Consider the following 57,671-nt stretch of genomic DNA (forward strand, 5'->3'; position numbering starts at 1 on the left):
GCGTGTACCCGGCCGATCCTGATCCGGGCATTGCGAAGATCCGTAGCTCCATGGGCGGTCACCTTTCGCCTGCCGGGTCGGTTGCGCACTCGATTACCGCACTTCAGGATGACTCGATCCTAGATGCTTGGTGGACGGTGCTGCTAGGTATCGACAGAGTGCTTCGGTGAGCAGGTTTACCGCACATGTGACCGTTCGGAGTGAACAACTATCGGGACCGGCGACACTGCCGATAGTTCCTGGTGTGGAATTCGGCGCACCGCCCCCTGAGGGACCCCTCGACATAGAAATCATCCCAGGTATGCCTCCGCGACCAGGCGTCGACCCGGCAGTTCTTCTGTGGGCGCAGAGGGGATCGAACCCCCGACCGCTGGTGTGTAAAACCAGAGCTCTACCGCTGAGCTATACGCCCGGGCCGTTACCGGCGGACTATGAATCTAGCGCGTTGAGCGCTTTCTCCCAAGCCGCCTGGTCACGGGGCTCTCCGGGACCGTTCATCTCGGCGAAACGGATGTTTCCCGCACGGTCGATGACGAAGGTGCCACGGTTGGGATAGCCCGATTTCTCGTTGAAGACTTGGTAGGCCTGGGCCACCGCGCCGTGTGGCCAGAAATCGGACAGCAACGGGAAGGTGTAGCCTTGCTCGGCAGCCCAGATCTTGTGGGTGGGTGGCGGGCCGACCGAGATCGCGAGGACTTCCGCGTTGTCGTTCTGGAACTTCGGCAGCTCGTCACGGACCTTGCACAACTCGCCCTGGCAGATCCCGGTGAAGGCGAGCGGGTAGAACACGAGCAGCACGTTTTTCTTACCTCGGTAGTCCGAGAGCGCGACGTCCTGGTTGTTCTGGTCTTTCAGTGTGAAATCCGGCGCGGCGGTGCCGACCTCGAGCGGCATTGCGAATCCTCCATCGTGTCGAGTTTCCACCAGGCGGAGCGAGCCCGCCTGGTGGAAACCATAGTGGGAGTGGCTCAGCGCTGCTTCGAGGGCGCCTTGGGCTGTACCAGACGGCTACCGGTCCAGGTGCCGAGACTGATCGCCGAGGTCTGAGTCAGACCAGCGGTAGGCGCGGATTCGGCGATTTCACTCGGCTCGACGTGACCCGGTTTTCCGGTTTTGGGGGTGAGTACCCAGACGAAGCCGTCATCGGCCAGCGGGCCGATCGCGTCCATCAGCGCATCGACCAGATCACCGTCGCCGTCCCGCCACCACAAGAGGACGACGTCGACTACTTCGTCGGAGTCCTCGTCGACGAGTTCACCGCCGATCGCATCCTCGACATCGGCTCGCAAGTTGTCGTCGGCGTCTTCGTCCCAGCCTAATTCCTGGACAACCAAGCCGTGTGAAATGCCAAGCTTCTGAGCGTAGTTCTGCGCGTCCGCCGCGGCGACCACGGTGGCGTCCTCCTCAATTCCCGACAATAGGTAGTTGCAAGCGAACATGGTTATGAGCCTCAGCGCAAGCCGATCCGGCGAAATGACTACGGAATGTCGCTTTGCGCCGGTGCCGAGCACACTCGCAGCGACCACATGTTCAGCGGCCCTGACAGGAGTTGTTGACCACCTCGCGCGTGGCGTTCACCCGCCTGCCTGCCGTATTGAGCGACCCGACGGGTGTGTTGTATGTCATTCTGCGCGTCTCGTCGGCCAGCGCGCGCGCCGAGTCCGCGTAGTCGGTCAATGCGGCGGCCAAGTCCTCCGGTAGCGCGTCCCGGTCGGCGGCGACCCCGTTCTCCACCGTGTTCGCGGCGTCTTCGAGGGTCTGGACCGCGATGTCCCGTTTGCTGATGAGGTCGGCTGCCTTCGCGTCGAACGCGGTGATGAACTCGTTGTACTTGGTGACGCCGATACCCGAGGTGTTGTGGAACCGGCTGCAGTTGCTTGTGATGGCTTGTGCCCTGGCCGCCGCGCGCCGTGAGGATGTCGCCGCCGCCGAGGAGGCCGCCGCTTCGGTGCGGTATGCCGCCAGATCGCTCGCGTTGGGCTGCGCAACACCATCCATCCGGTCGGCGCATCCCGTGACGACCAGCCCGATCGCCATGGCACCGGTCGCGCACACCATTCCGAACCCCGCTGGGTTCAGCAGTTTCATCGTCCTCCCCGCTCCTCGCAGCTGCCCGGCTCGACTCGCTTTGCCTGTGGAACCGTACTGGACCTCCAACTGCCATGATGACCTAGGACGCACCATGGGTAAGGATGGGTGGTGTACCACACCCTTTCGTCAACGGGTGGCCCGCCAACCACGCGGCTCGCCCGGGGATACGACGCCAACAGCATGTCCACCCCTGTACGAGGAGCAGCTTTGACCGACCTGATCCACTCTTCCGCGCCAGTGCAATCCGCTGGTACCGGCTCTTCTCCTGCCCCGAGCGGCGATCCGGACGGGTCGCAGGCACCGCAGGCAGGCGGGCGGGTGCGGGTCATCCGTGAGGGGGTGGCGTCCTATCTACCGGATATCGACCCGGAGGAAACCAGCGAATGGCTGGAGTCGTTCGATGAAATGCTCGACCGGGAAGGTCCAGGCCGGGCGCGTTACCTCATGCTCCGTCTTTTGGAGCGGGCCGGGGAACGTCGTGTCGCCATCCCGTCTTTGACCTCCACCGATTACGTCAACACTATTCCCACCGAGAACGAGCCGTGGTTTCCCGGCGACGAAGAGGTGGAGCGGCGTTACCGTGCCTGGATCCGCTGGAACGCCGCGATCATGGTGCATCGTGCCCAGCGTCCCGGTATCGGCGTCGGCGGCCACATCTCGACCTACGCGTCCTCTGCGGCGCTCTACGAGGTCGGTTTCAACCATTTCTTCCGCGGCAAAGACCATCCGGGTGGTGGCGACTCGATCTTCATCCAGGGGCATGCCTCGCCGGGCATCTACGCCCGCGCGTTTCTGGAGGGGCGGTTGTCGGCTGATCAGCTCGACGGGTTCCGCCAGGAGTACAGCCATGGCGGACTTGGCCATGGGCTGCCGTCCTATCCGCATCCGCGGCTGCTGAACAACTTCTGGGAGTTTCCCACGGTGTCCATGGGGCTCGGCCCGATGAATGCCATCTACCAGGCGCGATTCAATCACTATCTGCACGACCGCGGGATCAAGGACACCTCGGGCCAGCATGTGTGGGCGTTCCTCGGCGATGGCGAAATGGATGAGCCGGAGTCGCGTGGTCTGGCGCATGTCGCGGCGATGGAGGCACTGGACAACCTGACCTTCGTGGTCAACTGCAACCTGCAGCGCTTGGACGGTCCGGTGCGTGGCAACGGCAAGATCATCCAGGAGTTGGAGTCGTTCTTCCGTGGCGCTGGCTGGAACGTCATCAAGGTGATCTGGGGCAGGGAGTGGGACGCACTACTCGGCGCCGACCGGGACGGGGCGCTGGTCAACCTGATGAACAGCACCCCGGACGGCGACTTTCAGACCTACAAGGCCAATGACGGCGCCTATGTCCGTGATCATTTCTTCGCTCGCGACCCGCGTACCAAGGCGCTGGTGCAGGATCTGACCGACCAGGAGATCTGGAACCTCAAGCGCGGTGGTCACGATTACCGCAAGGTATACGCCGCCTACGCCGCCGCGATGGCGCACAAGGGGCAGCCGACGGTGATCTTGGCCAAGACCATCAAGGGCTACACCCTCGGCAAGCACTTCGAGGGCCGCAACGCCACGCATCAGATGAAGAAGCTGACCCTGCAGGACCTCAAGGATTTCCGTGATCTGCAGCGGATTCCGATCAGCGACGCCGAGCTGGAGAAGGACCCTTATCTGCCGCCGTACTACCACCCGGGTATGCAGGCGCGGGAGATCCAGTACATGCTCGACCGGCGCGAGGCGCTCGGCGGATTCCTGCCGGAGCGGCGCGCCGCGGCGAAGCCGCTGCGGCTGCCGGGCGACGAGGCCTACCGTACGGTGCGCAAGGGCTCGGGTAAGCAGAATGTCGCCACCACGATGGCACTGGTGCGGCTGATGAAGGAGCTGCTGCGGGACAAGGAGATCGGCAAGCGGATCGTCCCGATCATTCCCGACGAGGCCAGGACCTTCGGGATGGACTCGTGGTTCCCCTCATTGAAGATCTACAACCGCAACGGCCAGTTGTATACCTCTGTCGACGCGGAATTGATGCTCGCCTACAAAGAGAGCGCGTCAGGGCAGATTCTGCACGAGGGCATCAACGAGGCCGGGTCGACCGCCTCGTTCACCGCGGCGGGGACCTCGTACGCCACCCACGGTGAGCCGATGATCCCGCTGTACATCTTCTACTCGATGTTCGGTTTCCAGCGCACCGGCGACGGACTGTGGGCGGCGGCCGATCAGCTCGCCCGCGGGTTCGTGCTCGGAGCTACCGCTGGGCGCACTACATTGACCGGGGAGGGGCTGCAGCACAACGACGGGCACTCGCTGTTGCTCGCCTCGAGTAATCCGGCTGTGGTGACCTACGATCCGGCCTTCGCGTTCGAGATCGCCCATATCGTGCGCGACGGTCTGCGCCGGATGTACGGCGGCGGCACGCCCCCGCAGAGCGCGGCGTCCCTGCCCGGCACCCATCCATACGGTGGTGGCGGAGAGTTCGGCGGCGAGGACATCTTCTACTACATCACCCTGTACAACGAGCCGTATCCACAGCCTGCCGAGCCGGCGGAGCTGGACGTCGAGGGACTGCTCAAAGGCATCTACCTGTACCGGCGCGGAGATGAGGGCGAGGTGCGCGCCCAGATCTTGGTCTCGGGTGTCACGGTGCCGGACGGTCTGCGCGCACAGGAGCTGCTCGCGCAGGAGTGGGGTGTCCAGGCGGATGTGTGGTCGGTGACGTCCTGGGGTGAGCTGCGTAAGGAGGCGCTGGACAAGGAGATCGCCGCACTGCGCGACCCCGGCGCAGAGCCAGGCGTCCCGTACATCACCGAGGCACTGACCAGGGTCGAAGGACCGTACATCGCCGCCACCGACTGGATGCGCGCAGTGCCCGACCAGGTCCGCAAATGGGTTCCCGGTGATTTCAGCACGCTCGGTACGGATGGTTTCGGTTTCTCCGACACTCGCTCTGCCGCGCGCCGGGTGTTCAATGTCGACGCGCAGTCCATCGCGGTAGCCGCATTGGCCGGGCTGGCTCGGACGGGTCGCCTCGACCCGGCCGTCGCGGTCGAGGCGGCGGCGAAATATCGCATCGATGATGTCTGCGCCGCGCCGAAGTCCGAGGCAAGTGCCGAAGAAGAACTCGCATAGCGGAACATTGCATGGTGGACCGTAAACCGCCGCGGCCGCGACGGATCTCCGAAGGCTCCTCCGAGCATGAGGTGTATCTGCCGACGGGTGCGCTCTCTCCGAACCGGCAGACCCGCGATCCCCTTCCGGATACGCTGCTAAAACGAGTGAAGCAGTTCTCCGGCCGCCTCTCCACCGAGGCGGTGGGGTCGATGCAGGAACGGCTGCCGTTCTTCGGTGATCTGGACGCCGCCCAACGGGCCGGGGTCCAGATGCTGGTGCAGACCGCGGTGGTGAACTTCCTGGAGTGGTTGCAGGATCCGGACAGCGACATCCGGTTCAGCTTGGATGCCTTCCAGGTGATTCCACAGGATCTGGCGCGACGGCTGAGCTTGCGCCAGACCGTGGATATGGTCCGCGTCGCCATGGAGTTCTTCGAGCAGTGGTTGCCCGCGCTCGCGCGCAACGACCGGCAGCTGGTCGCGCTCACCGAGGCGGTGTTGCGCTACGGGCGTGAGCTCGGTTTCGCCGCAGCCTCGGTATACGCCAGCGCCGCCGAGTCGCGCGGCGCGTGGGACACCCGGTTGGAGGCGCTCGTCGTCGATGCCGTGGTGCGGGGCGATACCGGTCCGGACATGCTCTCGCGGGCGGCGACCCTGAACTGGGACGCAACCACACCCGCGACGGTGCTGGTCGGTACTCCGCCGAGGGAACAGGGCGTTTCGTCGGTGGAGTCGGCGCACACCATCGCGGCGCGGCACGGACGTGCCGCGCTGGCGGTGGTGCAGGGCACCAGGCTGGTGATGGTGGTGTCCGGGCATCTGGGGGAGGTCTCGCAGGTGTCGCCCTTCTTGTCCGATCTGCTCATGGAGGTGTTCTCGGACGGTCCGGTGGTGATCGGTCCGACTACTCGGACGCTCGGCGCGGCGCACGCCAGTGCGGTGGAGGCATTGGCCGGGATGGAGGCAGTGGTCGGCTGGCGCCGGGCACCGCGACCGGTACATGCGTCGGAATTGTTGCCCGAGCGCGCTCTGCTGGGTGATCGAGCCGCGATCGAGGCCATGAACGAGTACGTCGTCCTCCCGTTGGCCGCGGCGGGATCATCGCTGGCGGACACCCTCGATGCCTATCTGGATTGCGGTGGAGCGGTCGAGATGTGCGCACGTCAGCTGTATGTCCATCCAAATACTGTCCGATATCGCCTCAAGCGCATCGCCGAGATCACGGGCCGTGATCCGATGGATCCACGCGACGCGTATGTGCTCCGGATCGCCGCCACCGTGGGCCGTCTGACACGCATGCATAAAGAATCGGCTGTTTCTGTCCCAGAAGCCGCTGAGGCCGCACTCAGTTCAGAGGGCCTGTAACGTTTTTGCCGAGTCGGTCGATTCGGACAGGCCACGTGGTCTTTTGTGGAACCCCCACAAAAGTGTTTCCCAAGCTTCATTCGCGTCGACATCTCGTGCGGCCTATCTCACAGTGTTTCCTTAGAGACGTGATCGCGTTGTTCGCCCCTGGACAGGGCTCTCAGACACCCGGCATGCTCGTGCCTTGGCTCGACCTTCCCGGCGCGGATGAGCGCCTCGCGCTCTGGTCCAAGGCTTGCGGCTTGGACTTGGCTCGTCTCGGCACCACCGCGACGGCCGAAGAGATCACCGACACCGCCGTGACCCAGCCACTGGTGGTGGCCGCGGCATTACTCGCGTTCTCGGAAATTCCGCAGGACCGGCTTCCGGCCGATACCTTCGTCGCCGGACACTCGGTCGGTGAACTTGCCGCCGCGGCGATCGCCGGAGTAATCTCCGCCGACGACGCGGTCGCCTTGGCCGCGATCCGCGGAGCGGAGATGGCCAAGGCGTGCGCCTCGGCGCCTACCGGGATGTCCGCAGTCCTCGGTGGCGACGAAGCCGTCGTGCTCGAACGGCTCGCGGAACTGGACCTCGTGCCGGCCAACCGCAACGCGGTAGGCCAGATCGTGGCCGCGGGCCGGTTGGACGCGCTCGCCGAGCTCGCCGCGAACCCCCCGGAAAAGGCCAGGGTTCGCGCGTTGCCCGTCGCGGGTGCGTTCCACACAGCCTTCATGGCTCCGGCGCAGGACGCGGTGACCGAAGCTATGACGAAGATCACGCCAGGTGAGCCGATCAGGACCTTGCTGTCGAATGCCGACGGTAAGCCTGTCGTTTCCGGGCGGGATGCGATGGACAAGCTTGCCGCACAGGTCACTCGGCCCGTCCGATGGGATCTGTGTACCGAGACCATTCGGCAGGCCGGTGTTACGGCAGTTGCCGAGCTACCGCCGGCGGGCACCCTCGTCGGCATCGCGAAACGGGAACTGAAGGGTACACCCACCCTGCCCATGAAGACCCCGCAAGACCTACCCGCGTTGGCTGAGCTGACCGTATCCGGCTAGTTTTCCTGCGCGACCATGCATTCATATGTGAGGTCGTGACCGAGCAAACGGTAACTGCCGCCTTGCTCTGTCCGAAAGAAACCAGTAGAGCCCTACAGTTATCAAGAAGGGAGCCACGAAGTGGCCGCTCTGACCCAGGAACAAATCGTCGAGGAACTCGGCAAGATCATCGAAGAGGTGACCGGTATCGAGCCCTCCGAGGTGACGATCGAGAAGTCCTTCGTCGATGACCTGGACATCGACTCGCTGTCCATGGTCGAGATCGCAGTACAGACCGAGGACAAGTACGGCGCGAAGATCCCGGACGAGGATCTGGCCAGCCTGAAGACGGTCGGCGACGTGGTCGCCTACATCCAGAAGCTCGAGGCCGAGAACGCCGATGCGGCGGCCGAGCTCAAGGCCAAGTTCGACAACGCCGAGTAGGGCCGACACCGTGACCACTCCTTCCACCTTGAACGGGAACTTCCCGAACATCGTCGTCACCAGCCTGGCGGCGACCACGTCGATCGCGGGTGACGTCGATGCGACGTGGAAGGGACTCCTCAATGGCGAGAGCGGTATCGACGTTCTCGAGGATGACTTCATCGAGGAATACGACCTTCCGGTCCGAATCGGCGGTCATCTCAAGGTCCAGCCGGAAACCCTGCTGTCTCGCGTCGAGTGCAGGCGGATGGCTTATGTCGAGCAGCTCGCGACCGTATTGGGTCGCGAGGTGTGGCGGAACGCCGGCAGCCCTGAGGTCGATCCGGAACGACTCGGCGTGGCCATCGGCACCGGAATCGGTGGCGGTGACGCCCTCATCGATTCCGTGGACAAGCTGAAGAACGGTGGATATCGCAAGATTTCCCCGTTGGCTGTGCAGATGGTCATGCCGAACGGCCCTTCGGCCGTTGTCGGTCTCGAACTGAAGGCCAGGGCAGGAGTGGTCACTCCGGTCTCGGCATGCTCATCCGGCTCCGAGGCCATCGCCAATGCCTGGCGCATGATCGTCATGGGTGACGCCGATATGGTCGTCACCGGTGGCGTCGAAGGCTTCATCGATGCGGTGCCGATCGCGGCGTTCACCATGATGCGCGCCATGAGCACCCGCAACGACGATCCGAGGGGCGCATCGCGGCCTTTCGACTCCGATCGGGACGGCTTCGTCTTCGGCGAGGCGGGCGCACTGATGGTCCTGGAGACCGAGGAGCACGCCAAGGCGCGTGGCGCCACGATCCACGCGCGCTTACTCGGCGCCGGGATCACCTCCGACGGCTTCCATCTGGTCGCGCCCGATCCTACCGGCGATGGTGCGGCGCGCGCGATGACCAGGGCGATGCAGACCGCTGGTCTGGCCAAGCAGGACATCACGCACATCAACGCGCACGCGACCGCGACGCCGATCGGCGATATCGCCGAGGCGAACGCGATCAACAAGGCGGTCGGCAACCATGCCTCGGTGTACGCGCCCAAATCGGCACTCGGTCACTCGATCGGCGCGGTCGGCGCGCTGGAGTCCGTGCTGACGGTGCTCAGCATCAGGGATGGCATTGTTCCGCCCACGTTGAACTTGGAAAACCAAGATCCGCAGATCGATCTCGACGTGGTGAAGGGTGAGGCCAGGCGCCAGGAGATCGAGTACGCGATCAACAACTCCTTCGGATTCGGTGGGCACAATGTGGCGCTCGCCTTCGGTCGGGCGTAGCCTCGCGATCGACTGCACAACGATCCCAGCGGGGTCGGCCGACTCGCTCGGTACCGACCCCTCGGGGCTCGCCGTACGCAGCCGCGGCAGCGGCATACTCATTCAGCTGAGGAGAACGCGATGACAGTCATCGCTCCCGCGTTGCACCAAGAAACGGCGCCCGATCCGCGTGATCCACTCGGACGGCTCCAGCGTTTTTTCGACCCCGGAACCATTCTTCCGCTGCATCCGCGGGACAAATCCGGCGTTCTCGCTGCCATCGGTGAGGTGGACGGTGTGCGCACCGTGGCCTACTGCTCCGACGCCACTGTGATGGGTGGCGCGATGGGAGTGGCGGGCTGCAAGCACATCGTCGATGCCATCGATACCGCTATCGACTCCGATGTCCCTGTGGTCGGATTGTGGCACTCCGGCGGCGCTCGCCTGGCCGAAGGGGTCGAGGCGTTGCACGCTGTCGGCCAGGTCTTCGAGGCCATGGTCCGTGCTTCCGGCCTGGTCCCGCAGATATCCGTGGTACTCGGCTTCGCCGCGGGCGGTGCCGCCTATGGTCCGGCGCTGACCGATCTGGTGATCATGGCTCCCGAGGGCCGGGTCTTCGTCACCGGTCCGGACGTGGTGCGCAGTGTGACCGGCGAACAGGTCGATATGGCCACATTGGGCGGTCCGGAGACGCATGGGAAGAAATCCGGTGTTACGCATATCGTCGCCCGTGACGAGGCCGATGCGCTGCATCGTGCGCGACATCTGGTGTCCATGTTCGCCGAGCAGGGCGAATTCGATCTGCGCGCGGCCGAGCACGGCAATGTCGATCTGAAGGCGATGCTGCCCGCGTCGGCCAAGCGTGCTTACGATGTGCGGCCGATAGTCCACGAACTGCTCGACAATGTCGACGGGGAGTCGACGTTCGAGGAGCTGCAGGGACTGTATGCCCGCAGTATCGTCACCGGTCTCGGCCGTCTCGGTGGTCGTACCGTCGGCATACTGGCGAACAATCCGATCCGGCTCGGTGGCTGCCTGAACTCCGAAAGCGCCGAGAAAGCGGCGCGCTTCGTACGGTTGTGCGATGCGTTCGGTATTCCATTGATCGTCATCACCGATGTTCCCGGCTATCTGCCCGGTGTCGGCCAGGAGTGGGAGGGCGTCGTACGACGCGGTGCGAAGCTCCTGCACGCATTCGCCGAGGCGCGGGTTCCGCGGGTCACCCTGGTTACCCGCAAGATCTACGGTGGTGCCTACATCGCGATGAACGCCCGTTCGCTCGGGGCGACGGCGGTCTACGCGTGGCCGGACTCCGAGGTGGCGGTGATGGGCGCCAAGGCGGCGGTCGGCATTCTGCACAAGAAGGCCCTCGCGGCCGCGCCGGAAGAAGAACGCGAGGCGCTGCACGAGCGGCTCACCGCTGAACACGAGCGGATTGCGGGTGGTGTGGAGCGCGCTATCGCGATCGGTGTTGTGGACGAGGTGATCGAACCGGCCAAGACCCGAAGCACGCTCGCGGCGGCTCTTGCCGCGGCACCGGCCCGCAAGAGCAGGCACAAGAACATCCCCCTCTGATCCACCGGGTCCCACGCACCGCGGGCCAGGCAGTATGCCGGGCCCGCGGTGTTGTTTGTCTGTATTGTCCGTGTTATCGCGATCGATACGCGCGCACGCGGCAGAATCCTGCTATGGCGTCCGAAGTCCCCACCCCGCGGGACCGCAAACGACAGGGCAGGCACTACACCCCACCGGCATTGGCCCGATTTCTCGCACACCGGCTGCTGCGGTATGCCGTACCGGCCCGCGCCGGAGTTCTGCGTGTTCTGGATCCGGCATGTGGTGACGGCGAGTTGCTGTTCGCGGTGCATGCTGAGGTCACTGCTCGGTTTCCTGATATCAGACTGCTGCTGACCGGCTACGATCTCGACGCGAAGGCGCTCGCTATCGCACGCGATCGAGCCGCTGTGGCAGGTATTGCCGGGCGGTGGCGAAGGGCGGATTTTCTCGCGGCCGAGGCACGGCTCGCGACCGGTTCGTTCGATGTGGTGATCACCAATCCGCCCTACGTACGCACGCAGCAGCTCGGCGGATCGACCGCACAACTGCTGCGTAAGCAGTTCGGCCTGTATGGACGGATCGATCTGACCCATCCGTTCGTCGCCACATTGCCACGGTTGCTTGCTACCGGGGGTGTGCTCGGTCTGTTGTGTGCCAATAGATTTCTGACTACCAAGGCCGGTGCGAATATCCGGGGTCTGTTGCTGGCGGAGCTGTCCCCGGTCGAGTTGTACGACCTGGGGGATACCAAACTCTTTGCTGCCGCTGTGCTTCCCGCTATCACCATCGCGCGCCGGGAAAGTTACCGCGGTGGCTGCCGATATGTCTCTGCCTACGAGGCAATCGGGCAGTGCTCGGGTGGAAAAAGTCTTTTCGAGGCATTGACCGATGAACGAGGTTCGATTGTCGAGCACAACGGGCGGACTTTCGTTATCCAGGTCGGCAGACTGGTGACCGGTCGGGAGCCGGTGACCAACCGCGATATGCGCGCAGCGGGAACCGACAGTGGCGCGAGTACGAGCGCGGATGATCCGGCGCCGCGCGCGGGACGATCCGCAGGTACCGGGGGAGCAGGGCGATATGTCGATACCGCATCCGAACCGCAGGCCGGATGGCGGATGTCGCATGAGGCGGTCGACTCCTGGCTGACTCGGGTTAGCGCGGCCACGTGGCGTACCTTCGGTGACGTGGCACGGATCCGCGTCGGGGTCAAGACAACTGCTGACCGGGTGTTCATCTCCGACCGCTGGGCCGAGGCCGACCCGTGTCCCGAGCCAGAACTGTTGCTCGCCTTGATCACTCACCGTGATCTCGCACCATGGCGGGTCAGTCGTAATCGCGACCTGCGGGTGCTCTACCCCTATGAACTGGCCTGTGCGCGCCGCACGCCGATAGATCTTGCCGAGTTTCCAAGGGCGGCAGCGTATCTTCTGGCCAATAAGGAGACATTGGCTGGCCGTCGCTATTTGGTCGAGAGTGGTCGAGCCTGGTTCGAGATCTGGGTTCCGCAGCGTCCACACCTATGGCAGGAGCCGAAACTGGTCTTTCCGGATATCAGTGATCGCCCGCGTTTCGCACTGGACCGTTCGGGTGCGGTGGTCAACGGTGACTGCTATTGGATCTCGCTGCCCGATCTGGCCCGCGCACCCGCCGAAGCCACCCGATTGGCCTATTTACTGATGGGTGTGGCCAATTCGGCACTCGGGCTGCGATTCTACGACGCGGTCTGTGGGAATCGGCTGTACTCGGGCAGACGGCGGTGGATAACCCAGTATGTATCGCGACTGCCGCTGCCTGATCCGATGGCCGCCCGATCCACGGCGGTCATCGATCTGGTTCGAGAATTCGTCGAGGGCTGCCCACCCGATCCCGCGGCATACGCTGAGCTGGACGAGCGGGTGGCGTCCGCCTTCGGTGTCCGGGACCGATTACCCGATGGTCCGGACACCGACCATCGGTAGCAGGGTGCGGCGGGCGAACTCGCGTGCGGCTTCCTGGTCGGCGACCGGGATCAGACCGTCGGGGGTGAGTGCCAGCGAGAGTGCGAGCCGGGCCATGATCTCGGCCACCAGATCGGCATCGACATCGTATCCGATGCTGGTATCCCTTAGCTCACGCAGCTTCTCGGCCAGATAGTCGCGACCGACGGCGAGGATCGGCCCCGCGTCGGTCGTGAGCCGGGGAAGAATCAGGTCGGGTTCGGTCCGCAGCAGCCTGCGCAGCAGTTCATTGCCCGCGATAGCGCCGATGAAGGCGACGAAGATCTCTACCAGCTGGGCTTCGGTGCCGGAGACGGTGCGTATTTGCGTGTCTATGGCGGTAACGAACCGTTGCGCCTCTCGGACGCTTACCGCTTCGACCAGATCGTTCTTCGATTCGAAGCGGCGATACAGCGTGGCCGGGCTGACCCCGGCCCTACGGGCGATCTCACCCATACTGGTTCGTTTGATGCCGAAGTCCAGAAACGCCGAGAGTGCGCTTTCCAAAAGTTTTTCGCCATCGGCGACCGGTTTCTCCAGGATGCGCTGCAGCATAGGCGAGACGGTTGGCATCGGATCTCCAGTGGGTTCGGCGCGGGGCCGGTCGGCCCGGCAGTGCGACGGTACAGATGGAGCGTCGATTATTTCATCGGATCGATCGGGTATGACATGGCATTGCCGAATCGGCGCAGCGGCCACCACATGCGGTATGTGCCGCGGCGATGTCATCGGCACGGCAGATCCAGCTCGGCCATTTCCTTTTCGATCGCATTGGCGGCGAAATAGACCCCACGGGAACGTAGTTCATGGATTCTGTGCCGGAGCGCCTCGACTCCTCCTGGCTGGGCCGCGATATCGGCGACACTGATCCGGCCCTCCAGCCGATACGCACCCGACTGCATGGACGACACCGTGATACCTCCTGCCCGCGTGCTCTCCCGCGCATCGACCCGGGTGGGTTGACCACTGTGCCGCAGGCCGTACGAGATCTGTATCGGCAGGAGAGCCCGGGTCGCCGGGCACGCTGGCTGAATGCTATCAGCGATTTTTCCGGTAGACCCGATTTGTGTGTCTTGACTCACACCGTATTTCCTATGCAATGCGAGGTTGTATTTGCTAGATAGATGATCGCATTCGGGCGAATGCGATCGTGCTTGCGGAGTTTCGCCTCCGGCGGATTACGGGCGAACCTTCCTCGGGCCCTGGAAGTCGGCGCGGTAGGCGGCCGGGCTGGTATCCAGGATGCGGTGGAAGTGGTGACGCAGGCTGACCGCGGTGCCGAAGCCGGTTTCGGCGGCGATGTGTTCCACGGTGTCGGTGGTGGTTTCCAGTAGTAGCCGGGCGTGCTCGGTGCGCTGTGTCAGCAGCCACTGTTGCGGACTGTTACCGGTCCGGTCCCGGAAGCGCCGGGTGAAGGTGCGTCGTGACATGAGCGCGATCCGTGCCCAGCTATCCAGGTCGATCGGATCGCCGAGGTGGGTTCGCGCCCACGTCATGGCGTGCTCGATCGGATCATTGTCGACGGTGTCGGGTACGGCGACCGGAATGTACTGCGCCTGCGAACCATTGCGGTGCGGGGCGGTGACCAGCTCTCTGGCGAGTTCGGTGGCGTATTTGCTGCCCAGATCGCTGCGGACCAGATGCAGGCAGCAGTCGAGTGCCGCGGCTACTCCCGCGGAGGTGACGATATCGCCCAGATCCGACCACAGACGGTCGGCGCGGACCTGGACGGCGGGAAACGCGCTTGCCAGTGCGTCGGCCGCGGACCAGTGCGTGGTGACTTCTCGTCCGTCGGCCAAGCCGCTGGCGGCCACCGCCCATGAGCCGAGGCATAGGCCGACGATCCTGGAGCCGCTCGCATGTGCGGTGTGCAGCGCGGCGCGTAGCGGCCCCGATAGGGGCGAGCCGGGCTCCCAACTCGGGAGTACGACTGTGTCCGCGCGGGTCACCGCATCGAGTCCGTGCCGGACGTCGAGAGTGAAACCTGCTGGTGTGTGCACTGTTCCGGGGTATTCGGCGCAGACTTCCACGCGATACGGAGCGGGACCGCCGATTCCCGCCCGTCCGAAGACAAGGGTGGGAACGGAGAGGTGGAATGGGCTGATCCCGTCGAAGGCGATAACCGCGACTGTCCGCATGGCCTGATTTTATCGCTAGGAGGCTCACGGGCCACTGTTCCCGAGGGTGCGGACCGGACAAGATCAACGGCATGAATGCGACGATCGAACGCACCGCACTCGAAATTCTGCACACCGGTGGCCCGACACTGCGGTTTCGTTATGCGGGCAGCACCTGGCTGACCGACCCGACCTTCGACGATCCAGGCGATTATCCGGGGGGTGTCACACTCCATAAACTCGCCGGGCCCGCGATATCGCCGCAGGAGGTCGGCCCGGTGGATATCGTGCTGCTCTCCCACGATGAGCACGCCGACAATCTGGACGACGCGGGCCGTGCCTTGCTGCCAACGGTGCCGACGGTACTGTCCACCCCCGGCGCGGCGACCAGGATCGACGGAGTGCGTGGACTCGAAGACTGGGAAACCGTGGTAGTCCGTGGGGTGCAAGTAACCGCGGTGCCCGCGCTGCACGGTCCCGAGGGATGTGAGCCGATCACCGGGATCGTCACCGGCTTCGTGCTGCGGGCCGAGGGCGAGCCGACGGTGTACATCTCGGGTGATAACGCTTCGGTAGAGGTGGTCGCACGTATTGCCGAGCGGATCGGCCGGATCGATATCGCTGTGCTCCATGTAGGCGCTGCGAACGTCGGTCATTTCGGCGATACCGATCTCACCTTGAACGCGCGTACCGCACTGCTGGCTGCCGAAGCGCTCGGCGATGCCCTGATCGTGCCGATTCATGGTGAGGGCTGGGCTCACTTCACCGAAACACTCGATCACCTGGAGCGCGTCTTCCGCTATGCGGGCCGGGCCGATCGGCTCCGTATCCCACCCCTGGGTCACCCGGCCGTCATCTGACAGGAGGATGGCCCTCGCTCAGATACCAGTCGGGCTGATGATCAGCGGGTAGGTTGTGCAGCTTATCGGGGTTGCGTACCACGTCGATCGCGACAATACGGCCGTTGTCCACGGTGAAGGCGAAGACGCCGAGGTGCCTGCCATCGCAGACCAACAGCCCCGGCTTGCCATTGACCAGTACGGCGCGGCCCCAGCCCCGAGCCCTGCTGGTCGGCGTGCGATACCAACCGAGCAGCAGCTCGGCCACCAGTTCGGCACCGTAGACCGGCTGCCGGATCGAGGGCACTTTGCCGCCACCGTCGGCGGTGAGACGCACGGTGGTGTCGAGCACGCCGAGCAGCGCGCGGATATCACCGGAACGCCAGGCCAGCGCGAAGGCCGATACCACTGCCTGCTGCTCGTCCGGTGAGGCAGGGAAGCGTGGAGTGCCGTCTTCGACTCGTTTACGTGCCCTGGACGCGAGTTGACGTACCGCTGCCGGGGTACGCCCGACCACCTCGGCGACCTCCCCGCTGGTCATGCCGAAGACATCCTGAAGGACGAAGGCGGTGCGCTCGGCCGGTGATAAGGCTTCGAGAACGATCAGCAGCGCTGTAGTGACCCGCTCGTCTTGCGTGATGCGGTCGGCGGGATCGTCCGAGCTGGTCACCACCGGCTCCGGCAACCATTCACCCACATAGTGTTCGCGGCGCACGCGAGCCGAGCCGAGGTGGTCGAGCGCGAGCCGACCGGTCACCGTGGACAGCCACGCGCGCAGATTGCCGATATCGCCGGCAGTGCCCGCCGCGTGCTGGCGCTGTAGCCGCAACCACGCCTCCTGCACCACATCGTCGGCGTCGGCGAGACTGCCGAGTGTGCTGTAGGCGAGCCTGCGTAGATACGGCCGGTGCTCCTCGAACTGTCCGGCCAGTTCGGCGCGATCGATGGGGTCAGGGGAAGGTTGCCGAGAAGTCACTGGTGTACGCCGTTCGTCGTCCGGCCCAGGCAGGGCAGGTGGATGCGGGGGTCACCGGGTCGACGATACGGACCGGCCGAGTGTGACATTCCCTGTGGGAAGCGGATAGCGGGTGTGCGCTGCGCGAAGGACTGCGCACCTGTCCGATACTCTCGCCGGGTGCAGAAGGGGACTTCCATCGCGGGCGGGCTGCTGCTCGGCTTCGCGTTCGATCGGATATTCGGCGATCCCAGGCGGGCTCATCCGGTGGCCGGATTCGGTTCGCTGGCGGCCGCTGTGGAGTCGGCTACCTATGCCGATCGGCGCGTAGCGGGACTGGTCCACGAGGCGGTCACGGTCGGTGCGGTCATCGGCCTCGGTATCGCGGCCCGGTCGGGCGGGGTGGCGGCGACGGCAGTCGCCACCTGGACAGTTCTCGGTGGCCGCAGTCTCGCGCGGACCGGAAGGGGGATGGCCGACCGGCTGGTAGAGGGTGATATGGCGGGTGCGCGTGCGCTCCTGCCCGCGCTGTGCGGTCGTGATCCGGCGGTGCTCGACGCGGCGGGACTGACCCGCGCCGCCTTGGAGTCCATTGCCGAGAACACCTCCGACGCGGCCGTCGCTCCGCTGGTCTGGGGCGCGGTGGCGGGTATACCCGGTTTGCTCGGGTATCGAGCGATCAACACCCTCGACGCGATGGTCGGTTACCGCAATGAGCGCTATCTGCGTTTCGGCTGGGCTGCCGCACGCACCGACGACCTCGCCAATCTGCTCCCCGCCAGGCTTACCGGCCTGCTGACGGCGGTGCTCGCCCCCCTGATCGGCGGAAGCCCCGCCGCGGCGCTACGCGCGTGGCGTCGCCAGGCCGCGAGCCATCCCAGCCCTAATGCGGGGGTGGTCGAAGCGTCGATGGCTGGTGCGCTCGGTGTCCGGTTGGGTGGCCGCACACAGTACCCACACGGCCTGGAACTGCGTCCGCCGCTCGGCGAGGGGCCCGCGCCAACGGTGGCGGATCTGCGCCGCGCGGTCCGCCTCTCCGAAGCGGTGCAGCTGACCGCCGCCCTGCTCGCTGCCGCTTTCGCCGCGCGCACGCGGTGAGTCGGCACCGATCAGCCGCGGAGGCGGCCGTAACGATCGGCGAGGCGATCGGCGGTGGTGGGGGCGGTCGGCTCGGCCTGCCCCGCCGGGACGGCCTCGTCCGGGAGTGTCCCGGATTCGGTTGCCGGGGTATCGGTTCTCCGGATGGCCCTCTTGGCCTTCCTTCTTTCCCTGATCTCGGCGTAGACGAAGTAGCCGAGGCCGAGCGGGGCCATGATGCCGAAGGCCAGCCATTGCAGGCCATAGGACAGATAGGGACCGGCGTCGAGTTGCGGGAGCGGGCTCGGCGTGAACGCACCGGGCTGATCCGCGCTCAGTTGCAGGTAGCCGCTACGTTCGCCGGCCGGTATCGGGGTGAGGGCTCGGCCGAGGACCACGGATTCCTGGTCGACGTCGATCGTGTACACCTGACGGTAGCCGTCCTGCACACTGGGGTCCTTGCCCGGCACGACTCCCTCGGAGCTGCGAATCCTGGCCTCCAGCCGTTGCCGCCCCTCTGGTGGTTCCTGGATCTGTGGCGGGCGGGTGCCGTCGATCGCGGCAACCAGCCCGCGATCGACGAGCAGCATCCGGCCGTCATCCAGCTTGAAGGCCGTGAGCACCGCATATCCTGGTGCGCCGTCGAGATGACGTAGCCGCACCAAGACCGTCGTATCCGGTACGTAGCTACCAGAGGCATGGACGAGCTGCCATTCGGTGCGCGCCGCGGCCGCCGGGTCGGCGAGCGTCGGATCGGCGAGTACTGCCGTGATATCGACCGGGTCGGCCCGCACTGAGTCGGCGATCAGCTGATTACGGTGTGCGGTCGCCGTGTTCTTACCGAGCTGCCATGGTGCGAGCACGGTGAAACAGAAGTAGGCGAATGCGGCGACCAGCACAGCCAGGATCAACCAGCTGGGCCGCAACAGGAACGTGAGTCTGCGCATCAAGGTCGCCGTCCGGGGACGAGGTCTGGATCGGGCGGTTCGGTGACCGGGCCGAGTTCGGCGCGTACCCGGTTCAGCAGGCCGGGTATAGCCGCTTCGATCTGGTCGCGCACGCGCTCGAAGTCCGCTATGTCCCCGGAGTAGGGGTCGGCGATCTCCGGGCTGTCGGCGGCCGGGTCGAAAGTGCGTAGCAGGTGTAGCCGCTCCGGCTCGACACCGAGCCGGAGCAGTTCGCGCTGGTGCGATCGGTCCAGCGCGATGATCAGATCGGCGTCGCGATGCTCGGCGTCGAAGGCGGCGGCCGCGTGCCCGGTCGGATATCCGTACTTGCGTAGGGTCGCCTCGGCGCGCGGGTCGGCATCGGTACCCACATGCCAGGACCCGATGCCCACACTGCTGACCCGTACCCGATGGGCCAGGCCGGCCCGATACAAGTGCACCGAGAAAATCTTCTCCGCCATCGGGGAACGGCAGATATTGCCGGTGCATACGAACAAGACGTGCAACTGACCCACGACTGCCATTCTGGCGGTTTCGGTGCCGAGTGCGCCACGTAGGGTGGGGTCTCGTGCTCGAAGACGGGATCGATCGCGTGAAACTGCGTCATCACGGGGATGCGGACGTCCGCGAGGGCATGCTCGATTTCGCGGTGAATGTCCAGGGTGTCGTGCCGCCGGAGTGGTTGCGGCAGCGTTTGGCCGCGCGACTGTCCGATGTGGGCCGCTATCCGAGTGCCGCGGACACCGATGCCGCCCGGTGCGCCGTCGCGGCCAGGCATAACCGCACTCCCGACGAGGTACTGCCCCTAGCGGGCGCCGCGGAAGGGTTTGCGTTGTTACCCCGGCTCGCGCCGCGATCGGCGGCGGTGCTGCACCCGTCGTTCACCGAGCCCGAACTCGCGCTGCGTGACGCGGGCATCCCGGTGACGCGGGTGGTACTAGAGCCGCCGTACCTGCTCGACCCGGCTGCCATACCCGCAGAGGCCGATATGGTGGTGCTCGGTAATCCGACCAACCCGACCTCGGTCTTGCATCCGGCCGATGCCATCCGCGCGCTGTGCAGGCCGGGCCGTACGGTTGTGGTCGACGAAGCTTTCGCCGACGCGGTGGTGGGTGAGCCCGAGTCCCTCGCCGCTGATCCGGCGCCCGGCCTGTTGGTGCTGCGTAGCCTGACCAAAACCTGGGCGTTGGCCGGTTTGCGCTGTGGCTATTTTCTCGGTGCCCCCGATCTGCTGGCCCGGCTCGGCCACGGGCGTGCCCATTGGCCGCTCGGCACGCTGCAGTTGGAGGCGATCATCGCCACCGCGAGCGCGGAGGCGGTCGCGCAGGCCCAGCGGCACGCCGAGACCCTTGCCGCGGCCCGTACCGCGATGATCGAGCGGCTGACCGGTCTCGGCGTCCAGGTGCACACCCCGGCGGAGGGACCGTTTCTGCTGCTTCGTGTTCCGGACGGTGAACTGCTGCGCAAGCATCTGGCCGACCGGGATATCGCGGTCCGCCGCGCCGACACCTTCCCAGGGCTCGGCCCGAACCATCTCCGTGTGGCGGTCCGCCGCGCCGAGGAGGTGGACCGGTTGGTCGCCGCGATCCGCTCATCGGGTGCGGTGCGCCCGCAGCGGCGGCTGTGGTGCGGCACGCCGGGAGCCGGATCCGCGCCCCAGGCACCGGACGAGCACACCGGATGACGCCGATAACGCGTGCCGTAGGGTACGCCGGAAGCGAAAGAGGTGAATGATGACCACACTCGCGGATCTCATCGCAGTGCTCGACGCGGCCTACCCGCCCGCATTGGCCGAATCGTGGGATGCGGTCGGACTCGTCTGCGGTGATCCGGCCACGGAGCTGAACCGCGTGCTGTTCGCGGTCGATGCGACCGCGGCGGTGGTCGAGGAGGCGATCGGCTGGGGGGCCCAGGCCTTGGTCGTCCATCATCCGTTGCTGCTGCGCGGTGTCGACACTGTCGCGGCGAACACCCCGAAAGGCGCGTTGCTGCATCGGCTCATCCGTTCCGGGTGCGCGCTGTTCACCGCGCATACCAATGCCGATTCCGCCGCCCCAGGAGTTTCCGACGCGCTCGCCGCCGCGCTCGGTCTCACCGTTACCGGCCCGTTGGTGGCGAAACCAGAGGCCGCCGTGGACAACTGGGTGGTCCATGTGCCGCGTGCGCATACCGACGCTGTGCTCGCCGCGCTTTTCGCCGCTGGCGCGGGCGGTGGTGGGAACTATCGTGACTGCGCGCTACGGGTGCAGGCGAAGGGCCAGTTCCGCCCGGTGGCGCAGGCGGCTCCGGCGCATGGCGTGCTCGGTGAACTGCAGCACGTGGAGGAGGACCGCGTGGAAGTGGTGGCTCCGCCCGCGGCGCGTTCGGCGGTACTCGCCGCCTTACGCGCCGCCCATCCCTATGAGGATCCGGCTTATCACCTCAGCGAGCGCGCGCCGCTGCCTACCGCGCTCGGTTTGGGTCGGATCGGTACGCTGCCGGAACCGGAATCGTTGCGTACCTTCACCCGTCGGGTGGCCCTGGCTCTTCCCGCCACCGCATGGGGGGTACGTGCCGCGGGAAGCCCGGAGCGTGTCGTGCGCACCGTCGCGGTATGCGGCGGCGCGGGTGATTCTTTGCTGGACACTGTCTCCCGGCTCGGTGTCGATGTCTATCTCACTGCCGACCTGCGCCACCATCCGGTCGACGAGCACTTGCGCAAGGGTGGGCCCGCACTGGTCGACGCCGCGCATTGGGCGACCGAATTCCCTTGGTGCGCGCAGGCGGAATCGCTCGTTCGTAGTGCGCTGCCCGGCGTGCTGACCACGGTGTCCAGGTTGCGTACCGATCCGTGGACGGTGGCGTCGCCCGGTTGATCCGGCCGCGGTCCTAACCTGTTGTCGCCCCGTAATTCCCGGTATTCGGGACGGATCGGTATCGAGCACGGTCCGTACGGGTGGTGCGTGAGAGTTGTTCGGAGCGCGCTGGGTATATCTACGGCATGGACTTCCCGGTTGATTTCGGTCTTGTGCAGCTCGGCCTGATTCTGCTGCTGGTGCTCGGTGTGGCGCTGTTGCTGTCCGGCCTGCTGGCCGTGCGCCGGGTCGGGCTGCGGGTGCTGCTCGGGCGTGGCGCGGGGGGTCTGGTATTGCTACTTGTCGCCGCGGTGCTGCTGTGGATGGTGACATTGCTGCAGACGTATCTCGGCTTGACCGGGGAGATCAAGGCGGCGCATGTGGTGGCCGAGCCGGTGGCGGGCCAAGACCATCAGCTCGATGTCGAGCTGACCCTCTACGATGGCGACGGCCGCGCAGGCCAGCGCGTGAGCTACCGGGTCGAGGGCGATATGTGGGTGTTGCAAGCGGGCATCGTCGAGTTGCAACCGTGGGTCAACGCTCTCGGTTTCCACTCCGGCTACCGGATCAGCCGCCTGTACGGCCAGCGTCTCGATGGTGTCGCGACCAAGCAGAACCATATCTTCCTCGGCGGCGACCGGGATTTCTTCGCCGATATGCGGGAGGGGCGTTGGTGGACCCAGCCGTTCGTCCGCTCCGCCTACGGCAACGCGGTGATCGCGGTACCCGGCGAATACGACGTCTACATCTCCAGAGACGCCATAAAAACTCGCGCTGTCGGCGGGTAGCGCAGGGTGGCCGAGGCGGCGGAGTACGGTTGAGCATCGTCCTATCCCCCCGTCCAGGAGTTTGTCCGCGTTGAATGTCGAACCCCCGATCCAGGCCGAGCTGCTCCGGCTCGCTGCCATCGACGCCGAGCTGACTCGGATCGCGCATCGTCGCACCGTGCTGCCCGAACAGCAGGAGGTGGCCCAGCTGGAGAGCGAACGCAACGCACATGCCGATGACGCGGTCGCCGTGCAGATCGTGCTGGACGATCTCGATCGTGATATCCGCAAGCTGGAGGGTGAGATCGAGGCGGTGCGTAAGCGCGAGGACCGCGATAAGGGGATGCTCGCCGCGGGGACGGTGAACGCCAAGCAGCTTTCGGAGATCCAGCACGAGCTGGGCAGCTTGCAGCGCCGTCGCTCGGTGCTGGAGGACGAATTGCTCGAGGTCATGGAACAGCGCGAGGCATCCGCCGCCAATTATGACAATGCGGGCGCCAAGCTGAGTAGATCCGAGGAGGATCTGGCCGCCGCGCAACGACGCCGTGATGAAGCGCTCGCTGATCTGGATGTAGCGCAAACCCGCTGCGATACCGATCGCGCCGAGGTGGTCGCGCGGATGCCCGCCGAGTTGCTCGCGATCTACGACCGGCAACGTGCGCAGTACGGCGTCGGCGCCGCGCTGTTGCAGGCTCGCCGTTGCGGCGCGTGCCGCATCGAACTGGACCGTGGCGAGATCGCGCGTATCGCCAAGACCGCTGCCGATGTGATCGTGCGCTGCCCGGAGTGCGGGGCGGTCCTGGTCCGGACCAAGGAATCGGGGTTGTGAGCTCGCTCCCACCTGGTTCGGCCGCACACCTCGAACAACAAGGGTAAGGGTGACGATGTCTGTTTCCGAGGTGATCGTCGAAGCGGACGGTGGCTCCCGCGGTAATCCGGGCCCGGCCGGATACGGCGCGGTGGTCTACGCCGCCGACCACGTCGAGGTGCTCGCCGAACGGCGAGAATTCCTCGGCATCGCCACCAACAATGTCGCCGAGTATCAGGGCTTGATCGCGGGATTGGCCGCGGCGGCCGAACTCGGCGCCGAGTCCGTTGTGGTGCGCATGGATTCCAAGCTGGTTGTCGAGCAGATGTCCGGTCGCTGGAAGGTCAAGCACGAGGCTTTGATTCCACTCGCCGAGCGGGCTCGCCGGCTGGCAGCGGAATTCACCAGGGTGAGCTACACCTGGATTCCTCGTGCCGAGAACGCCTACGCCGACCGGCTGGCGAACGAGGCCATGGATGAGCAGAGCCGGGCTGCCGCCCCCCGTGCCGCCGAGCACCGCGAACCCTCCACCCGCACACAGCTGCCCGCGGATGTGGATCCGGCTCTCGGCCGTACCGAGAAAGCAGAGAAAGTCACCGCCGCGAGTGCCGGGAAGGCCGAGCCCGTACGACACGGCCCCGGCTGGATCGGTATCACCGGCAGCCCTACCCGGATGCTGCTGCTTCGCCACGGTCAGACCGAGCTGTCCCGGCAACGTCGTTACTGTGGTCGTAGCGATCCGCCGCTCACACCGCTGGGCAGGCGACAGGCCGCCGGTGCCGCCGCGATGCTCTCGGCCGAAGGCGGTATCGCCGCTGTGGTCAGTTCTCCGCTCGGCCGGGCCAGGGAAACCGCGCAGGCCGTGGCCACTGCCCTCGGGGTCGAGATGGAGATACACGACGGTCTGATCGAGACGGACTTCGGTGCTTGGGAGGGAATGACTTTCGCCGAAGCCGCGCAGCGTGATCCCGAGTTGCACGCGCGCTGGCTCGGTGATCCATCCATCGCCGCACCCGGTGGGGAGAGCTTCGATCAGGTCGCGGAACGGGTCGGTGCGGCCTGCCGCGATCTGATCGAACGGTATCCCGGTGCGGGCGTGGTGGTAGTAAGTCACGTGACCCCGATCAAGATGTTGGTGCGATCGGCGCTCGGTGTCGGCCCAGAACTGTTGTACCGCTTACATCTTGATTTGGCTTCGCTGTCGATAGCGGAGTTCTATCCTGATGGAGGCTCATCGGTGCGTCGGGTGAACGACACTTCCTATCTCTGAGCACACTCTGGCTGCGATGACAGGCGGGAATGCGGTAAACGAAGGCCGAATTATGCCATATCGCAACATTTTTCCGCTTGACATTCGCGCGATGCGTCGTATCTCACTTAGATGCTGTCGGTGTGCCGAGTGGCGGTAGGCTTCGGATCGGTCAGGCACAAGCGTCCTACCCGACTTACTGGATCAGGGGTCGATACGACCTCCGGTCCGGTGCTCTCCAGGGGGATGGTGAACTGCGGGCAGCGTCGCTCGTAGCTCATATCGCGGTCGGAAACGGTTGTGCTATCCAGCGATTCGATGAGAGTGCAGGTTCGATGAGCAGTCGGGGCAAGGTTGTTGTTCTCGGGGCGGGTATCGGGGGGCTCACCACCGCGGCCGCGCTGCGGCAGGCGGGTTTCGGTGTCGAGCTCTATGAGGCGGCGCCAGAGCTGCGTGCCCGGGGTTTCGGTCTTTCGGTGCAGGCCAATGCGATGAATGCGCTGCGCACGCTCGACCTCGGCATCGATGAGCGTTTGCTCGACCGCGGTGGCCGGGTCGAGAGCTTCCGCTTCTGTCAACCCGATGGCACCCCGATCCGGGTTCTTCCCGTGCATCGGCTCGATGCCAAGCTCGGTGCGCCCGCTGTGGCGTTGCATCGCGTCGATCTGCACGAAGTGTTGTTGGAAGCGATCGGTGACACACCGACTTTCGTCGATGCGAAAGCGACTCGGTTCATCGACGACGGTGATCATGTCCGTGTCGAGTTCGCCGACGGCCGGATCGCCGAGGGTGATGTGCTCATCGGTGCGGACGGCATCCACTCCACGGTGCGTGCCCAGCTGCACGGTCGCACCGCGCCTCGCCCGGGAAATTTCGTGTGCTGGCTGGCGTGCATCCCCTTCGAGCACCGCAATGTCACGCGTGGTCTGTCCGCGCATTTCTGGGGTACCGGAATGCGTTTCGGCATCCACGATATCGGTCACGGTCGGGTGTACTGGTGGGGTACGCAGACCATGTCCGCCGAAGAGGCCGCGAACTGGCAGGGCGGTAAGGACGACCTGCTGCGCCGTTACGCCGATTGGGCGCCGGAGGTACGCGCCTGCATCGAGCAGACCGAAGAATCCGCCATTCTCGCGGTGCCTGCCCAGGACCGCCCGCCGCTGGCGCACTGGGGGCGCGGTCGAGTGACCCTGCTCGGCGATGCCGCGCACCCGATGCTGCCCAGCCTCGGTCAGGGCGCCAACTCCGCCATCGAAGACGCGGTGGTACTGGCGAAGGTGCTCGGAGATGCCGCGGATCCCGTTGCGGGACTGCGTCGTTACGAACAATTGCGGGCCGATCGCAATGCCATGTTCGTCAACGGTTCGGCCGGGCTCGCCAAGATCGAGCAGACCACCAATCCACGGTTGGTACAGGTGCGCGATGCCTACTTCCGGCACGCGCCGACGGAGTTCTTCTTACGCGAACTCGCCAAGCCGATGTCGTTCCCGTCGCTGGACGGGCCGACCGAGTCGCTGCCGCGCCCGCTCTCACCGGTAGAGCGCTGGCATTGGATCGCTGATCAGCTTGCGCCGCTGCATATCCTGTCTCGGGTGCGGGTCAGGGGACAGGTGGATGTGGAGCAGATCCGGGCCGGTCTTGACGCCGTGCAGCGGCGTCATCCGCTCTTGCGTGTCGCTGTCGTTGCCGAATCCGACGGCACCGCACCGCGCTTCGTACCGGTAGCGAAGCCCATCCCGTTGCGCGTCATCGAGTCCGAAGACAGTACAACCTGGTTGACCGAGGTCGATGAGGTCGAGCTGCGTGAACCGTTCGACTGGCGTACCGGTCCGTTGGCCAGGGCGGTGCTGATCCGGGAAAGCGATGGCAGCAACGAGCTGATCATCACGTTGCATTACGCCATCGCCGATGGACAGAGTGCGCTGTCGGTGGCCGAACAGGTACTCCAGGCGGCCGCGGGAGAAGCCGATGACTGGTCGCCCGCTCCGGTGCGGCCGGGGCCGGAAGAGTTGTTCCCGCCCCGGTTCCACGGTGCCGGGGGCGTGGTGCGCACGGTGGGTTCGCTGCTGCGTGACCAGAAAGCGCAGTTGCGCAAGCCGCGCAGGCTGGAACCCACCTCATTGGCCCCGCCTGCGCAGCGGCGCAGCCGGGTGGTGCATCGCCGCATCGACGCCGACCAGCTCGATGCGCTCACCGCTGGCTGTGCCCGCCATGGTGTCGGCCTGCAGTCGGTGTTGTCCGCGGCGCTGTTGATGGCGGCGGCAGAAGAAGCGGGGACGGAGAAGCCTGCCTGGTACACCGTGGGCAGTTCGGTCAACTTCCGTGACCATCTCGACGGTGCCGCCGCGGACACCGAGGTGGGCACTTATCAGGGCATGATCGCCACTCCGGCGAAGTACGCGCCGTGGGCTTCGCTGTGGGAGATCGCGACCGAGATCGAACGTGAGTACGGTACGCGGATGGATCGGCGTGACCATCTCGGTGCGCTGAATCTGCTGAAGGTCGCCGCACCGAAATCGGTGGCTGCCAGCGCGTCGACGGTGAAACTCATGGACACTCGCGGCCCTGGCCATCTCTGTATGACCTACCTGGGCAAGTATCCCTTCCCGGACAAGATCGGTTCCTGGCAACTGGAAGGCGCGCAGTTCGTCTCCGGTATGTCGGTGAGTGGTTTCATCATGGCCACCGCCAACGCCACCCATGACGCATTGTTCTTCAACATCGGTTATGTCGAACCCGCAGTGTCACGCGAGCGTGCCGAACGTCTCGCCGACGCGAGTATGCGGGCGCTGTCATCGGTCTGCTGACCGTCTGCCCACATCGCAAATTCAACAGCAGAGTCGCGGCACGGGCGAAGCCCGATGCCGTGATTCGCACTATCGATAACTGTGGCGCGCTGTGTGTTTCGTTGATCAGGGTGGGCTTGATCGAATCGCACAGCCGGTACCACGAATGTCGCGATTGGAGTGACTGTGACATCCGAACCGAGTGCGCCTGCTGAGGCATGGCCGGTCAGCGCGTATCAGCGGGATGTATTGTCGGCGGCCTTTCGGTATGCCCCGGCGCCTGTTACCAGGAACGCGTATTGCGCGTTCATGAACGAACCTTTCGATATGGCCCGCTTGCAGGCGGTGGTGCGCCGGACCCTGTTCGGTGACGATGCGTTCCGGCTTCGTTTCGAGTTCTCCGAAGGTCGCTTCTGGCAGTGGGTGTCCGACGAGCTCCCCGAGGTCGAACTCATCGACCTCACCTGGTCGTCGGACCCAGAGGCGGCGCGCCGGAACTGGGTGAACCAAGCCAATGTGACGCCTGCGATCTCGGAGCAGACATGCCGGGTCGCGGCATTGGTCGACGGCTCCGATCATTTCTACCTCTACGTATCGATACATCACGCGATAATGGACGGTTGGGGCGCCAATCTGTTGTGGGCCGCACTGGTGGACAACTACAGCCGCTCGGACCTGCCGCTCGAGCAGCTCGCCGAACCGGATCCGGTCACCGAGCACACCGATCGCAGCCTGCGTACGTACCGGAAGATTGCCGCTGAGCACGAGGAATATCTGTCTTCTGCGCAGTGGGTGGCCGACCGTGAGGCCCTGGTGCACCGTTTCGAGGGAGTGGTTCCCGCGCTGTTCTCCGGCCGGGCGAGTACCCCCAAGGTGGACCGGGGGCGCCGGGAGATGATGGTGGAACCCGCTTTCCTGGAGCGGATCCGCGATACCGGATTCTCCGTCTTCGCCTTCTCGGTGTCGGCGCTTGCTGTCTACCTGACCGCTGTGCATCGTTGCGAGGAGGTGGTGATCGGGGTGCCGATGCTCAATCGGCACAGCCAGGAGACCTTCCGCACCGCCGGACATCAGACCAATGTGTTGCCGCTGCGCATCCGGGTCGACCCGGCAGAACCGTTGTCGTCGGTCGCGGCCGCGGTGACAACGCAGATCCGGGAACTGAAGCGGCACGAGCGTTTTCCCTACGGCGATCTGGCTCGTGCGCTCAACAGTGATCCGACGGCGCCGCCGCTGTTCGATGTGGCGTACTCCTATATCAAGATGCCGTCCTCGGATTATCTCGAAAAGATCCTCGACACGATCGATATCGTCAATCCGGGCACGGTATTGGAGGCGCTGAATATCCTTGCCGTGGAGCACGAGCGCGACGGCTCGTTGAAGCTGCAGCTCTACTACGACCAGGATGTCTTCGACGAGAACTTTCCGCTCGACGCGGTGGTGCACGGTATCGGCACGCTCTTGACCGCGGCATTGGACGACCCGGATCTGCCGATCTCGGCGCTACCGCTGATCTCGGCACGTGAGCGGACTACGATCGCCACCTTCGAATCCGGCCCACGCGAACAGTTCCCGTACACCACGATCGATCGCTTGTTCACCGAGATGGCCGCCGTGCATCCACAGCGGGTGGCGATCGAACCGGCCTTCGGCTCGGGGGAGCGACCGCTGCGCTACCACGAGCTGTCGGCTCTGGCCGACGGTTTCGCCGCCCGGCTGCGCGCTCTCGGAGTGACCGGTAACGAATGTGTCCCTGTGGTACTGCCGCGCGCACCGGAGCTGCTCATCGCGATCTTCGGCACGCTGCGTGCCGGGTGCGCGTATGTGCCACTCGACCCGGATTTCCCTGCCGCGCGTATCGAAACCGTGCTCGCTGATTGCGGTGCCCGAGTGGTGGCGGCCGGACCGGAACACCAGGCGGTATTCGACAAGCTGGGTATCACCCGGATCTCGATGGCGGATGTCGAGCAGGCCGGTAGCGCCGAGAATGTCTCGCATCCAGCTGATCTGAGCTACCTCATCTATACCTCCGGCTCCACCGGCGTGCCCAAGGGCGTGATGATCGAACATCGTTCGGTGGTGAACCGGCTGACCTGGATGCAGCGCCGATATCCGTTGCAGGCCGAGGATGTGATCCTGCAGAAGACGCCTGCCACCTTCGATGTCTCGGTGTGGGAACTGTTCTGGTGGTCGATCACCGGTGCCGCGGTGGCGTTGCTCGAGCCGGGCGGAGAGCGTGATCCGCGCCGCATCATCGACGCGATCGACACCCACCGGGTGACCGTGCTGCATTTCGTGCCTTCCATGCTGGCCGCGTTCGTCGACGAACTGGCGGCCGATCCGGCTGCTGTCACGCGGATCGGCAGCCTGCGCCGCGTGTTCTGCAGCGGCGAGGCCTTGCCGCCCGCACTGGTGCGCCGATTCAACGCGGTCTTCGCCGCGGCCGAGGCCGCGCCGCCGCAGCTGGTGAACCTCTACGGCCCGACCGAGGCCACCGTCGATGTCTCCTATTTCGACTGCCCCCAGGGTGATTCGATTCAGCGAGTACCGATCGGTCGCCCGATCGACAACATCGATCTGCTGGTACTCGACGACAACGGTCGCAGGATGCCGATCGGCGTCCCCGGCGAGCTGAACATCGCCGGTGTCGGCGTAGCTCGCGGATATCGGGGCAAGCCCGAGCTGACCGCGGCCGCCTTCGTGGATGATCGCACCGTGCCGGGACGGCGCCGGTATCGCACGGGCGATCTGGCCCGATGGCTACCGGATGGCAATCTCGAGTATCTTGGGCGCTTCGACGATCAGGTGAAGGTCCGCGGTAACCGGGTCACGCTCGGCGAAGTGCACAATGCCATGCTCGGCTGCCCCGGAGTACGCGCGGCCGCTGTCGTGGACGAAATGTCCGAGACGCATGGCGTGCAGCTGGTCGGCTACTTCACCGGCGACGAGGTGACCGGCGAGCAGATCGCCGATCGGCTCGCGACCACCTTGCCCCGCTACATGGTGCCGTCCCGGCTCATCCGGGTAGACCGGATCCCGTTGACCCGCAACGGCAAACTCGACCGGCGCGCGCTCGCTGAGCAGCTCGACCGTACACACGGCGAGTCGAGTGCGGGTGCCGCGCCGCGTACCGAGGTCGAGGCGAAGCTCGTCCAGGTCTGGTGCGAGGTGCTCGGTATCGAGTCGATCGGGGTGCACGACAACTTCTTCACGCACGGCGGTGATTCCATCCTCGCGTTGACCGTGCGCACCGCCGCCGAGCGAGCCGGGATCTTCTTCGATGTGGACGCGTTCTATCAGGCGCCGACCATTGCCGGGCTGGCCCGTCTCGCGCGCGCGGACAGCAGCGGGAACAAGGCACGTGTGGTCGGTCCGCTGGAGACGGTGCCGCTGATCGACCGCGCCGCACTGCACCAGGTCGAAGACGCGTTCCCGGCTACCGCATTGCAACTGGGCATGCTGTATCACAGCATCGAGCGAGCCGATTCGATCACCTATCGGGACGCTTTCCGCTATCAGTTGGAAATCCCATGGGACAGTGTGGAATTCCGGGACGCGGTGGACCGGCTGGTGCGGCGGCAGCCCGCGCTGCGGTCATCGTTCGAGCTGAGCAAGTATTCGATTCCGCTGCAGATCGTGCATGCCGAGCCGTCGTACGAGCTGGAGATCGTCGATCTCGGCGATACCGACGAGACGGCCGGTGCCGAGCTGATCGAGGCGTATCTCCAGGAACGTACGCATGCCGAGTACGACATCTCGGCCGCCGGTCTGTTCGCCATCCGGGTGTTCGTCCGTCCGGCTTCGCCGGAGCAGGCGGCCACGGTGGATCTGGTGTTGAGCTTCCACCATGCCATCTTGGACGGCTGGAGCGTCGCCACCTCGGTACTGGAATTGTTGCTGGACTATCTCGGTCATGTCGGCATGCCCCCGACCCGGATCGAGACCATCCCGCATCCAGCGACCGTACTGGCCGAGTACGCGCAGACCGAACAGGACGCCTCTCATAACACCGACGCCCGCGATTACTGGCGCACCGAGCTCGCCGGGGCCGATCCCACCGCGCTGATCGCGCTCGGGGCATACCAGCCTGCTCTCGCTCAGGCGCCGCGAGCCAGGGCACTGGTACCTCGGCGACTGGCCGAACAGGTCTCGGCGTTTGCCGCGCGCCAGCAGGTCCCGGAGAAAGCGGTCTATCTGGCCGCGCACTGTCTCACCCTGCGTGCGCTCACCGGGCGCACGGATATCACCACCGGTGTGGTCGGTCATGGCAGGCCGGACCGTACGGGTGCCGAGCGGGTGGCCGGATTGTTCCTCAACACCCTGCCCGTCCGATTGGATGCCACCGCGACCACATGGCGCGCGGCGGTGGAGCAGATCGCGCGGCGGGAACGCGAGGCGTACCCGTATCGTCGCTATCCCCTGCGCTCGATCCTCGCTGATGGTGGGCCCGCGTTCGAGACGGCGTTCAATTTCGTCAATTACCACGTTTTCCAGCCCATGCTCACGCTGGACGGGGTTCGCCTGCTCGATTTCGATGCCAGGGAGGAGACCAACTTCCAGCTCCTGGTGACCGCGGCGACCGACCCGCGTGACGGCAGAATGTGGTTGCGGGTCGATGGCGACGCCACACTGACCGGCGAACAATGCGAGACGGTGGCGCGTACCCAGCTCCGGATGCTGGCAGGCATCGTCGCCGACCCGGATACGGCGATCGCCGGGGACGCGGGTCCGGCGCTCACCCGTGACGTCGGGACCTTGGTGGCCGAGGCCGCCGCTCTCGACCCGGCGGGTATCGCCCTGGCCGGAGACGATGAATCCGTCACATACGACGCACTGATCGAGCGCTGTGATCAACTGGCGCGCAGACTGATCGGGCTGGGGGTTTCGCCGGGAGATCGGATCGGCATTCTGCTGAGGCGCCGTCCGGACCTTGTGGTGCTGGTGCTCGCACTGACCAGGATCGGCGCCGCCTGCGTGCCTTTGGATATCAGCTATCCGCGGGCCAGGCTGAACGCGATGATCACCCGTGCCCGCCCGCTCCGGGTGATCGCCGATGCCGATTACCGCGATATCGTCGACGATCCGGCCCTGGTGCTCGACACCGCCGAGCTCTTCGACTCGGCGGCAGAGTCCGACGCCGTATTGCCGGACTCGGTATCGCCCGATGAGGTGGCCTATGTGCTGTTCACCTCGGGGTCCACCGGTGAGCCCAAGGGGGTCGCGATGCCGCATCGCGGGCTGACCGCTTTGGTCGACTGGCAGAATCGCGCGGCGACCGGCATCGGCCTGCGCAGCACATTGCAATTGGCGCCACTGAGTTTCGATGTGTCGTTCCAAGAGATCTTCACCACGCTCGCGGCCGGGTCTACGCTGCGGATCAGTTCGGCCGATCTGCGCTCGGATGTCGATCGTTTGCTGAGCACCGTGGTGCAGGAGGGCATCGAACGGTTGTTCCTGCCCTATGTCGCCTTGCAGGCGTTCGCCGAGGCGGCCGTCGGGCGGCAGCTGTTCCCCACGACGCTGAAGGTGTTGATCTCCTCCGGTGAGCAGTTGCGCATCACCGAGGAGATCCGCGCACTGTGCGCGGCGGTGCCCGGCCTGGTGTTGGAGAACCAATACGGCCCTACCGAATCCCATGTCGCGACCACCTTCACCCTCCAAGGCCAGGCCGGTGGGTTCCCCGCTCTGCCGCCCATCGGTCGCGCGGTCGAGGGCGATACCGTGGAGTTGCTCGACAGCGCATTGCGTCCGGTACCCGATGGGGTGCTCGGCGAGATCTATCTCGGTGGCGACACTCTGGCTCGTGGCTATGAGGGCAGGCCTGCGCTCACCGCCCAGCGGTTCGTACCCGCGCAGGGAGGCGCGATCCGGTACCGCACCGGCGATCTGGGTGTCCGGCTGCGTTCCGGCGATATCGTCTGCCTCGGTCGCAGCGACAGTCAGGTCAAGATCCGCGGATTCCGGGTGGAGCCCGCCGAAGTGGAACTGTGCATCCTCGGTGTGACGGAGAAGTTCCGAGGCATCACCGATGCCGCTGTGGTGGCCCGCGGATTCGGCGGCATCGACGGGTCGTTGATCGCGTTCCTCGTCGGTGCCCCCGACCAGACCGACCTGGCCGCGCTGCGGCACGATCTGCGTGCCGTCCTGCCCGCGCATATGGTGCCGTCGCGGTTCCTCTGGCTCGATGAGCTCCCGCGCACCCCCAGCGGTAAACGTGATGACGCGGCTCTGCGCGCGTACAGCGAGGACTACACGGATCCAGCCGCGGCACGGCGGGAACCGGCCGATGAGTACGAGCGGTCGGCGCTACAGCTGCTCGCCGAATACGCCGGGGCGCCCGCGATCGGGGTGGACGACGATTTCTTCGCGGCGGGTGGCACTTCTATCGGCGCCATGCGCGTGGTGATGGCGTTGTCCCGGCGGTGGGGGGTCGAGGTGCAACTGGACGCGTTCATCAGCGCTCCTACCGCGGCCGGGCTCGCCACACTGGTCCGGGCAGGTGAGGTCCACCGCACCTTCGACCCGCTCGTGCCGATCAATACCGGAGGCACCAAACCACCGCTGTTCCTGGTGCACCCGATCGGCGGAAATGTGCTGTGCTACCTGGCTTTGGCACGGCATCTGGATCCGGACCGTCCGGTGTACGGACTCCAGGCGGCGGGCGCGGACTCGGGCAGTACGCCGGAGCGGTCGATAGCGGCGTTGAGCGCGTCGTACCTGGAGGCAGTGCGTCGGGTGTATCCGGTCGGCCCGTATCACTTGGCGGGCTGGTCATTCGGTGGCTATGTCGCGTTGGAGATGGCGCGGCAGTTGCCGGAGGACGAGGTAGCCAGTGTGACGCTGTTGGATACCATGGCGCTGCGCACGCGTGAGCGCACATCGATCCCGGAGGAGAACCTGATCCGGTGGTTCTTCCTGGAACTGCTGTGGTATGCGCGAGGCAGTCAATCCGCGCTGACCGAATTCGAGCCCGAGGTACACGATTCCGAAGAGCTGTTCACGGCGATGCTCGCCGAGTCGGTGCGGGTGGGTATCTTGCCCGCGGACAGCTCCCCACAGGCGATCCGGCGGCTTTACGAGGTGTTCTACGCCAACTATTCGGCGCTGCTCGACTATACGCTCGAGCCCTACGATCGGGATATCACGTTGTTGCGTGCCGCCGAGGGACTGCCGCCGGGTATCGATCTGGCGCATCAGACCATCGGCACCATGTTCGACAGCGCGGACAACGGCTGGCAGCAGTACGCGGCCCGCGAGTTCACCGTGTTCTCGGTACCGGGTGATCATCTGAACATGATGTCCGAGCCGAATGTCGCCGAGGTGGGGTTGCGCTTGGATGAGGTGCTGGCCGCGGTGGATCCGGATCTGGACCGGGAGTGGGGCGAATCCATGTTGGATGCCTGACCGATCGCGATCCGGCCACGGCCAACCGCCTCCGCGGTGCGGCCGTGGCCGGATCGCGATCGAGGCCGGGCCCGCTCCGGTCAGGGTCGTAGGATCGATACCAGGAATTCGGTCTGGTCGTGTACGGCCTTTTCGAAGGTTTCGTCGAAGTAGATGCCCAGATGTCTTACCGGATAGTGCTTTACGATCGCGTGCTTGGTGCGCTCGGCAGCGCGAAGGGTGGGTTTCAGCGGGGTGATGGTGTCGTTGTCGCACAGCGCGTACAGCACGGGCATCTTCAGTGCCTTCGCGCGGCGGCCAGGCGCGTCGAGCAGTATGGACAATGACACGCGCGCAGCCACTTTCGGCTGATAGGTTTCACTTTCCTCGGCCAGCCTGCGGAAGCCGTCCGGTACGTCGGGTCCGCTCATCAACGCGGCAGCGTGCTTGGGCCCGGCCAGCCGAATACCGATGGGCCTGCGCAGAATCGGCCCGAGCAGCAGATCGGTTGCCGCGTAGCAGATGACCTTGATCAGGCTGATCGGCCCCTTCGCCCTGGCGGAGGCCTTGCCGCTGGTGAACGGTGCCTGCGCGACCACAGCAGCGATATAGGCATCGTCCGGCGCCACCGCGAGCACATGTCCACCACCGAACGAGGTGCCCCACAAAGCGATTCGGGTCGCATCGATACCGCGTAGCGTCCGCGCGTACGCGATGGCTGCATGCCAGTCGGCGCGTTGGCGAGCGATGTTCAGCAGCTGGCGCGGCGTACCTTCACTGGCGCCGAAATGCCGATAGTCGAATATCAGGACCGCCATCCCCGCGGCGGCGAATCGCCGTGCGTACCGGTCGAGCCCCATTTCCCGATTGGCCCCAAGGCCGTGTCCCATCACCACGAGTGGGCGGGGTTTCGGTGCGCCGTCCGGGCGATAGAGCCACGCCGCGCACTGTTCGCTTCCGGAGGGGAAGCTGACCTCGACACGTTCCATGATCAATAACCGTACCCAGTATCCTGTTCTCGCGGACGAGTTGGTCGGGCGGTCGCGGCGTCGGGAACGGGCACGATTGTGTCGCTGCCCGATGTCGAGGAAAGTCCGGACTCCACAGAGCAGGGCGGTTGCTAACGGCAACCCGAGGTGACTCGCGGGAAAGTGCCACAGAAAACAGACCGCCCACGGTTCTTCGGAGCCGTGTGGTGAGGGTGAAACGGTGCGGTAAGAGCGCACCAGCGTCCCGGGTGACCGGGACGGCTAGGTAAACCCCGCCCGGAGCAAGGTCGAAGGTCGCACCGCTCGCGGTGCGGCTGCGCGGGTGTTCGAGGGCTGCTCGCCCGAGCCCGCGGGTGGACTGCTCGAGGTACCCGGCGACGGTGTGCCCAGATGGATGGCCGCCCCCCGGTGTCACTGGGGACAGGATCCGGCTTACAGACCAACTCGTCCGTATCCCGGAGCGGAGCCGACCACGGGAGATCCCCCGGTCGGTCCGTTCGTCGCGAGGACAGACCGTGCAAAGGTTGCTATCGCGTGGACAATAGGTGTGGGAATCGGCGAGTTACGTGATCGGCATGTCGTTTGATCCATTGCGGATCGGTAACACAAATAGTGGCCGCTCAGCTGATCGGAGCGGAATGCGAATACTCCGAGAGGAGAGTCACATGTCGGACCCTGTACACAATGACACAAGGACGGACCCCTCGAAGCAGGATCGCTCTGCGGGTTTTCCGGACCGTGCGCGGACAACGCGCAGCCATGCCGGTGAGGCCATACGAGATGGCTATAACATTCCCGGCCTCATTTTGATCGGTCTGGGAGTTTTAGCCATCGGCGGGGCACTGACCGCAGCAGGCTACGGATTCGCCGGCTGGGCGGTAGTGGCTACTGTTGCCGCCCTGGTGTGCGGTATTGCCGGGGTGGTTTGGGTGCTGTTGGAACATCGGCGAGTCAAGCATCGTGAGGGCTTGGCTCTGCGTGATCAGCAAGGTCACTGACCCGGACCGCTCGGTGGAGGCTTATCGGTGGCCGGTTTCGCTGGGTCGGCGCAGTCGGGAGATGGGGCGGTAAGGGCCCCTTCGTAAGCGCAGGCACCGATCGCGGGAATCGAATCAGCACATCAGCGCGGCCATCTGGTAGATAGCCCTGGCTTCCTCCATGCTGGGCTCGGTGGCGCCGCCCGCTCGTTCGACGATGTTCTGGACCGCTTCGTCCTCGGATCCACCTGCGGCGAGATCGGCGCAGGTCCCGGACAGGATGCTCGCGATTTTCGCATCGTCCTTGCCTGCGGCGAACTGCGGGAACGCGCTGTGGAAACTGACGATGAAGGCACCGGCCCGCACCTGATCTATCCGGGTGGAGGTAGCCGGTGCCGCCGCTGCGGCGCTGGTAGTGGCGGAGGTGGCGTTGTCGTCGGCTTCGCCATCTCCGCAACCGGTGAGGAACAGAGTGAAGAGGGTGGCGCCTGCCGCGAGCGCGCCGATAGTTCTTTTCACGCAGCAGGATGCTAGCCGCCCACACTCGTCGGCGCCTGCCGGCCGGAGCGCAGCAGGCGACGACGAGCGGGAAAGGATCGTTCGGTCAGGTCGGGTTGATCACGAAGACCTGAGCCCAGTACGCCGCCTGCTCCGGACCGAGCAGTGGCAGCAGGTAGTCGAACAATATCGATGACATCCGTGAGGCTCCCCATTATCGACGTGCAAAACACTTTCGCAAGTGCGGGCGAGCGCTGCCCACCCCGGCGGCCACGTTAGCAGCGTAGGCGTGGCTGTGTCGCCACTGGAGCATGCCGAGGGCTCGATGCGCGCGGAACTGGCTTTGATCGTGATCAACGTCATAAAGTAGATGCCGTTGGTTCAGGGTCGGCGCCGGGCAGCGCCGGGCCGTTCGTACTTCGATTGCGGGAAGCAGGTCTCAACACATATGCGAGTAGTTCGCTCCATGGTCGCCGGTGCATTGGTCGCAGGCGCCGCTTCGGTTTTCGCGGTCCTCGGTGCCGGGTCGGCAGGCGCGGTAGCGGTGAGCCCGTTACCGGGTGGGATTCAGGTCGATCTCAGTCCCGCCGACACGATGTGGGTGCACCAGAACAATATCGGTTCGGCTATCGCCGGGCTGCCGCATCCGTCCGCCGCCTCGTTCGGTCAGGCATTGGGTGCGGCGGCGCAGGTATCGTCTTCGGTGCCGGGTGGCCGGGTCACCTTCACCGTTTTCGGGCCGTTCGATCAGTTGAACGGCACCATGCTGGCATTGCAGTAGGACCGGCGCCGTAGCGTGGAAATGCCGCACCGGATCGTCTCGGCACCAGTTGATTTCGGCGCCCTGCGGTCCGAGTTCGGCTTGGTCTCGGCATACCCTGCCGAGGCAGGCGCGGAGGCCGGTGCGGTGGTCGACGCGTTCGCCTGCGACCGGGTCGATCGCACGGACATCCCGTTCGTGACGATCGACCCGCCCGGGGCCATGGATCTGGACCAGGCCTTGTATCTCGTACGGACCCGTACCGGCTTCCTCGTGCACTACGCCATCGCCGATATCGGTGCGGTGATCACTCCCGATGGCGCGCTCGCCGCGGAGTCCGGAATGCGGGGGCAGACGTTTTACTTTCCCGACGCCGCCGTGCCGCTGCATCCGCCGGCCTTATCGGAAGGGGCGGCAAGTTTGCTGCCCGGGTGTACCCGCCCGGTCGCGCTGTGGACCATCGAGCTCGATGCACGGGCTGAACCACAGCGGTACTCGGTGGTCCGGGCTTTGGTGCGTTCCCGTGCCCGGTTCGACTACACCGGCGTGCACACCGATGCCGAGCGCGGCAGGCTGCATCCCGCGATCGCGGCTCTGCCGGAGTTCGGTCGCCTGCGCATCGAGGCGGGGCTGGCACGTGGTGCGATCGGTCTGCGGTTGCCCGCGCAGTGCGTGGTGCGTGACGAGACAACCGAGGGGCACTGGCGGCTGGTGGTGCGACCACGTACCGATGCCGCGGAGTGGAACGAGCAGGTCTCGCTGCTGACCGGGATGTGCGCGGCCAGGATCATGATGGACGGGGAGGTGCCCGCCGCGCGGCGACTCGCGGTGCTGCGCACCATGCCGCCACCGGCGGAGTCCGCACTCGATTCGATGCGCCGTACCGCGCATGCGCTCGGTGTGGCTTGGCCTGCCGAGGAAGCGGCTGGACGGATACTGGCGCGGCTGGATCCAGGCAGCCCAGCGACGTTGGTGCTGATGTCGGAGGCGACGACCCTGCTACGTGGTGCTTCCTACACTGTGGTCGACGGCGCGACCGGCGAGTCTCCTGGGCAGGAAACATTGCGGCACAGTGCTATCGGTGCGCTGTACGCGCATGTCACCGCGCCACTGCGGCGTTTGTCGGATCGGTTCGCGACCGAGATCTGCCTGGCCAGGTGCGCGGGTGCCGAGGTACCGCGTTGGGTGCGCGAAGGCCTGCACGGTGTGGCAGGCACCATGCGGCGCAGCGACGGGGTGGCGAGCAAGGTCGACCGCGCCTGTATCGATCTGACCGAGTCGGCTGTGCTGGCAGATCGAGTGGGCGCGGAATTCACCGCCGTTGTGGTCCGTGAGGCCACCGCCAACCGGCCCGCCATGATTTTCATCTCCGATCCGCCGGTGCTCGGGCCCTGTACCGGCGACCCGCCGGAGGGTGCGGCGGTGCGGGTACGGTTGTCGTCGGCGGATCCAGGGGAGCGGAAAGTGATCTTCACCTATCCCGCCTGATGGCATGGGAAGCGTTGTGGCATGGCGACTCCACCCGATTGCCCAGTGGAGGCTATCCGAACAGGAGCGCGGCAGTAGCCGGGTAGCGGCTCAGCTCGCGTCCCGCCGCGGCGTCCTCGACAGCCGCCAGGGCCTCGTAGAGCGTGGTGTGCTCGCCTGCGGAGGCGGCATCGGCCGCCCTGCGGAGAATGGCCTCATGTGACTCCACCGCGTCCCGGTGCTCGCCGAGCACGGTCTGCAGCTTTTTGGCGTGCTTACCGAGGTCGGTAGCGCGCTTGCCGATCGTCGGCTCCGCCGCTTCACACGAATAGCGCAACCGTTTGGCGCTTTTGCGGATATCGTGCAGCAGTTCGACGCGTTCGCAGGCCGCGACCGTGTGTTCGGCGCTGACGAGGGATTTCACCCGGTCGAGGTCATGGCGCAATACGGTGTCGAAGGCCGCCACCGCCTGTGCCGCGGCGCGGGAACGGCGCAGCGGCGCAGCGGTGTGCCACTCGGCCAGTTCCGCGCACAGTTCGCGGTAGCGCTCGCTGTGCAATGCGCGCAGGATCTCGCTGTGCGCCGCGCGATAACGATCCCGCTCGGCATCCGCCAGACGTGCGGTAGCGGCGTCGAGCTCAGCGGGCGGGGTGTGTTCGGCGTGCTCGGCGAGCAAGGTGGTGAACCGGTCGGCGCGCACCTCGGCATCGCGCGCCTCCCCGAGCAGACCCGCCAGCCACTTGAGTTCGGTGCCGAGCGCGGCGGCCGGTTTTCTGCGCAGCAGCCCGCGATAGGACCGCAGCACACTGCGCAGCCTGCGGGTGGCTACCCGCATCTGATGCACGGAGTCCGGTGCGTCGGCCCGCACTTCGGGCTCGGCGGTCAGGAGCCGGTCGATGTCCTGCCTGAGGGCGGCACCGAGGGCTTTGCCTGCTGTGGGCACAATACTCACCCCAGCTTCGCGAATCGGTCGGTCGCTTCGATCAGATGATGGACGATACCGGGTTCGGTAGCCGCGTGTCCGGCATCGTCGACAATGTGCAGGATCGAACCGGGCCAAGCCTGGTGCAGCTCCCACGCGCTCACCGCTGGACAGACGATGTCGTGGCGGCCCTGCACGATCACCGCGGGGATATGAGCGATAGTGTCGATATCACGCAGCAGTTGGCCCTCATCGAGGAATCCACCATGGCGGAAGTAGTGGTTCTCGATTCTGGCGAAAGCCAGCGCGAATCGGGGTTCTGCCATGTCCGTGACCCGATCCGGCTGCGGCAACAGCGAACTCGTCGCGCCTTCCCAGCTGGACCAGGCGATCGCCGCCGCATGGGCGACCTGTTCATCGGGGGAGTGCAGCAGCCGGTGGTAGACCTCGACGAGATCCTGGTCGCGTTCGCCCTCAGGAACCGGCGCGAGGAACTTCGCCCATTCGTCCGGATAGACGTACCCTGCCGCGCCGTTGTAGTACCAGTCGATTTCCTTGCGGCGTAACAGGAAGATGCCGCGCAGTACCAGCTCGGTCACCCGCTCGGGATGCCGTTGCGCATAGGCCAGCGCGAGCGTGGAACCCCATGAGCCGCCGAACACCTGCCAGCGCTCGATGCCCAGATGCGCGCGCAAGGTCTCGATATCGGCGATCAGGTGCTGGGTGGTGTTGTGCGTCATGGTCGAATCGTCGGACAGGTGCGGGGTGGAGCGGCCACAACCACGCTGGTCGAACAGCACGATCCGGTAGGCGGACGGATCGAAGAACTCCCGGTGGTGTGGTGCGGTGGCGCCGCCGGGTCCGCCGTGCAGGAAGACCACCGGTTTGCCCGCCGGGTTACCGCTGACTTCCCAATACACCGACTGACCGTCACCGACGGCCAGCATGCCGGAGTCGTATGGCTCGATCTCCGGGTAGCGCGTACGCATCCGATCGTCTCCTATCAGAACGCGAGCCCGGAGGCCAGGTCGGGGAGCTCCAGCGCGTCAAGGGCTTGTCGCCGCACATCGGGGCAGCTTTCGCTGGTGAGGCGGTCGATGATCGGTTTGTCGGCCAGCACCGTGGCATTGATGGCGCCGTTGACCAGCGCCCACTCGTGCACGAGCGCGTTGAGCCCGATCTTGCCAAGTGTCGGTCCTTGTACCCGCCAATTGGACAGTTCCGGCCGGATCATGTCGCACAGCCTGACCGCTGCCGCGTCGGAGACCTCCGGGGCGGCCTCCGTACTGCGGCCGGGACTCGTGTTCGGTGTCGTCGCGGTCGATTCCGTGGTCGTCGGCGCGGGAGAACTCGTTGTGCTGCCGCTGGGTGCGGGGGCAGGCGATTCCGGGCCGCACGCGGTCGAAACCACGGCGGTGAGAACGCTCGCCACCAGCAGGGTGGTGCGGGAAATCCAACGGCTGCTCGGCATCGGTACCTCTGGTTGTGTCGGTATTGTCGGTATCGAGTCTGCCATTGATCGCCCCTGCCGGCCGGTGATGTCTGCTTCGGTGGGAATAGTTCCGGCGGAACCGCCCGGGTGGCTCGATCGGCAACTCCCGGACTACGGGGCGAGGCAGGCCGTGGTGTGCCAGGGCGAGTGTTATCAGCGGGCCGGGCTGATCTCGACGCCAGGTGCCTTCTCGGCTCTCGCCTTCGGGTGAGGTGTTCCGCGCGATACGGGTCGTGCGGTGCGCGGCGGCACGGCCGACCGGGCAGTGCGGCAGGTGTACGCACCGCCCGGTCGGCTCAATATTGCGTTCTTCGCGTGGAAAGTGTCGTTCAGAAACTGTGTTCGGGGCCGGGGAAGGTTCCGCGACGCACTTCTTCGGCGTAAGCCGTTGCCGCGGCACGCAATTCGTCGCCGATACGGCCGAAGCGTTTGACGAATTTCGCTGTCTTGCCGCTGGTGTGGCCTGCCATGTCTTGCCAGACCAGTACTTGGGCGTCGGTATCGGCGCCCGCGCCGATACCGACAGTCGGGATGGTCAGCTTGCGGGTGATCTGTCCGGCCAGCTCGGCCGGAACCATCTCCATGACCACGGCGAACGCGCCCGCTTCCTGTACCGCGATGGCATCGGCGATCAGCTGTTCGGCGCCGTCCCCTCGGCCCTGCACGCGGAAACCGCCCAGGCTGTTCACGCTCTGCGGGGTGAAGCCGATATGCGCCATCACCGGAATACCCGCCGCGGTGATCCTCGCGATCTGTTCGGCGACGCGCTCGCCGCCCTCCAGCTTCACCGCGTGTGCCCCTCCTTCCTTCATGAACCGGGTCGCGGTAGCCAGCGCCTGTTGTGGCGAGGATTCGTAGGTGCCGAACGGCAGGTCGGCCACGACCAGTGCCTGTGCTGCGCCGCGGACCACACCACGGACCAGCGGAATGAGCTCCTCGACGGTGATAGGCACGGTGGTGTCGTAGCCGTATACGACATTGGCCGCCGAGTCGCCGACCAGTAGTACGGGGATACCCGCCTCGTTGAACAGCCGGGCCGAGGAGTAGTCGTAGGCGGTCAGCATCGCCCAGCGTTCTCCCGCGGTTTTCATCTGCTGCAGGTGATGCACCCTCGTCTTACGCACAGTCTTCTCGGGCTCGGCGGGGGCAGTACCGTAGGCAGGGGTTTCCGAATCTGATACGGACATCATCGTCCCTTTCGTGTGTCTCCTCGGGGCCCGTGCGGGTCCCCGGGTTGGTGTCACCAGGTTCAGTCTGCCACCGGTTCGCGTCTAGCTTAAGGCTGGCCCACGATGCCGTTGGTCACAACAGACGGATCCTGTCGAAGTCGTCTTTCCACAGGTGAATAGTAGGTCGACGGGTGCATCCGGCAATCCGGGTAAACCGGCACATCGGGGCCGGGATCATTCCTCTCTTTCCGTGTGCGCGGCCCCGGTCGGCCATCGGCGAACAGGGCGGGAAGATGATGGCAACGTGGAGGCGGCTGCGGTGGAACACTCCTTACTGGATCGTCGTTCCATCCAGCCCGGGCGATCGGAGTGCAGCCTATCTCCACCCGAGGGCAATCATGTGACATGAATCATGGTTTCGCGGAGCATGGCCCCCCTTTTCCTGGGGATATGCCTCTGATGGTGGTCGAGTTCCGGAGGTATCGAAAGTTTTCGCGTTCGGAGTGGAACCGCTGGAAGCTGTGTGACGTCGAATCTCAATGAATGGTACAGAGCTGGGACTCGTCAGAATGGTGAGGCGGCTCAATTACTCGAGTCATGGGGGTTTGTATGGAACGTGTTACGAATCCGGCTCCTTGGGGCCGGGGCGGCAGGCGTTCATGTATCGACTGGATGGGTCGAAGTCGTATTCCGGTGGCGATGTCGCTTCGGTATGTCGCGAGAGTGGCCGGCTGTCGACAGCAAGGCGATCCCTGAATTAGTAGCTGTGGGGAACCGTATATCGCTGTGAAACCGGATAGCGCCTCGGTCGACGCGACCTGTACAGGTTCGATCCGATATATGAATACTTCGCTCAGTCTTGTATCTCTACTTTTCGGGGAGGGGTCTCGTTGTGGACGGTCGAATCAATAACAGGCTACATGTAGAGTTTCCGATTTGATGGTGTATCTTATGGCCGTTTCGCTCGTGGCATTATGCCATGCGCGGAATGTCTTAATTTATTGTCTCGAGGGGGTGTAGTGACGGCATTTTTTATCGACTGATGTGACTATGAAAAATCTGATGAAGTGGAGATTATGAGATGGAAATCAGCAAGTTTATTGCCACTGGTGCTGTAGCGGTGGCGCTGGGGGGCATTGCAACCGGTTTCGGTGCTCAGGCGGCTCATGCTGCGGGGTACCAGGATCCGATGAGCCTCGGGAATCCTTTGTCGGCGAGCTCGTCCCAGGCCTCGTGCGATGTGGCTCAGTCGGTTTCGGCTCGCGAGAGCATGGATATCGTCGCGGAAGTGTTGGACGGGACGCCGAGGTTGTCACCGATTGCGGGACCTCCGGCCAAGCAGGCGGGACCTCCGGCCAGGCAGACTGCACCCTGGCAATTGCGTTGCAAGAAAGCCGTCACCGGTTGGGCTCTGTATCAAGCTCACGGTGTGCTAGTCTGCGGTCCGGTTGCGGTGGTCAATCCTGTCGCTGGCCTGGTGTGCAATCTTGTGAAGGGTGCGGGTGGCGGGGCGATCGACTTCAACAAACTGTGTGACGACTAGCTGTGCGAGTTCCATATGTTTAATTCGGAGGTGGGAGCAGGGTGGGCTTCTGGCAATTTATCGTCAGGCGGAGGAAATTTAGTGAAATATACAGCTTGCCTTTCTGGGCTGAATATTTGACTATGGCTTTTGTTGTGTCTGTGACATTCTCTGGTGTTATCTATGTGCTAGGCAATGCTCATCCCATCGTCCGATATGGTATCGCCGCTATTGCGGCCGCCACGCTCGGCCTTCCGGCTCAGTACGGGGTGTACCGTAAATTTCACCGTGCATCGAGATCGAACCGATAGGTGCTTGGTGTGCCGATGTGTCGGTCAGCGATAGGAAGAATGAAATTCTGCCTATCGCTGACCGACCGTCGAGAATGTTTCCCGACCGGCCGGTGAGGTTCCATGGTGCCTGCCTGCATCGGTGCCGACCTTGTCCGATGGCAGTATGCAAGATATGTCAGTAGTGCGGTATGGGCGCAATGCAGTCGTGCTGGCGGTGCTTGTTGCAGGATGCGCGAGTACCCCGGCTGAATCGAGTCGTCCGATGCCCCCGCCGCTCGCTGGGCTGGCCAAGTTCTATGAGCAGCCCGTGCAGTGGGGGAGCTGCACCGGATTCGGTGGACCGACCGACCGTCTTCCGCCGATCGCGCAGTGCGCGCGGATCACGGTCCCAGTGGACTATGCGGCACCGGACGGACCGACTGCACAGATCGCGATGTCCCGGATCAAGGCGACGGGACCACGGATCGGTTCGCTGCTCGTGAACCCGGGCGGGCCGGGGAGGTCTGGTCTGAGCATGGTATGGCTGGGTAGCAATACCGCACTGGCCGAGCGCTTCGATCGGATCGGCTTCGATCCACGCGGTGTCGGCTCCTCTGTTCCCGTGATCGTCTGTCAGACCGCGCAAGAGCAGGACGCTGAGCGTGCCGAGCCGCCGGAGGACTACTCGCCGGAGGGGATCGCGGAAGCCGAGGCGGACAATCGTCGGTACGCCGAGCGCTGTGCCGAGCGGGTCGGTGAGGACTTCCTCGCCCATGTCGGCACGCGCGAGGTGGTGCAGGATATTGATGTCATGCGGGCTGTATTGGGTGATGACGCGCTCACCTATCTCGGCTATTCCTATGGCACCAAGATCGGTTCGGCCTACGCGGAGAAGTTTCCGGACCGTGTGCGCGCGCTGGTGTTGGACGGCGCAATTGATTCCGCGCAGGACCCGGTGCAAGAGTCATTGCGGCAGGCTGCCGGCTTCCAGAAGGCGTTCGACGCCTACGCCGCGGACTGTGCGCGTGAGCCCAGCTGTCCGCTCGGCGGCGATCCGGCTCGAGCGGTGCAGCGGTTCCGTGAGCTGGTGGACCCGCTGTGGGACAGGCCGGTGCCAACTACTGACCCACGCGGGCTGAACTACGGTGACGCGCTTACGGGTATGAGCCAGGCGCTTTACACCGACCAACTGTGGAAGCGACTCACCAGGGGACTGTCCGAGTTGCGCGACGGACGCGGTGATACCTTGCTGGAACTGGCCGACTTGTACGGCGGTCGTTACCTCGACGGTACCTACGACAACAAGATCGACGCGTTCAACGCTATCCGGTGTGTGGACGATCCACGCATCACCGACCGTGCCGTCACGGCCAGGCAGGATGCCGAATACCGCAAGGCCGCGCCCTTCTTGGATGACGGTCGCGGTACCGGAGCGGCGCCACTGGAACTGTGCGCTGTCTGGCCGGTGCCGAACACCAGTCGACCGCATCGGCTCTCGGTGCCGGGGTTGCCGGAGACGGTGGTGGTGTCCACAACCGGTGATCCGGCGACGCCGTATCAGGCCGGTGTCGACCTGGCCGACCAATTGGACGCCGCGCTCATCACGTATCAGGGCAGCGGGCACACAGTAGTACTGGTGGCCGGTGAGTCGTGTGTGGACGATGCGGTTATCGCCTATCTGATCGACCTCACCGCACCTGAGCCGGGACTCACCTGCTGATTCCCGCGTTCGAAGCGGTTGCCGCGGTGCGATCAGGGCCGGGAAGAACGCACACCACAGCCGATCCGGCTGTGCGGAGTTCGCCGAGAAAACCCGCTCGGAAATCTTAAGCGTGTATGTAACACGGATTTAACGCCAGGTGCTTACGCTCGCGGGCATGGATCGCCAGAAGGAATTCGTGCTGCGGACGCTCGAAGAACGGGACATCCGCTTCGTGCGGCTCTGGTTCACCGATGTCTTGGGTTACCTGAAATCCGTCGCGATCGCTCCCGCGGAGCTGGAAGGAGCGTTCGAGGAGGGCATCGGCTTCGACGGCTCGGCCATCGAAGGCTTCGCCCGGGTCTCGGAGGCCGATATGGTCGCCCGGCCGGATCCATCGACCTTCCAGGTGTTGCCCTGGGCCAGCAGTAAAGGGCACCAGCACTCGGCGCGCATGTTCTGCGATATCGCCATGCCCGACGGGTCCCCGTCCTGGGCCGATCCGCGGCATGTGTTGCGTCGTCAGCTCAACAAGGCCGGGGATGTGGGCTTCAGTTGCTACGTGCACCCCGAGATCGAGTTCTTTCTGCTGAAGAACGGTCTGCAGGACAGTGGTGCGCCGGTGCCCGCCGATACCGGCGGGTTCTTCGATCAAGCTGTGCACGACTCGGCGCCGAACTTCCGCCGCCATGCCATCGATGCGCTGGAATCCATGGGCATCTCGGTGGAGTTCAGCCATCACGAGGGCGCCCCTGGCCAGCAAGAGATCGATCTGCGCTACGCCGACGCGTTGTCCATGGCCGACAACGTGATGACCTTCCGCTATCTGATCAAGGAAGTCGCCATCGACGAGGGGGTGCGCGCGACCTTCATGCCGAAGCCCTTCGCCCAGTACCCCGGCTCGGCCATGCACACGCATATGAGCCTGTTCGAGGGCGAGACGAACGCCTTCCATGATCCGGACGACCCGATCAACCTCTCCGCGACGGCACGGGCGTTCATCGCGGGCATCCTCGAGCACGCCTCGGAGATCAGCGCGGTCACCAATCAGTGGGTGAACTCCTATAAGCGGCTCATCCACGGCGGTGAGGCGCCCACCGCGTCCTCATGGGGACGGTCCAACCGCTCCGCTCTGGTACGGGTACCGATGTACACGCCGAACAAGTCGTCCTCGCGCCGGGTCGAGATTCGTAGCCCCGATTCCGCGTGCAACCCGTATCTGTCCTTCGCCGTGCTGCTCGCGGCCGGTTTACGAGGGATAGAGAAGGGGTACACACTTCCTCCGGAAGCCGAGGACGACGTATGGTCGCTGACCGCGGCGGAACGGCGCGCGATGGGTTTCCGGGAACTGCCGGGCTCGCTGGACGAGGCGCTGCAGGCGATGGAGCGCTCCGAGCTGGTCGCCGAGACATTGGGTGAGCACGTGTTCGACTTCTTCCTGCGCAATAAGCGCAGGGAGTGGGCAGACTATCGCAGTCAGGTCACGCCGTTCGAGATCCAGGAGTACCTGGGGCTGTGACCAGAGGGGCGCCGGGCAGCGGTATACGCGTGGTGTCGGCCATGTAATTTGAGAACTATGGTTCGGCCACCGTCTGCCCGCTCTGCGGTCCCCGGGGTGGGCCGGCTCGGATTGCTCGAGCCGACCGCCGCTGCGTCGCTACATGAATTGGGCTGGGACAATCTCGAGAGTATCCCGGTGCTGTGGGCGCTATCGCGTGCGCCGGACGCCGATCTGGCATTGCACACGCTCATGCGGCTGCGTGCGGAAATCGGAAACGGTTGGGCAGCTGTCGATTCGGCGATCCGCGAGGATACGTCCTTGCGCGGCAGGCTGTTCGGATTACTCGGCGCTTCCAGCGCTTTGGGGGATCATCTCGTCGCCAGGCCATCGGCCTGGGAGATATTGCGCCGCAAAGATTTACCGGAACGCGATGAGGCCGTCGCCGATCTGCTCGCCGTGGTCGACGCGGAGCCAGAACAGGGCCCCTGCGCTGCGCCGATGCTGTTTCGTGCCGGAAACGCTGGCCCCGATGTGGTGGCGTCGCTGCGCACGCGGTACCGCGATCAGCTGATGCTGCTGGCCGCGCTGGACTTGGCGGCCACCGTGGAGAACGAACCGGTGTTGCCGTACCAGGTGGTCAGCAGGCATCTCACCGATCTGGCCGACGCCGCTTTGACCGCGGCCTTGGCCGTCGCGGTCGCGCGGGTGTGCAAGGACGGTCCGGTGCCGGTGCGGCTCGGCGTGCTCGCGATGGGCAAAAGCGGCGCGTGCGAGCTGAACTATGTCAGCGACGTCGATGTGGTGTTCGTGGCCGAGCCCGCCGATAACACCGCGACCCGGCTGGCGGCTGAGTTGATGAGTGTGGCGAGCCAGGCCTTCTTCGAGGTCGACGCCGCACTGCGGCCGGAAGGCAAGGCCGGCGCCCTGGTACGTACCTTGGACTCGCATATCGCGTATTACAAGCGGTGGGCACGCACCTGGGAGTTCCAGGCGCTGCTGAAGAATCGGCCGGTTACCGGCGATCTCGCTCTCGGTGAGCAATACCGCGCCGCGCTGATGCCGATGGTGTGGTCGGCGGCGGAGCGTCCCGATTTCGTTCCCGATGTCCAGGCGATGCGCAGGCGGGTGGAGGACTTGGTGCCCGCCGATATGCGCGAGCGCGAACTCAAACTCGGACAGGGCAGCTTGCGCGATGTCGAATTCGCGGTACAGCTCTTGCAATTGGTGCACGGCCGGGTGGATGAGACCCTCCATGTGGCGAGTACTGTCGAGGCGCTGACCGCGCTGGCGGCGGGCGGATATGTCGGACGTGACGACGCGGCGAATCTCACTGCTTCATACGAGTTCCTGCGCTTGCTGGAGCACCGACTGCAGCTGCAGCGTCTGCGGCGTACCCACACGCTGCCCGCTGCCGAGGATCAGGAGGGGATGCGCTGGCTGGCGCGTGCCGCGCATATCCGCCCGGACGGCAGGCAGAACGCGGTGGGGGTGCTGGCCAGTGAGATTCGCCGGAATGCCCTACGAGTGCGGCGCCTGCACGTCAAACTGTTCTACCGGCCGCTGCTGGAATCGGTGGCGCGCCTCGACCCCGATGCGCTGCGCCTGAGCCCGGAGGCGGCCGTCCGGCAGCTGGCCGCCCTCGGCTATGTGGCGCCGGAACACGCGCTCGGACATCTGAAAGCGCTGACCAGCGGGGTGGCCCGCAAGGGCCGCATCCAAGCACTGCTGCTTCCGACCCTGCTCGAATGGCTGGGCGAGACCCCGAATCCCGATGCCGGACTGCTGGCCTACCGCCGGGTGTCGGAGGGGCTCGCCGATCAGACCTGGTTCCTGCGTGTGCTCCGCGACGAGGGGGCCGTCGCGCAGCGGCTCATGATCGTGCTCGGCTCCTCGGAATATCTGCCCGATCTGCTGATCAACGCACCGGAGACGATCCGGATGTACGCCGATGGGCCCAGTGGCCCGTTGCTGCTCGGACCCCGGACGGAAGAAGTCGCGCGCGGTATCCTCACCGCCGCCGCTCGCTACGAGGATCCGAGACGCGCCGTAGCCGCGGCCCGCTCACTACGCAGACATGAACTGGCGCGGGTGGCCTCGGCCGATCTGCTCGGCATGCTCGAGGTACCGCAGGTGTGCCGGGCGCTGTCCGCGGTATGGGTAGCGGTGCTGGAGGCGTCGCTGCGTGCGGTGATCCGGGCTACCGAAGCCGAGCGGGGTATGCCCGCGCCCGCTGCTCTCGCGGTTATCGGCATGGGCAGGCTCGGCGGGATGGAGCTCGGTTACGGCTCGGATGCCGATGTGCTGTTCGTCTGTGACCCGAGGCCGGGAGCGGACGAGGCCGAGGCGGTCAAATGGGCGATCGGGGTGGCCGACCGGGTACAGCGTCTGCTCGGGGCACCGAGCACCGATCCGCCATTGCATGTGGACGCCGGATTGCGTCCGGAGGGGCGCAACGGCGCCCTGGTGCGCACCCTGGCCGCTTATGCCGCGTACTACCGGCAGTGGGCCCAGCCCTGGGAGATACAGGCATTGCTGCGCGCTCACCAGGTAGCGGGTGATCAGGAACTCGGGGTTCGGTTCCTGCATGTCATCGATGAGGTGCGCTATCCGAAGGGCGGGGTATCGACCGAGGCGGTGCGTGAGATCCGGCGGATCAAGGCCAGGGTGGATTCGGAGCGGCTGCCGCGTGGCGCCGATCCGGCCACGCACACCAAACTGGGGCGCGGTGGCCTGGCCGATATCGAATGGACGGTCCAGCTGCTGCAGTTGCGGCACGCCCATGAGGTGCCCGCGCTGCACAACACCTCCACCCTGGAATCGCTGGAGGTGATCGAGCGGACCGGACTGCTGGACACAGCCGATGTGGCGTTGCTGCGCGATGCGTGGCTCACCGCGACCAAAGCACGCAATGCGCTGGTTCTGGTGCGGGGTAAGCCGAGCGACCAGCTCCCCGGACCTGGTCCGCTTCTCTCGGCCGTCGCCAGGGTAGCCGGGTGGCCGACCGACGACGGCAGTGCCTTCCTCGACCATTACATGCGCGTAACGCGACGAGCGAAAGCCGTGGTAGAGCGGGTTTTCGGCGGCTGAGGCGGCAGCCGCGCCGAGGTCGGTTCCGCAGCTACCCGGTAGAGGTTCCGGATCAGAAACGACACCATCACGGGTCGGTAACAGTCGAGCCGATTTCTTATGCGATCATCTCGCTCGATTGGGAACATCCCCGATGTCGGTACCTCGATAGGAGTTTGTGTCTTGAGTGAATTTCTAGACACGGTGAATGGTTATATCTGGAGCGATGCGCTGATCTACCTGTGTTTGGCGGCTGGGGTGTACTTCTCGGTCCGTTCCAGATTTCTCCAGGTGCGGCACGTTCGGGAGATGGTCCGGTTGATGCTGCACGGAGAGAAATCTCCGTCGGGGGTGTCGTCGTTCCAGGCGCTGGCCATGTCGCTGTCCGGACGGGTCGGTACCGGAAACATCGCAGGTGTCGCCACCGCCATCGCGTTCGGCGGGCCGGGGGCGCTGTTCTGGATGTGGGCCGTCGCGTTCCTCGGCGCCTCGACTTCGTTCGTCGAGTCCACTCTCGGGCAGATATACAAGACGCGCGACCGCCTCACCGGTGAGTATCGCGGTGGCCCCGCCTACTACTTCAGCAAGGTGATGGCGCACACCCGTGCCGCTCCGCTGTTCCGGGTCTATGGCTTCGTTTTCGCAGCGGTGACCGTGCTTGCTTGCGGTTTGCTGCTGCCAAGTGTGCAGTCCAATTCGATGGCGGGCGCGATGAACAACGCCTGGGGTGTTTCGGAATGGGTCGTCGCGGTCGGTGCGGTTATCCTGCTGGCCTTCGTGATCATCGGCGGGGTCAAGCGCATCGCGGCGTTCGCCTCGATCGTGGTCCCGTTCATGGCGGTCGTCTACATCGCGCTGGCACTGATCATCGTGGTCGTCAACGCCGCGGAACTCCCAGAGATCCTGCGGTTGATCTTCGCCAGCGCATTCGGTGCCGATTCGGTGTTCGGCGCGATCATCGGCTCCGCGGTCATGTGGGGCGTCAAGCGCGGGGTCTACTCGAACGAGGCAGGGCAGGGAACCGGACCGCATGCCGCCGCGGCCGCCGAGGTCTCCCATCCGGCCAAGCAGGGCTTGGTGCAGGCCTTCGCCGTCTACGTCGACACCTTGTTCATCTGCACCGCGACCGGATTCCTCATCTTGTCCACCGGGGCCTACCGGGTGTTCGAAGGAGAGTCCGAGAGCGGTGCCGTACTGGCCGACGGCGGTGCGTTGCCCGCGGACGCCGGGGTAGGGCCGACCTTCGTCCAGGCTGGTTTCGATACGTTGTGGAGCGGTGCCGGATCGACCTTCGTCGCCGTCTCGCTCGCTTTCTTCTGTCTGACCACGATCATCGCGTACTACTACATGGCCGAGACCAACCTGCGGTTCCTGCTCGGCAAGTACGCACCGCTTCCGGTTCCGGTCATCCGCGGTACGGTCGGATCCAACTCCACGATCGTGCTGCAGGCGCTGATCCTGATCTCGGTGGTGGTCGGCGCGGTGTCGACCGCGAGCGAAGCCTGGACGCTCGGTGATATCGGTGTCGGCTTGATGGCCTGGCTCAATATCGTCGGCATTCTCATTGTGCAGCAGCCTGCCTACAAGGCACTGCGTGACTACGAGCGGCAGAAGAAGTCGGGTCTCGACCCGGTATTCGATCCGCTGGCCGTTGGTGTTGTCGGCGCTACGTTCTGGGAGACCTATCGTCCGACCGAGGACAAGGATCGGGTACAGAGCACGGTGTAACCCGACCGAGGGCGATACGCGGGCACGGTGACCGGGCTTTTTGCCTCCGGTCCTGCGGCGCCCCGATGCCGACGAGTTCGGCATCGGGGCGCCGCAGGACCGTTGGTCCATGATGCGGCTTCACGCCACGCCGCTTTCCCCGGCTTCGTCTACGCTCGACCGCATGCGTAAGTGGATGGACCGGGCTCTGCTCGGGGCGGGGTGGTGCGCTGTGGCGGTGGGTGCCGTCGGGATCGTGCTGTATTTCGGCGCCTGGCAGCGACGTGAGCTGGTATTGCTGGCGTCCGGGGCGTCGTACCTGATGATCGGCGCGGTGGTCGGTGTGGTGTTGCTGCTGGCCGCACGGGGGTGGCGCAGTGCAGTCGTCGCAGGCGTCCTGGCCGTGGCGGCGCTGTGGACGTTGATACCGGCCTTCGTACCGGAGGGGCGGGCCGCGAGCGGGCCGGGTATGACTGTCATGCAATCGAATCTGCTCTTCGGCGAGGCGGATCCGGCCGCGGTGGTCCGAGCTGTGCGGGGCAACCGGGTCGATGTGCTCACCCTCAACGAGTTGACCGACCTGTCGACCGAGCGGCTGGTGCGCGCCGGTTTGCTCGAGGAATTGCCCTATCACTACACCGAATCCACCCCCGACGGCGCCGTGGGAACCGGCATCTACAGTCGATATCCGCTGCGGGACAGCAAAAAATACGACGGCTTCACCCTGAACAACCTATCCGTGACGATGGACCACCCCGAACACGGACCGATCGTGGTCTTCGCTTTCCATCCGGTCCCGCCCGTGTTCGATTTCCATTCCTGGTCAGCGGAGATGCGTGCGATCCTGGAGATCTTGGACGCGCACAGTGGACCCGCCGTCGTCGGCGCCGATTTCAACGCGACCCGTGATCACGCGGCCTTCCGTGACTTGCTGCGTGGCCGTTTCGCCTCGGCCGCCGATCAGTCAGGGGCAGGCTTATTGCCCACCTACCCGGAAGATCGCCGCTGGGGTCCGGTGATCGGTATCGACCACATCTTGCTGGCCGATGCCACCGCGGAAGACCTGTATTCCCTCACTGTCCCCGGCTCCGATCACCGGGCACTCGTTTCCCGAGTTCGCTTCCACTGAAAGGAGATCCGGACAGAAGCGTACCGGTCTCAGCGCCTACCCTGGCGCGAGCACGGCGGAGTGGTTGTGCGGTACCTGTCCTCGTGAGCAATCGTGCCATGTGCGCAGCACAGCGGAGGGCGAAGGCGAACTCCGAGCCGATCTGTCCGATATAGGCGTGCCGAACAGATCGGCTCGTCGGTATTCGTAGGAGAAAGCCGTTACTGCCCGGTGAGATGCTTCTCCAGCCAGCCGACCACGTCGCCGAGCACCTTGTCCTGCTCGGGCTCGTTGAACACCTCGTGATACAGCCCCTCGTAGCGGAGCACGGTGAGATCCTTCGAGCCCACACCGCGTTCGACGATATCGGAGCTGGACGGTGCGGCTACCGCGTCGGCGGTGCCGTGCAGGACCAGCAGTGGCGCGGTGAGCGTCGCCAGCCGCTTCTTGACCAGATCGGTCGCGGCCAGCACCTCGGCACCGGTACGGACGGGCAGTGCGCCCCGGTAGACCAGCGGATCGTTGTCATAGGCCGATACCACGGCCGGATCCCGGCTGATCTGCGATGAATCCAGCTTCAACATACCGAGATCGGGGACCAACTTGCTCAGTATCGGTGCGAGCAGGCGCTGGACCGGGTTGCCCACCGGGATGTCCAGTGGCGGGGCGGACAGCACGATGCCCGAGACATCGATCGGCGCCCTGGTGGCCAGGTACAGGGTGATCAGGCTGCCGAGTGAGTGGGCGACCAGGAAGCGCGGAACGCCGGGGTGTTTGCCTTCGGCGATGCTCAGCATGGTGGCGACATTGTCCGCGGAGCCTTCCATCGAGCCGATGTTGGCCTTGCCGCCCGTGGACTTGCCATGGCCGATGTGGTCGAGCGCGTAGACCGCGAAACCCTGGGTGGCCAAACGTTGTCCGACGTGAGCGTAACGACCCGAATGCTCGGCTACACCGTGTACCAGGTCGATCACGCCACGGACTGTGCCCGTCGGTAACCAGGCGCGCCAGACGACAGTGCCGCCGACGCCGTCGAATGTGCCCGATTCGGTGCGGATCTCGGGTGCGGTGGCCGGATCGGTCTGCCCCGTATCGCTCGCCGTGGGCTCGGTGGTCATGCAACAACTCCTGATATCTGTGGCGTACTGCTTGCCGCGAGGCGTTCGATCAGCCGCCGGTTGAATATGATGAGGCGAGCGTAGTTGACTCGGGAAAGACGCTCATCGGTTCCATGGATCGAGGACAGATCTCTGTCTTCCAACACTATCGGTGCGAAATTGCACCGAGTGCGCACCAGATCGTCGTAGTGCCTGGAGTCGGTCGCGCCGGGAACTATACCGGTGGTCACCGCGATACCGGGCACGACGGTACGGGCGAGTTCGGCGATCAGGCCGAAAGCCGGTCCTGGGCCGGTAACGCGAGACGGTTCCGCGGCCATACCGTCCAGTTCTATCCGGACATTCTTGTCGCGCACTACTTTTCGGCAATGCGCTAGTACCGAGTCGATCGAATCGCCTGGCAGGATACGGAAGTTCACCAGTGCTTCGGCCTGCTGTGGCAATACGTTCGCCCGTACCCCGCCGCGGATCACAGTGGGCGCGGTGGTGGTGCGCACCAGTGCCTCGGTCTGTGGCCGGGTCGCCAGTATCCGGGTGAGCAGCGGCGCCGCGATACGGGTGAAGCCGAGCAGGTGCCCGCGTGGCCCTGGGATGGCCGCACGCAGTCCGGCCAGCATATCCGCGATCACCGGGGTCAGACGCAGTGGCATCGGATGATCTTGGATCCGGCTCACTGCCCGGGCGATCCGGCCGATCGCGGTCTGCCTGCCGGGCATGGACGAATGCCCACCGGCCTCGGTGACCGACAACCGGACCGTCGCATAGCCCTTTTCGCCGAGCATGATGGTGGCCACCGGCTGCCGTGCGCCGTCGACGATGCCCGTGGTGATCACACCTCCCTCGTCGAGTAGCAGATCCGCGTATACGCCCGCTTGCCGTAGGTGCTCGGCCATGCGTTCGGCGCCGTCTCCGCCGAAGATTTCCTCGTTGTGCCCGAAGGCCAGATACACCGTTTTCCGGGGCCGCAAGCCCGCGGACAGCGCCGACTCGACCGCTTCCAGAATGGCGAGCACACGGCTTTTGTCATCGATCGCGCCCCGGCCCCAGATGTATTCGTCGTCGACGACCCCGGCGAAGGGCGGATGAGTCCAGCGCTGCGGGTCGTCCACGGGGACCACATCCTGGTGCGCCAGCAGAATGGCTGCGACCCGGTCGGGTTCGTGGCCCGGCCACCGGTAGAGTCTGCTGTGCCCGAACCGCTGTAGCTCCAGCTCGGTATGCACCAGCGGAAAGGACTGCCGGAGGTGTGCGTCGAGGTGGTCGAACGCGGAATCGTCGGTATCGCGTGGATCGTCGGTGGATACGGTCGCGCAGCGTAGTGCGGCAGCGAGACGTTCAGCGGTCGGGTCGTCGACCGGCTCGGTCATCGGGCATCGGTGTGGACGGGCATGGGCACCCTCATATCGTCCCATATGGCGGCAATGTGAGGGATTGTTCTCTTGATGTCGCTACGGTGCGATGTGCTCGGGATGATTACTCTCGGTAGAACTGAACGCTACGGGGTGGACCGAGGCGGCCGGTGATATGGGTCTCACTGCGCTCGGTTCGATCGCGTGCCGCGGCCGGTAGCGATCGGGCTCGCCGTCCCATGGCGAAGTCGCCGCTACCTGAGCACTATTCTGAGAGGCATGGCAGCAGGCAAGCCCACCAAGGAAGCGAAGGCCGCGGCGAAAGCGGCCCGCAAGCAGCAGTCGAGGGAACGTCGCAGGCAACTGTGGCAGGCGTTCCAGATGCAGCGCAAGGAAGACAAGCTGCTGCTGCCGCTGATGATCGGTGCCTTGGCGGGCAGCATCGCTGTTTTCGCCGTCATCGGTGCGTTTTTCGGACTGACCTGGTTTCTGGTGCCGCTCGGCGTGGTGTCCGGCGCGCTGATCGCATTCATCATCTTCGGTCGCCGGGTGCAGAAGAACGTCTATCGCAAAGCCGAGGGGCAGGCGGGTGCGGCGGCCTGGGTACTGGACAATCTGCAGGGCAAGTGGCGAGTGAGCAACGGCGTCGCCGCGACCACACAGCTGGACGCGGTGCACCGGGTGATCGGTCTGCCCGGTGTGGTGCTGGTCGCCGAGGGGGCGCCGCAGCGGGTGAAGTCGCTCTTGGCCCAGGAGAAGAAGCGCACCGCCCGGCTGATCGGTGATACCCCGATCTACGATGTCGTCATCGGCGGCGACGAGGGGCAGATTCCGATCAAGGATTTGCAGCGTTACCTGACCAAATTGCCCCGCAATATCGATACCAAGCGGATGGACCTCATCGAAGGCAGGTTGTCCGCACTGAGCGCACGCAGCGGGCCGGCTCTGCCGAAGGGGCCCATGCCGGCAGGCGCCAAGATGCGTGGCGTGCAGCGGACCATCCGCCGGCGCTGACCGGTGACAGTGAGCGGCCCGTATTCCGATCGGAATACGGGCCGCTCGGCTGTTCCAGTGCTTCAGCTCTGGTCGAGAATGTCGTGGTCGAGACTTCGGCCCCGACCGAGTAGCCAGCAGGTCCGGTCGTAGGCAAGCGCGTGGTAGACGATGAGCACGATGGCGGAGACCAGCGCCGACAACGGTAGCCCGGCAGCCGACAATGCCGCGGGCCCGCCCCGGAACACCGTGAGTTCGAGTACAAGCCGGACCGCTCCGGGCGCTGTGATGTGCACCGCTGTGTTACGGCTCGGATCCCCAGGTATCGTCAGCGCCCTCCCAGAGGGCTGCGACAACTGTCGGCACCGCGCTCACCAGCACGAATTTCCAGGGTGCGCCGAATACTCGCAGGCTGGAGATCGCGAAGGAGGCCGGCACGACGAGCTAGAGGAGAAAGCGGAGGGCGAGGATTGCCGGACGCACAGGCACCGGCACGGCCTATCG

Annotated in this window: 45 protein-coding genes, 1 tRNA gene and 1 other RNA gene; 28 read left to right on the plus strand and 19 right to left on the minus strand. The window is 65.2% G+C overall.

Annotated elements, in window-relative coordinates; genetic code table 11:
- Positions 1-340: 340 nt before the first annotated feature.
- The 4 genes from ACL02S_RS19265 to ACL02S_RS19280 all read right to left on the minus strand — a co-directional run bounded on the left by ACL02S_RS19265 (position 341) and on the right by ACL02S_RS19280 (position 2,088).
- Positions 341-412 (minus strand) — tRNA-Val (locus ACL02S_RS19265).
- A gap of 17 nt (positions 413-429) precedes the next feature.
- Positions 430-894, minus strand: a complete 465-nt coding sequence (locus ACL02S_RS19270) for a peroxiredoxin (RefSeq protein WP_412803853.1) — start codon at positions 892-894, stop codon at positions 430-432.
- A gap of 74 nt (positions 895-968) precedes the next feature.
- A complete protein-coding gene (locus ACL02S_RS19275; RefSeq protein WP_412803936.1) occupies positions 969-1,391 on the minus strand; it encodes a DUF3052 domain-containing protein in 423 nt (140 codons plus the stop codon).
- A gap of 139 nt (positions 1,392-1,530) precedes the next feature.
- Positions 1,531-2,088 (minus strand): Rv2240c family protein, encoded by a 558-nt coding sequence (locus tag ACL02S_RS19280; RefSeq protein WP_412803854.1) that lies wholly within the window; start codon positions 2,086-2,088, stop codon positions 1,531-1,533.
- Between the two features lie 321 nt (positions 2,089-2,409).
- Between ACL02S_RS19280 and aceE the strand changes: the two genes are divergently transcribed.
- The 7 genes from aceE (at position 2,410) to ACL02S_RS19315 (ending at position 12,778) form a co-directional block, all read left to right on the plus strand.
- Complete coding sequence (gene aceE, locus ACL02S_RS19285; protein ID WP_503129068.1) at positions 2,410-5,208, plus strand: pyruvate dehydrogenase (acetyl-transferring), homodimeric type; 2,799 nt, start codon at positions 2,410-2,412, stop codon at positions 5,206-5,208.
- An 11-nt stretch (positions 5,209-5,219) separates the two neighbouring features.
- Entirely contained in the window at positions 5,220-6,554 is a 1,335-nt protein-coding gene (locus ACL02S_RS19290; protein WP_412803856.1) for a PucR family transcriptional regulator, read from the plus strand.
- A gap of 128 nt (positions 6,555-6,682) precedes the next feature.
- Positions 6,683-7,597, plus strand: a complete 915-nt coding sequence (locus tag ACL02S_RS19295) for an ACP S-malonyltransferase (protein WP_412803857.1) — start codon at positions 6,683-6,685, stop codon at positions 7,595-7,597.
- A 120-nt stretch (positions 7,598-7,717) separates the two neighbouring features.
- Positions 7,718-8,020 (plus strand): meromycolate extension acyl carrier protein AcpM, encoded by a 303-nt coding sequence (gene acpM / locus ACL02S_RS19300; RefSeq protein ID WP_412803858.1) that lies wholly within the window; start codon positions 7,718-7,720, stop codon positions 8,018-8,020.
- Between the two features lie 10 nt (positions 8,021-8,030).
- Positions 8,031-9,281 carry a KasA/KasB family beta-ketoacyl-ACP synthase gene (locus ACL02S_RS19305; protein ID WP_412803859.1) on the plus strand — a complete coding sequence of 417 codons (1,251 nt, stop codon included), beginning with the start codon at positions 8,031-8,033 and terminating at the stop codon, positions 9,279-9,281.
- A gap of 120 nt (positions 9,282-9,401) precedes the next feature.
- Positions 9,402-10,835 carry an acyl-CoA carboxylase subunit beta gene (locus ACL02S_RS19310; RefSeq protein ID WP_412803860.1) on the plus strand — a complete coding sequence of 478 codons (1,434 nt, stop codon included), beginning with the start codon at positions 9,402-9,404 and terminating at the stop codon, positions 10,833-10,835.
- Positions 10,836-10,948: 113 nt separating this feature from the next.
- Complete coding sequence (locus ACL02S_RS19315) at positions 10,949-12,778, plus strand: N-6 DNA methylase family protein (RefSeq protein WP_412803861.1); 1,830 nt, start codon at positions 10,949-10,951, stop codon at positions 12,776-12,778.
- On the opposite strand, the gene ACL02S_RS19320 is transcribed toward ACL02S_RS19315, so the two are convergent.
- The 3 genes from ACL02S_RS19320 to ACL02S_RS19330 form a co-directional block, all read right to left on the minus strand.
- A complete protein-coding gene (locus ACL02S_RS19320; protein ID WP_412803862.1) occupies positions 12,746-13,351 on the minus strand; it encodes a TetR/AcrR family transcriptional regulator in 606 nt (201 codons plus the stop codon). The genes ACL02S_RS19315 and ACL02S_RS19320 overlap by 33 nt on opposite strands.
- A gap of 170 nt (positions 13,352-13,521) precedes the next feature.
- A complete protein-coding gene (locus ACL02S_RS19325; RefSeq protein WP_412803943.1) occupies positions 13,522-13,707 on the minus strand; it encodes a hypothetical protein in 186 nt (61 codons plus the stop codon).
- Between the two features lie 267 nt (positions 13,708-13,974).
- Positions 13,975-14,934 carry a GlxA family transcriptional regulator gene (locus ACL02S_RS19330; RefSeq protein WP_412803863.1) on the minus strand — a complete coding sequence of 320 codons (960 nt, stop codon included), beginning with the start codon at positions 14,932-14,934 and terminating at the stop codon, positions 13,975-13,977.
- A gap of 71 nt (positions 14,935-15,005) precedes the next feature.
- On the opposite strand from ACL02S_RS19330, the gene ACL02S_RS19335 reads away from it, so the two are divergent.
- Positions 15,006-15,773, plus strand: a complete 768-nt coding sequence (locus ACL02S_RS19335) for an MBL fold metallo-hydrolase (RefSeq protein WP_412803864.1) — start codon at positions 15,006-15,008, stop codon at positions 15,771-15,773.
- On the opposite strand, the gene sigJ is transcribed toward ACL02S_RS19335, so the two are convergent.
- Complete coding sequence (gene sigJ / locus ACL02S_RS19340; RefSeq protein WP_412803865.1) at positions 15,766-16,728, minus strand: RNA polymerase sigma factor SigJ; 963 nt, start codon at positions 16,726-16,728, stop codon at positions 15,766-15,768. The two genes, ACL02S_RS19335 and sigJ, sit on opposite strands and share 8 nt — an antisense overlap.
- A 159-nt stretch (positions 16,729-16,887) precedes the next feature.
- Between sigJ and ACL02S_RS19345 the strand changes: the two genes are divergently transcribed.
- Positions 16,888-17,805 (plus strand): cobalamin biosynthesis protein, encoded by a 918-nt coding sequence (locus ACL02S_RS19345; protein ID WP_412803866.1) that lies wholly within the window; start codon positions 16,888-16,890, stop codon positions 17,803-17,805.
- Between the two features lie 11 nt (positions 17,806-17,816).
- Here the strand turns inward: ACL02S_RS19345 and ACL02S_RS19350 are convergent, their stop codons facing one another.
- Entirely contained in the window at positions 17,817-18,731 is a 915-nt protein-coding gene (locus ACL02S_RS19350) for an SURF1 family cytochrome oxidase biogenesis protein (RefSeq protein ID WP_412803867.1), read from the minus strand.
- Positions 18,731-19,255 carry a low molecular weight protein-tyrosine-phosphatase gene (locus ACL02S_RS19355; RefSeq protein WP_412803868.1) on the minus strand — a complete coding sequence of 175 codons (525 nt, stop codon included), beginning with the start codon at positions 19,253-19,255 and terminating at the stop codon, positions 18,731-18,733. Before ACL02S_RS19355 ends, ACL02S_RS19350 begins: the two co-directional genes overlap by 1 nt.
- 44 nt (positions 19,256-19,299) lie before the next feature.
- Between ACL02S_RS19355 and cobC the strand changes: the two genes are divergently transcribed.
- The 7 genes from cobC (at position 19,300) to ACL02S_RS19390 (ending at position 34,579) form a co-directional block, all read left to right on the plus strand.
- Entirely contained in the window at positions 19,300-20,415 is a 1,116-nt protein-coding gene (gene cobC / locus ACL02S_RS19360) for an Rv2231c family histidinol phosphate aminotransferase CobC (protein WP_412803869.1), read from the plus strand.
- Positions 20,416-20,464: 49 nt separating this feature from the next.
- Positions 20,465-21,586 (plus strand): Nif3-like dinuclear metal center hexameric protein, encoded by a 1,122-nt coding sequence (locus ACL02S_RS19365; RefSeq protein ID WP_412803870.1) that lies wholly within the window; start codon positions 20,465-20,467, stop codon positions 21,584-21,586.
- A gap of 125 nt (positions 21,587-21,711) precedes the next feature.
- Positions 21,712-22,353 carry a hypothetical protein gene (locus tag ACL02S_RS19370; protein ID WP_412803871.1) on the plus strand — a complete coding sequence of 214 codons (642 nt, stop codon included), beginning with the start codon at positions 21,712-21,714 and terminating at the stop codon, positions 22,351-22,353.
- 70 nt (positions 22,354-22,423) lie between these two features.
- A complete protein-coding gene (locus tag ACL02S_RS19375; protein WP_412803872.1) occupies positions 22,424-23,161 on the plus strand; it encodes a zinc ribbon domain-containing protein in 738 nt (245 codons plus the stop codon).
- Between the two features lie 55 nt (positions 23,162-23,216).
- Entirely contained in the window at positions 23,217-24,410 is a 1,194-nt protein-coding gene (locus ACL02S_RS19380; protein WP_412803873.1) for a bifunctional RNase H/acid phosphatase, read from the plus strand.
- Between the two features lie 314 nt (positions 24,411-24,724).
- Entirely contained in the window at positions 24,725-27,196 is a 2,472-nt protein-coding gene (locus ACL02S_RS19385; protein ID WP_412803874.1) for an FAD-dependent monooxygenase, read from the plus strand.
- A gap of 288 nt (positions 27,197-27,484) precedes the next feature.
- Positions 27,485-34,579 carry a non-ribosomal peptide synthetase gene (locus ACL02S_RS19390; protein WP_412803875.1) on the plus strand — a complete coding sequence of 2,365 codons (7,095 nt, stop codon included), beginning with the start codon at positions 27,485-27,487 and terminating at the stop codon, positions 34,577-34,579.
- Positions 34,580-34,659: 80 nt separating this feature from the next.
- Here ACL02S_RS19390 and ACL02S_RS19395 read toward each other — a convergent pair whose 3' ends face one another.
- Positions 34,660-35,547, minus strand: coding sequence for an alpha/beta hydrolase (locus ACL02S_RS19395; RefSeq protein ID WP_412803876.1), 888 nt, complete (start codon positions 35,545-35,547; stop codon positions 34,660-34,662).
- Between the two features lie 36 nt (positions 35,548-35,583).
- Here ACL02S_RS19395 and rnpB point away from each other — a divergent pair.
- Together rnpB and ACL02S_RS19405 are read left to right on the plus strand one after the other, a co-directional pair.
- Positions 35,584-35,998, plus strand: an RNA gene (gene rnpB, locus ACL02S_RS19400) — RNase P RNA component class A.
- Positions 35,999-36,212: 214 nt separating this feature from the next.
- Positions 36,213-36,545, plus strand: coding sequence for a hypothetical protein (locus tag ACL02S_RS19405; RefSeq protein WP_412803877.1), 333 nt, complete (start codon positions 36,213-36,215; stop codon positions 36,543-36,545).
- 114 nt (positions 36,546-36,659) lie between these two features.
- On the opposite strand, the gene ACL02S_RS19410 is transcribed toward ACL02S_RS19405, so the two are convergent.
- Entirely contained in the window at positions 36,660-37,043 is a 384-nt protein-coding gene (locus tag ACL02S_RS19410; RefSeq protein ID WP_412803878.1) for a hypothetical protein, read from the minus strand.
- 445 nt (positions 37,044-37,488) lie between these two features.
- On the opposite strand from ACL02S_RS19410, the gene ACL02S_RS19415 reads away from it, so the two are divergent.
- Positions 37,489-37,803 carry a hypothetical protein gene (locus ACL02S_RS19415; RefSeq protein WP_412803879.1) on the plus strand — a complete coding sequence of 105 codons (315 nt, stop codon included), beginning with the start codon at positions 37,489-37,491 and terminating at the stop codon, positions 37,801-37,803.
- 21 nt (positions 37,804-37,824) lie between these two features.
- A complete protein-coding gene (locus tag ACL02S_RS19420) occupies positions 37,825-39,270 on the plus strand; it encodes an RNB domain-containing ribonuclease (RefSeq protein WP_412803937.1) in 1,446 nt (481 codons plus the stop codon).
- Positions 39,271-39,322: 52 nt separating this feature from the next.
- On the opposite strand, the gene ACL02S_RS19425 is transcribed toward ACL02S_RS19420, so the two are convergent.
- From ACL02S_RS19425 to ACL02S_RS19435, 3 genes are read right to left on the minus strand one after another with little or no spacing between them, the layout of a single operon-like run.
- Positions 39,323-40,201 (minus strand): CHAD domain-containing protein, encoded by an 879-nt coding sequence (locus ACL02S_RS19425; protein ID WP_412803880.1) that lies wholly within the window; start codon positions 40,199-40,201, stop codon positions 39,323-39,325.
- Complete coding sequence (pip, locus tag ACL02S_RS19430; RefSeq protein ID WP_412803881.1) at positions 40,198-41,160, minus strand: prolyl aminopeptidase; 963 nt, start codon at positions 41,158-41,160, stop codon at positions 40,198-40,200. The genes ACL02S_RS19425 and pip overlap by 4 nt, the downstream gene beginning before the upstream one ends.
- A gap of 14 nt (positions 41,161-41,174) precedes the next feature.
- Positions 41,175-41,405, minus strand: a complete 231-nt coding sequence (locus tag ACL02S_RS19435) for a hypothetical protein (protein WP_412803882.1) — start codon at positions 41,403-41,405, stop codon at positions 41,175-41,177.
- Here ACL02S_RS19435 and ACL02S_RS19440 point away from each other — a divergent pair.
- Positions 41,404-41,874 (plus strand): hypothetical protein, encoded by a 471-nt coding sequence (locus ACL02S_RS19440; RefSeq protein ID WP_412803883.1) that lies wholly within the window; start codon positions 41,404-41,406, stop codon positions 41,872-41,874. The two genes, ACL02S_RS19435 and ACL02S_RS19440, sit on opposite strands and share 2 nt — an antisense overlap.
- A gap of 118 nt (positions 41,875-41,992) precedes the next feature.
- Here ACL02S_RS19440 and panB read toward each other — a convergent pair whose 3' ends face one another.
- Positions 41,993-42,850: a 3-methyl-2-oxobutanoate hydroxymethyltransferase gene (gene panB, locus ACL02S_RS19445; protein WP_412803884.1), complete on the minus strand. Its 858-nt coding sequence runs from the start codon at positions 42,848-42,850 to the stop codon at positions 41,993-41,995.
- Positions 42,851-43,913: 1,063 nt separating this feature from the next.
- On the opposite strand from panB, the gene ACL02S_RS19450 reads away from it, so the two are divergent.
- The 6 genes from ACL02S_RS19450 (at position 43,914) to ACL02S_RS19475 (ending at position 53,728) form a co-directional block, all read left to right on the plus strand.
- Positions 43,914-44,375 (plus strand): hypothetical protein, encoded by a 462-nt coding sequence (locus tag ACL02S_RS19450; protein WP_412803885.1) that lies wholly within the window; start codon positions 43,914-43,916, stop codon positions 44,373-44,375.
- Positions 44,376-44,810: 435 nt separating this feature from the next.
- Entirely contained in the window at positions 44,811-46,346 is a 1,536-nt protein-coding gene (locus tag ACL02S_RS19455; RefSeq protein WP_412803886.1) for an alpha/beta hydrolase, read from the plus strand.
- A 157-nt stretch (positions 46,347-46,503) separates the two neighbouring features.
- Positions 46,504-47,844 carry a type I glutamate--ammonia ligase gene (gene glnA, locus ACL02S_RS19460; RefSeq protein ID WP_412803887.1) on the plus strand — a complete coding sequence of 447 codons (1,341 nt, stop codon included), beginning with the start codon at positions 46,504-46,506 and terminating at the stop codon, positions 47,842-47,844.
- Positions 47,845-47,901: 57 nt separating this feature from the next.
- Positions 47,902-50,913, plus strand: a complete 3,012-nt coding sequence (locus ACL02S_RS19465) for a bifunctional [glutamine synthetase] adenylyltransferase/[glutamine synthetase]-adenylyl-L-tyrosine phosphorylase (protein ID WP_412803888.1) — start codon at positions 47,902-47,904, stop codon at positions 50,911-50,913.
- Between the two features lie 162 nt (positions 50,914-51,075).
- On the plus strand, positions 51,076-52,620 hold the full coding sequence (locus ACL02S_RS19470; RefSeq protein ID WP_412803889.1) for an alanine/glycine:cation symporter family protein: 1,545 nt from the start codon (positions 51,076-51,078) through the stop codon (positions 52,618-52,620).
- Between the two features lie 163 nt (positions 52,621-52,783).
- Positions 52,784-53,728: an endonuclease/exonuclease/phosphatase family protein gene (locus ACL02S_RS19475; protein WP_412803890.1), complete on the plus strand. Its 945-nt coding sequence runs from the start codon at positions 52,784-52,786 to the stop codon at positions 53,726-53,728.
- A 200-nt stretch (positions 53,729-53,928) separates the two neighbouring features.
- Here the strand turns inward: ACL02S_RS19475 and ACL02S_RS19480 are convergent, their stop codons facing one another.
- Together ACL02S_RS19480 and ACL02S_RS19485 are read right to left on the minus strand one after the other, a co-directional pair.
- A complete protein-coding gene (locus tag ACL02S_RS19480) occupies positions 53,929-54,825 on the minus strand; it encodes an alpha/beta hydrolase (protein WP_412803891.1) in 897 nt (298 codons plus the stop codon).
- A complete protein-coding gene (locus tag ACL02S_RS19485) occupies positions 54,822-56,192 on the minus strand; it encodes a M20/M25/M40 family metallo-hydrolase (RefSeq protein WP_412803892.1) in 1,371 nt (456 codons plus the stop codon). The genes ACL02S_RS19480 and ACL02S_RS19485 overlap by 4 nt, the downstream gene beginning before the upstream one ends.
- 261 nt (positions 56,193-56,453) lie before the next feature.
- Between ACL02S_RS19485 and ACL02S_RS19490 the strand changes: the two genes are divergently transcribed.
- Positions 56,454-57,188: a DUF4191 domain-containing protein gene (locus tag ACL02S_RS19490; protein WP_412803893.1), complete on the plus strand. Its 735-nt coding sequence runs from the start codon at positions 56,454-56,456 to the stop codon at positions 57,186-57,188.
- A gap of 62 nt (positions 57,189-57,250) precedes the next feature.
- Here the strand turns inward: ACL02S_RS19490 and ACL02S_RS19495 are convergent, their stop codons facing one another.
- On the minus strand, positions 57,251-57,463 hold the full coding sequence (locus ACL02S_RS19495; protein WP_412803894.1) for a hypothetical protein: 213 nt from the start codon (positions 57,461-57,463) through the stop codon (positions 57,251-57,253).
- Positions 57,464-57,671: the final 208 nt, after the last annotated feature.

The sequence above is a fragment of the Nocardia spongicola genome, from assembly GCF_047200775.1.
Lineage (GTDB): Bacteria > Actinomycetota > Actinomycetes > Mycobacteriales > Mycobacteriaceae > Nocardia.

What these genes read in the sequence shown, in the direction of transcription:
- ACL02S_RS19270 (WP_412803853.1), bottom strand. Translation starts at nt 894, where the DNA reads ATGCCGCTCGAGGTCGGCACCGCCGCGCCGGATTTCACACTGAAAGAC.
- ACL02S_RS19280 (WP_412803854.1), bottom strand. Translation starts at nt 2,088, where the DNA reads ATGAAACTGCTGAACCCAGCGGGGTTCGGAATGGTGTGCGCGACCGGT.
- ACL02S_RS19290 (WP_412803856.1), top strand. Translation starts at nt 5,220, where the DNA reads ATGGTGGACCGTAAACCGCCGCGGCCGCGACGGATCTCCGAAGGCTCC.
- ACL02S_RS19310 (WP_412803860.1), top strand. Translation starts at nt 9,402, where the DNA reads ATGACAGTCATCGCTCCCGCGTTGCACCAAGAAACGGCGCCCGATCCG.
- ACL02S_RS19315 (WP_412803861.1), top strand. Translation starts at nt 10,949, where the DNA reads ATGGCGTCCGAAGTCCCCACCCCGCGGGACCGCAAACGACAGGGCAGG.
- ACL02S_RS19320 (WP_412803862.1), bottom strand. Translation starts at nt 13,351, where the DNA reads ATGCTGCAGCGCATCCTGGAGAAACCGGTCGCCGATGGCGAAAAACTT.
- ACL02S_RS19330 (WP_412803863.1), bottom strand. Translation starts at nt 14,934, where the DNA reads ATGCGGACAGTCGCGGTTATCGCCTTCGACGGGATCAGCCCATTCCAC.
- ACL02S_RS19335 (WP_412803864.1), top strand. Translation starts at nt 15,006, where the DNA reads ATGAATGCGACGATCGAACGCACCGCACTCGAAATTCTGCACACCGGT.
- ACL02S_RS19350 (WP_412803867.1), bottom strand. Translation starts at nt 18,731, where the DNA reads ATGCGCAGACTCACGTTCCTGTTGCGGCCCAGCTGGTTGATCCTGGCT.
- ACL02S_RS19355 (WP_412803868.1), bottom strand. Translation starts at nt 19,255, where the DNA reads ATGGCAGTCGTGGGTCAGTTGCACGTCTTGTTCGTATGCACCGGCAAT.
- ACL02S_RS19365 (WP_412803870.1), top strand. Translation starts at nt 20,465, where the DNA reads ATGACCACACTCGCGGATCTCATCGCAGTGCTCGACGCGGCCTACCCG.
- ACL02S_RS19370 (WP_412803871.1), top strand. Translation starts at nt 21,712, where the DNA reads ATGGACTTCCCGGTTGATTTCGGTCTTGTGCAGCTCGGCCTGATTCTG.
- ACL02S_RS19380 (WP_412803873.1), top strand. Translation starts at nt 23,217, where the DNA reads ATGTCTGTTTCCGAGGTGATCGTCGAAGCGGACGGTGGCTCCCGCGGT.
- ACL02S_RS19385 (WP_412803874.1), top strand. Translation starts at nt 24,725, where the DNA reads ATGAGCAGTCGGGGCAAGGTTGTTGTTCTCGGGGCGGGTATCGGGGGG.
- ACL02S_RS19390 (WP_412803875.1), top strand. Translation starts at nt 27,485, where the DNA reads ATGAACGAACCTTTCGATATGGCCCGCTTGCAGGCGGTGGTGCGCCGG.
- ACL02S_RS19395 (WP_412803876.1), bottom strand. Translation starts at nt 35,547, where the DNA reads ATGGAACGTGTCGAGGTCAGCTTCCCCTCCGGAAGCGAACAGTGCGCG.
- ACL02S_RS19405 (WP_412803877.1), top strand. Translation starts at nt 36,213, where the DNA reads ATGTCGGACCCTGTACACAATGACACAAGGACGGACCCCTCGAAGCAG.
- ACL02S_RS19415 (WP_412803879.1), top strand. Translation starts at nt 37,489, where the DNA reads ATGGTCGCCGGTGCATTGGTCGCAGGCGCCGCTTCGGTTTTCGCGGTC.
- ACL02S_RS19420 (WP_412803937.1), top strand. Translation starts at nt 37,825, where the DNA reads ATGCCGCACCGGATCGTCTCGGCACCAGTTGATTTCGGCGCCCTGCGG.
- pip (WP_412803881.1), bottom strand. Translation starts at nt 41,160, where the DNA reads ATGCGTACGCGCTACCCGGAGATCGAGCCATACGACTCCGGCATGCTG.
- ACL02S_RS19440 (WP_412803883.1), top strand. Translation starts at nt 41,404, where the DNA reads ATGTCGCACAGCCTGACCGCTGCCGCGTCGGAGACCTCCGGGGCGGCC.
- ACL02S_RS19435 (WP_412803882.1), bottom strand. Translation starts at nt 41,405, where the DNA reads ATGATCCGGCCGGAACTGTCCAATTGGCGGGTACAAGGACCGACACTT.
- panB (WP_412803884.1), bottom strand. Translation starts at nt 42,850, where the DNA reads ATGTCCGTATCAGATTCGGAAACCCCTGCCTACGGTACTGCCCCCGCC.
- ACL02S_RS19450 (WP_412803885.1), top strand. Translation starts at nt 43,914, where the DNA reads ATGGAAATCAGCAAGTTTATTGCCACTGGTGCTGTAGCGGTGGCGCTG.
- ACL02S_RS19455 (WP_412803886.1), top strand. Translation starts at nt 44,811, where the DNA reads ATGCAAGATATGTCAGTAGTGCGGTATGGGCGCAATGCAGTCGTGCTG.
- glnA (WP_412803887.1), top strand. Translation starts at nt 46,504, where the DNA reads ATGGATCGCCAGAAGGAATTCGTGCTGCGGACGCTCGAAGAACGGGAC.
- ACL02S_RS19465 (WP_412803888.1), top strand. Translation starts at nt 47,902, where the DNA reads ATGGTTCGGCCACCGTCTGCCCGCTCTGCGGTCCCCGGGGTGGGCCGG.
- ACL02S_RS19475 (WP_412803890.1), top strand. Translation starts at nt 52,784, where the DNA reads ATGCGTAAGTGGATGGACCGGGCTCTGCTCGGGGCGGGGTGGTGCGCT.
- ACL02S_RS19480 (WP_412803891.1), bottom strand. Translation starts at nt 54,825, where the DNA reads ATGACCACCGAGCCCACGGCGAGCGATACGGGGCAGACCGATCCGGCC.
- ACL02S_RS19485 (WP_412803892.1), bottom strand. Translation starts at nt 56,192, where the DNA reads ATGACCGAGCCGGTCGACGACCCGACCGCTGAACGTCTCGCTGCCGCA.
- ACL02S_RS19490 (WP_412803893.1), top strand. Translation starts at nt 56,454, where the DNA reads ATGGCAGCAGGCAAGCCCACCAAGGAAGCGAAGGCCGCGGCGAAAGCG.